The following is a 56,965-nucleotide window of genomic DNA, read 5'->3' on the forward strand; positions in this document are numbered from 1 at the left end:
GCTGCTCGCGTCGCTTCCGGTCATCGTCGTGTTCGTGTTCCTGCAACGGCAGTTCATCCAGGGCATCGCACAGACCGGAATAAAGGGGTGAGGCCATGAAAATCATCGCCGTCGCGGCTCTGCTCGCGTCTCTGTTAACCGGATCGTCGACCTGCGCCACCGTCACCTACCCCGCGTCCTCGGAGACCTTCGCCAACCCGGAACGCGGCTTCTATCACCACACCGGCGACTGCGACTCGTCCACCTTCGACGAGGCGACACTGCGGTCCTATCGCACATCACAGTCGATCTCGCTGGTGATGTGCATCTTCTATCTGCGCCAGTTCAAGACGTCGCCGATCTCGGCGGCCGCGCTCACGCACCTCCAGTCGCAGCTGGACACCGTGCGCCGGGCCGGGCTCAAGGTCGTGCTGCGGTTCGCGTACACCGACTCGGACGACCTCGACGCGACGCCCGCACAGGTGTCGGCGCACCTCGACCAGCTCGCGCCCTACATCCGCGACAACACCGACGTCATCTCGGTCGTGCAGGCCGGGCTGATCGGCACCTGGGGCGAATGGTGGGACACGCAGCACTTCGGCGACGAGGGCGTGATCAACGACCAGAACTGGCGCGACCGCAAGGCCGTCACCGACAAGCTGCTGAGCGTCGTGCCCAGTTCAAGAGCCATTCAGGTGCGTACGCCCAAGTTCAAGCGCACCATGTACGGGACCTCGACCACTGTGCCGCGCATCGGCCACCACAACGACTGCTTCCTGGCCAGCCCCGACGACTTCGGCACCTACGAGAACGCCGCGGTCGAGTACCCCTACCTCCAGCAGGACACGCTTCGGGTGCCGATGGGCGGCGAGACCTGCGTCGTGAACCCGCCGCGCTCCCAGTGCCCGACCGCCACGACCGAACTGGCCGGCTTCCACTGGTCGTACCTCAACACCGACTACAACCGCGACGTCCTGAACAGCTGGGGCCCGTGCATCGCCGACGTCACCCGCAAGCTCGGCTACCGGTTCGCACTGACCAGCGGCACCTACCCCGCGTCGGCCAATCGAGGCGGTTCGCTTCCGGTCACCATCGGGGTACGCAACGACGGGTACGCCGCGCCCTACAACCCGCGCACCGTGAAACTGGTGTTGCGTAACGCCTCCAGTGGGGCGCTGACCCGGCTGTCCCTGTCGGCCGACCCGCGCACCTGGGCGGCCGGCACCACCGTGTCGGTCAACCAGTCCGTGACCGTGCCGTCGTCCCTGGCCACCGGCCAGTACCAGCTGTACCTGGAACTCCCCGACCCGCTGCTCCCGACCCGCCCCGAATACTCGATCCACCTGGCCAACCAGAACGTCTGGGACGCCACCACCGGCCTCAACAACCTGAACGCAACCGTCACCGTCCGCTGACACTCCCCCGCCTTCGCCTCGAGGCGGCGCTTCCGGGCGCCGCCTCGGGGTGCGGCTTCTGGCCGTCGCCTCGGAGTAACACTTCCGGGCGTCCCGTCGGTGCGCAGCTTCCGGGCGTCGCCTTCGAGTAACACTTCCGGGCGCCGCCTCGGGGTGCGGCTTTCGGGCATCGCCTCTGGGGTATGCCCGGGTGATGCAACTTACCTGCGCCGGGGCCGTGACCCGTTCGCTGCCCCGGCGCGGCCATCATTCCTCCCATGACGGTGATCAGCACCTGGCGAGCCGAGGACCCGGCCCCGAGCCGCCTGTCCGTGGCCCGCGAGCTCGTCGCCGTCTGGACGGTCCACGTCCACCGCTCCCTCCGCCTGATCCTCTCCTAGCCCCCGATTCCAGTGGTAGCAGCGAGCGACATCCGCTCGGGGCTACCACCGGCCGGGCCAGTGGTGGGTCAGAGCGGCATTCGCCGCGCGGACACCGCCCTGGGCTACCACTGGTTGGTGCGAGCGGCGGCCGGCAGGGTGAGTGGGCAGCCCGGGCGACTGGCACCAGCCGGCCCCACCGCGGGGCGGGAATGGCGGCAGCCACCGTGGGCACTGACAAGGCCTCACGCGAGAGGCGCGTTCACGGCCTGGAGTTGCACAAAGGTCGCGGAGTGCCACCAGGACACGGCGTTGCGGTTGGGGACCGGGTTGGGCGTACCCGTCAAACGGTCTGCAGCTTGATCGGCGCCGGAAGCCTCAGCCCGAGCGAAGCCAGCTGCTCAATGCTCATGCAGATATCGTGCCACCGCGGTCAGCGCGATGATCGCCTCCTGCTCCAGCGTCTCGTCCTCCTCGACCGGCCACGCGCTCGTCTTCACGATCACCACCGAGGCGGCCGGGTCGACGAAAAGGTATTGCCCGTGCACCCCGATGCCGGCGAAGCGGCCCTGGTCGAAGGTCCACCACTGGTTCGAGTAGACGCCGCCGGGGCGGGGCTGCAGGGCCGGGTGCGCGAGCATGTGGAGGCCGACGCGGGCCAGGTCGCGGGCGGTCGCGTTGAGGGCGCCGGCCCCGATCGCGGTACGTGGGTGGGAGCGGCTCAGGCCGTAATAGGCGTCCGACTCCATCGGCTGCCACAGCCGGCGCGACGCATAGGCGGCCAGGGGTGAACCGGTCGCGGCCTCGAGGACCCAGCTGAGCACCTGCGCGTCGAACGTCGAATAGTTGAACCGGGTGCCGGGGAGCGCCGTCCGCGGCACCGACCGCACGATCGCGGGCACGTCGCCGCCGCTCAGGATGGCGCGTTCGAAGCGGCGGATCGCGGTGTCGGTACCCCAGATCTCCTGGTCACCCGCGCCGCTGCGCATGTCGAGCAGGTCGGCGATCGTCACCCCGTCGTAGGCGGTGCCGAGGAAGTCGGGGCGGTAGTCGGTCACCCGGTCGGTCACGCCGCCGATCAGGCCGTCCGCCAGCGCCGCGCCGACCAGGATCGACGTGACCGACTTGGACAGCGAGAACACCTGCATCCGGGTACGCGGGCCGGCGAACACGCCCCGGTACCGCTCGTGCACGATCCGCCCCCGCCGCAGCACCACGAATGTCGTGGTGAACGAGCGCCGGTGGAAGTCGGCGAGCGCGAACTCCCGGCCCCGGAACGAATAGCGCACGTCCAGCGGCGCCGGGCGGGACGGCAGCGGGCGGCGGACCGGTCCGCGGGCCACCCGGGCCGTCGGGAGCAGCCAGTTCATGTGGGTGAAGGTGAACTCGTTGAACGGCCGCCGCATGACACGGTCGGACTGTCGTTCCCACCAGGACGGCGGGCGGTGGACGTCGGTGTACGGCTGAACGGTGGTGACTGTCATCTCGGTCCCCGATCGTGTCCGGGGGGCGCGCCCGATTCTGGGAGCAGGTACGCCGCCCCGGCCGCGATCGGTTCACGGACTATGGTCGGCGCGATGATCGAGGCTCTGGGCGTACCCGACTTCCGGCTGCTCTGGCTGGCCCGGCTGATCAGCCAGCTGGGCACCTGGCTGCTGGTGGTGGCCGTGCCCGCGTACGTCTTCGAGCTCACCGGTTCGGTCGCCGCGACCGGCCTGACCATGGCCGCCGAGTTCCTTCCGCCGCTGCTGCTCGGCCCGATCGCCGGCGTGCTGGTCGACCGGTGGGACCGCCGCCGCGTGATGATCGCCGCCGACCTGTTCCGGGTCGCCGCCGTGGCCATGCTGCTCCTGGTCCACACCCCACAAGATCTCTGGCTGGTGTACGCGGCCCTGATCGCCGAGAGCGCCGGCGCGGTCCTGTTCCGACCGGCGGCGCAGGCCCAGACCCCCGCCGTGGTCGGCACCGGCACGGCTCTGAGCAGCGCCAACGCGGTGAACGGGGTGACCGACGGCGCGGTCCGCCTGATCGGGGCCCCGCTCGGCGGCGCCCTGTTCGCCACGGCCGGCTTCACGCCTCTGGTGCTGGTGGACGCGGCGACCTATGTGGTGTCGGCGGTGCTCGTCGCCTTCACGGCCGGGCACGCACTGGCCGCGTCGACGTCGAGGCCGAGCATCCGGGCCGGCGTGGCGTTCATCCGGCATTCGCCCGTCGTCCGGTCCCTGCTGCTGGTCAGCACGGTGTTCCTGGCCGCCAACGCGTGCCTGTCGGCGCTGCTCATCCCGTACGGCGTAACGGTTCTGGGCGGGAGCACCCAGATCGGCCTGGTCATCTCCGCCCTCGGCGTGGGTTTTCTGATCGGCGCCCCGGTGATGCGTCTGCTGGTCGACCGGATGACCGCCGGCTACCTGCTGGGTGCGTCGCTCGCGGTGACCGGTCTGGGTTTCGTCGGCCTGTTCACGTCCCGGACGATGCCGCCCGCGCTGGCCACGGCCGTGGTGATCGGCCTGGCCGGTTCGGTGACGCTGGGCGCGACGCAGACCGTGCTGCAGCGGGTGACGCCGGACGAGGTGCTGGGCCGGACCGGTGCGGCGATGTTCACCGCGGAGGCCGCGGCGACCCTGTTCGGGGCGCTGGCCGGGCCGGCCGTGGCCGCCGCGACGTCGGTCGTCTGGACGGCCGCGCTGGCCGGCGTCACAACCATCCTCTGTGGACTCCTCGCCGTGGCCCTCCTACGCCGCCCCTGATCGCCGGCGGGTTCCCCCGCGCGTCGTCACCGGCCCACCGCCCCGTCGACCTTCTCGCGCAGGATGTCGGCGTGCCCGGCATGCCGCGCGGTCTCCTCGATCATGTGGATCAGCACCCACCGCATCGACGGCGGCGTCACGCCCTCGGTCAGCTCGCGGACCCCGATCGCGGTGAGGTCGGTGCACGCCTCGATGATCGCGTCGGACTCGGCCGTTTTGGCCCGGTAGGCGGCGATCAGCGACTCGGTCGTGTCCTCGGGCCGGACGGCCTCGGCGTCGTCGGCCGGCCACGGCTCCTCGCCCGCGTAGTACCAGACGAACCACCGGTGCTCGGCCATCGTCAGGTGCTTGATCAGCCACATCAGGCTGGTGCCGGAGTCGACGGCGGCCCGCCGCGCCTCGGCGTCGGGCACGTCGAGCAGCTTGGCGATCGCCGCCTCGCGCAGGTAACCGAGGAACGCGACAAGGGTCGCCTTCTCACCGGTGTCCACGGCCGGCGGCCGCTGGTCCCCTCTCACGATTCCTCCTCGATCATCGGCGTAGGCCGTGCTTACGTTGGGTCAGGCGTTCCGCGAGGGTGCGCGGGACGATGCGGCGGAGCGCGAACACCCACGGTGCGCCGCTGCCGACCGCGTAGAACGGTTTCGGCCGCTCCGCCTCGACGGCCCGGATGATCGTGGCCACGACCTGCTCGGTCGGGGTGCCGCCGCGCTCGTTGGAGTTCAGGTAGGACAGCACGGTGCCGAAGTCCTCGGCGTGCACGGAGTTCTCGGCCACGAAGTTGGTGCGGCGCTCACTGATCCCGGTGCGGATCGACCCCGGCTCGACGGTGGTCAGCCATACGCCGAAGGGGGTCAGTTCATATCGGGCGGCGGTGGCGAACCCTCGGATCGCGGCTTTCGAGGCGACGTACGACGACCGGTACGCGACCGGGAACGACGCCACCATCGAGCCCACCATCACGACCCGGCCGTACCCGCGCGACCGCATCCCCGGCAGCGCCAGCTGGGTAAGCCGCACCGCCCCGAACACGTTGGTCTGGAACACTCGGCGGATCGCCTCGCCCGGCAGGTCCTCCAGCGGCCCCGACTGGCTCTCGCCGGCGTTGTTGATCAGCACGTCGACCTCGGCCAGAACAGCCGCCAGCCCCTCGACCGACTCCGGATCGTCGAGGTCGAGCCGCACGAACGTGACCCCGCCGGCCGCCGGTTGCTCCCGCCGGCTCGTCCCGATCACCCGGTAGCCGCGCGCCACCAGGGCTTTCGCGGTCGCCTGCCCGATGCCGGACGATGCCCCGGTGACTAACACGGTTCGACTCACCCAGGCAGCATAGGGTGATCGCCATGCGTTGTCCCTGCGGCCTGGGCCTGACCTACGCGGAGTGCTGCGGTCCCGCCCACGACGGCACCGCGCCGCCCACCGCCGAGGCCCTGATGCGCTCCCGTTACTCGGCGTTCGCGCTCAACCGGCCCGGCTACCTGCTGTCGTCCTGGCACCCTGACACGCGTCCGGCGACCGTCGACCCCGATCCGGCCACCGAGTGGACCGGCCTGACCGTCCTGTCCGCGTCCGGCGGCCTGCTCGACACCGAGGGCGAGGTCGAGTTCGTGGCCCGCTACGTGACCGACAGCCGCCGCGGGCGCCTCCACGAACGCAGCCGTTTCCTCCGCCACGCCGGCGCCTGGACGTATTGGGGACCCCTTCAACCCCTTTGACGGGTACGCCCATCCAGGTGGTAGCCCCGCACGGCGTCCCGTCCGCACTTACCGTCCGCTCCTACCACTGCCCCCACCAGTGGCATCCCGCCCGCAGACCGCCCACGGCTACCGCTGGTTCTGACGGTGGTAGCTCAAGGCGGTGTTTGGGGCGCGGGTAGCGCCCGGGCTACCACTGGTTTTGGCGGTGGTGGGTCAGGGGCGCCAGGAGGCCAGGCGGGTGGCGGCTCGCTTGGCCAGGTGGGTGGTGTCGGTGCGGTCGGCCGAGGCGGACTCCCAGCCGGTGTCGGCGATGAAGGCGACCGCGTCGTTCACCCGTACCGCGGCGAAGTAGATCTTGTGAAGTGAGCCGTCGCCGGCGGGGAGGCCCTCGTCGGTCAGCGCGGGACTGCTGCGTTCCACCAGCAGCGACTCGTCGCCGGCGCCGACCGGGCCCAGTGACGTGTTGGTGTCGGGCTCGTCGGACGGGCAGGCGGACACCGCGGCCCGGAAGTCGGCCATGAACTTCGCGGCGCCGTCGCCCCGGAAGACCATGATGTCCTCGTACATGGCCGACTTCGGTGTCGATTCGGGTGGTGCGCCGGCCGACTTGTAGAGCATCAGTTGCGTGGCCCGGATGCCCAGGTCGTCCCGGCGCGCGAAGTCGTTGCCGCAGAAGTCGGGCAGGTCGTGGTCGCCGGCGCCCAGGCGTTCGGGCTCGGCGCCCTGGCCGGGTGCGTCGGACGCGCGGACGAAGGCCCGGGCCGGGATCGCGCCGGGGATCTTCGGTGAGGCCGGCGACGAAGGTGTCGACGAAGGCGGTGTGGTCGCGGGCGTCGTCGGGTCGGCGGCCGGCGGTGGCGGCGCGCTCGACCTCTGCACCGCCGGCGGCGGGGCCGGCGGGGACACCGACGGTGAGGGCGACGGTGGCGGCGGGGCCGGTAACTGCGGCCCGGGACCGGCCAGCACCATGCGTGCTCCAAAGGTCACCCCGGTGACCAGCACGACGACGGCGGCGGCACCGGCCACGGCGCGGGCCGCGGTCTGCCGGTTCCCGTGCCGCCGGACGGCGTCGGCGGGGGCGAGCCGGGCCTGGTCGGCGTCCGATGACAGGGCGGCGAAAGCGCGCTCGAGCTCATTCGACATCGTTCACCTCCAGGAGTTTCTTGCCGGCGGCGGGACCGCCCGGGGCCAGGATCGCGGCCAGTTCGAGCCGCGCGCGGCGCAGCCACGACGTCACCGTGCCGACCGCCGCACCGGTCTCGGCGGCGATGTCGGCCACCGGCATGTCGTACAGGTAGTGCAGGACAACGGCCTGCCGCAGGTTCATCGGGATCTGGCGGAGGGCGCCGGCCAGGAGGACCGACGTCTCGCCCGGTGGTGCGACCGGTTCGGGTGGGCCGGTACGCACCAGAGCGGCCCGCCACCCGCTGATCTTGCGCCATCGGTCGGTGGCCAGCCGGTTGACGGTCAGCCGCACCCATGCCTCGGGCGCCGGATGGTCGGCCACGGTCCGCCAGTGCCGCCAGGCCCGGGTGTACGCCTCCTGCACCACATCTTGCGCATCGCCGAGATCACCGACCATCGCGTAGCCGTAGCGGACCATGCGCGCCGAGGTGGCCCGGTAGAACTCGTCAAAGGCGTCGCTGTCCCGCATCCTGGCTCCCCCCGGTCACCCCTCATTCTCCTGTCTTACGGGCGAGGCGGGCGGTTTGCTGCAACTCGTCGGTGTGGTCGCAGATCCAGCGGATGAGATCGCACAGTCGTACGGCCAGATCGGCACCCAACTCGGACAGCGAATAGCTCACCTGAAATCGTGATCCGCCGCCCACCTCGCGCTCGATCAGCCCGGACCCGATCAGCATGCGCAGGTTCTGCGACAACATTTTCTCGCTGATTCCGGGCAGTGCGGCGGCGAGTTCGTGGAAACGGTAGGGACCGGTCACCAGCGCCGCCAGGATCAGCGCCGACCACCGGTTGGTCAGCTGGGCCAGCAGGTTCTGCCGGGTACGCCGTTCGTCCATCGCCTCGGCCGAGATCGAGAAGTCCTGCGACTCGTCGGGACAGAGGCGGTGCACCGACGCACCGGCGAGCAATTCGCGGGCCTTCTCGAGTTGCGGGTTGTCCGGCACAGCCCCGACTTTATCGCCCGTTCAACACTGACAAAAAAGTCAGTTCTTCCGTACCGATCATCGCCGGTTCTAGGCTGGCCGCGTTTCGTCCGACGGGAGGGTACGGGTAGATGGATCTGCGACTCGACGGCGTGCGCGTCATGGTGACCGGGGCGAGCCGGGGCATCGGGCTGGCCACCGTGCGGCGCCTGGGTGCGGAGGGCGCGCGGGTGGTCGCGGTGTCCCGCACGGTCACGCCGGAGCTGGCCGCGACCGGCGCCCGGACGGTGACCGCGGACCTGAGCACGGCCGACGGCCCGGCCGACGCGGTCGAGGCGGCGCTCGACGGCTGGGGCGACCTCGACGTGCTGGTCAACAACGCCGGCGGCGGCGACCCGGCGGCGCTGGTGCGGGGCCACGACGCTGACGCGGTGTGGCTGGCGATGTTCGAGCTCAACCTGATGGCCGCGGTACGCACGACCCGGGCCGCGCTCCCGTCCCTGACCCGCACCCGTGGCGTCGTGGTGAACGTCTCGTCCGACGGCGCCCGCGCCCCGCACCGGTCGTTCCTGCCCTACGCCGCGATGAAGGGCGCGCTCAACGTCTGGAGCCAGGGTCTGGCCCGCGAGGCCGCGCCGAAGGGCGTCCGGGTCAACGTGGTCACGCCGTCCGCCACCCGCACGTCCCTGCTGGCCGGCGACAACGGGCTGGCCGCGGTGCTCGGCCGCGCCACCGGCACCGACCCGGCCGAGGTGCTTGCGGCCGTCCCGGCCCAGAACGGCCTGCTGACCGGCCGCCTGATCGAGCCGGCCGAGGTCGCGACGCTGATCGCCTATCTCGCCTCGCCACTGGCCGCGAGCATCCTGGGCGGCAACTACGTCATCGACGGCGGCGCGCTCTCCGACCACGTGGCCTGACGGAGCTCAACGATCGTCCCGCCGACGGCCCGGCCGGGTGCACAGCAGCGCTTCAGCCTGTGCCGTCACGCGCCGCCGTACGGGCGGCCCACAGGGCGATCGCGACCCGGCTGTGTACGTCGAGTTTCATCCGGATGACGTACCCGGACCCAGCCAGGGCGGCGACCATACTGGCTCACGAGACCGAACTCGACCGGCCTGCGTAGCGCTTTCGCAGGCCGGTGCCGGTGGCATCAAGGCTTGCGGGCGACGGCGCCGTACTCGTCGGTGGGGCGGAGGTCCTCGGGTGGGGTGCCGGGGGCGGGACGCCACGACGCGCACGGGACCAGGCCCGGGTCGAGAATCTCGAGGCCGGTGAGGAAGTGGGCCAGCTCGTCCGGGTGGCGCAGATGGTACGAGAGCGGGGCGTTCGCGTTCCACACCGCGATGGCCTGCTCGAACGCCGGGCCGTCGAGGACGTTGGTGCCGTCCGCGGTGACCAGGTAGCTGCCGGACGGCAGGGCGTCCATCAGTGTGCGGGTGAGGTGCTCGGCGTCGGCCGGGTCGGTGACGTGACCGAGGATGTTCGTCAGGATCAGGGCCACCGGCCGGGAGTCGTCGAGGTTGGCCCGGGCCAGGATGTCGGCCGGGTCGTGGAGGTCGGCGTCGAGGTAGTCGGCCGCGCCGGCCAGCACGCGGCGGGAGTGCTCGAGCACCAGCGGATCGTTGTCCACATAGATCACCCGTGCGTCCGGCGCCACGGCGTGGGCCACCTCGTGGGTGTGCTCGGCGCTGGGGATGCCGGTGCCGATGTCCAGGAACTGCCGCACGCCCCGCTCGGCGGCCAGAAACGTGACGGCCCGCTTGAGGAACGCCCGGGACGACCGGGCCACCAGCACGATGTCCGGGTAGAGGGCGGCGAACTGGTCGCCGACCTGCCGGTCGACCTCGAAGTTGTCGGTGCCGCCGAGCCAGTGGTTCCAGACCCGGGCGCTGTGCGGGACGGACGCGTCAGTCATGCGATCCATTATGGATCGTGACGCTGCGTGTCATATTTCCGTGGTACGGAACGTGATCCGGAAATTTCGTCGTCACGGGACGTAGTCTTTCCCGTCGCGGCAGACGTTGACCTTCGATCGGAGCCTGATCAAACATCTGACACATCAAGCCCGCTCGATGAGAGGCGCTGATGGAAACGTCCGTCGAAGACATGATCTACTACGACGTCACCGACCACAAAATGGTCCGCGGCGAGGGCGTCTACCTGTACGACGACGCCGGCGAGGCCTATCTGGACTGCGCGTCCGCGACATTCAACCTGAGCCTCGGCTATTCGCATCCGGCCGTGATCGGCGCCGTTCAGAAACAGGCCGAGCTCGCCATTCACCTGACCTCCTCGTTCCGCAGTGAACCGGTCGACGACCTGGTCCGCAAGCTGGTCGCCTGCTCCCCCGGCAACCTGACCAGGGTGCACGTCAAGGTCGGGGGCGGCTCGGAGGCCAACGAGGGCGCCATCAAGATGGCCCAGAACGCGACCGGTCGCAGCGAGGTCATCACGCTGTTCCGCAGCCATCTGGGCCAGACGATGATGATGACGTCGATGTCCGGGAACGCATTTCGCAAGGCGCCCTTTCCGCTGCTCTATCCGGGATCATTGCAGGTTCCCGACCCGTACTGCTATCGCTGTTTCTACGGCCAGGACCGGGCCCACTGCGGGCTGATGTGCGTAGACCGTCTCGACGATTTCCTGGAGTACGCGAGCAGCGGCCGGGTCGCCGCGATCATCGTCGAACCGATCTCCGGTAACGGCGGGAACATCGTATCCCCGGACGGCTATCTGCCCGCGTTGCGACAGTTCTGCGACAGGCACGGGATCGCTCTGATCCTGGACGAGATCCAGACCGGCATCGGGCGCACCGGGCACATGTTCGCGGCCCAGCACTTCGGGGTCGAGCCCGACGCCATCACCGTGGGCAAGGGGCTCGGCGGCAGCGGAGCGCAGGTGGCCGCGATCCTGACCAACAATCGGCTGGCCGGGCTGCCCGGGCACCACCACTCCTTCACCTACGGCGCCAACCTGCTGGCCGCCGCGGCGGCGAGCGTGACCCTGGACATCGTCGGCCGGCCCGAGTTCCTGGCCAACGTCACCGCCACCGGCGCGCACATCATGGCCCGGCTGACCGAGCTGCAGCGCCGGTTCCGCTGCATCGGCGACGTCCGCGGGGTCGGGCTGATGATCGGCGCCGAGCTGGTCAACGACAACCGGGAGCCGGATGTGGCACTGACCAACGAGCTCGCCGCCCGGAGCATGGAACACGGGCTGATCCTGCGGACCTCCCGCTACGGGCACGGCAACGTGATCAAGATCCGGCCGCCGCTGATCCTCACGATGGCCCAGGCGGACGAGATCTGTGACAGGTTCGAGTCGCTGCTGTCGGCGGTGACGTCGTGACCACGTACCTGCGCGGTCTGCTCCTGGGAACCGCCCAGGCCGTACGGACCGCCGTGCTCGACCACGCGCGAGCCGGCCTGCCCCGGCATGTTCAGGGCGACTCCCCCGGCGGCGACGCCCAGTTCGACATCGACGCGGTCGCCGAGGACGCCGTCTGGAAGCACCTGACCGAACACGCCCGCGAACCGGTGGCCGTCTACACCGAGGACAACACCCTGCGGGCGACCGGCCCGGACCCGCGGTACGTGCTGATCATCGACCCGATCGACGGCACCCGGCCGGCCTCCGCGGGCCTCGAGATGGCCACCGTGTCGCTGGCCGCCGCGCCGCTGACCGACGAGCCCACCTTGGCCGACGTCTGCGCCGCGCACCTGCTCGAACTGCGCAGCGGCCACCGCCTCTACGCCGACGACACGACCGAGGCGCCGCTGGAGTGGCACGGCTACGACTGGTCGCTGCCCCGGCTCAGCCGCACCACCGAACTCGACCGGATGTTCTGGTCATGTGAGTTCAACGGGCATCCGATGCGGCTGATGACCGACGCGTACGCCCACCTGGTCGACGCCAGCGCCAACACCGGCGGCATCTTCCTGTTCAACAGCGCCACCTTCTCGCTCAGCCGGATCATCACCGGCCAGCTCGACGCGTACGTCGACATCGGCAACCGGGTGCTGCGCGACCACCCCGGCACCGAGGCCGAATTCCGCCGGGTCGGGCGCGGCAACATCCTGCACCTCTTCCCCTACGACATCGCGGCCGCCGTCTACCTGGCCCGCCGCGCCGGCGTGGTGGTCACCGACGCGTACGGCGACTCGCTCGGCACCACGCCCCTGCTGGCCGTCGACCCGGAGGCGCAGCGGTCGTGCGTGGCCGCGTCGACGCCCGAACTGCACCGGTCCCTGCTCGACACCATCCGCTGGTAACGCAAGTGGTAGGCCCGGGCGGTATCCGGGTCCGGAATACCGCCCAGGTCTACCACTGACAAGGGAGGACACAGATGAAAGCCCTGGTACTGGGCACCGATCGGACGTTGGAACTGGTCGACCGCCCGAAACCCGCGTGCACGGCACCGGACGACGTGGTCCTGCGCGTGGTGCAGGTCGGCATCTGCGGTACGGATCGCGGCGTGCTGCTCGGCAAGTTTCCGGCCGAGCCGGGCGTGGTGATGGGACACGAGGCGGTCGGCGAGGTCGTCGAGACGGGCATTGGCGTCACCACGGTCAAGCCCGGCGACCGGGTCATCGTCAACCCGACGCTGTACTGCGGGCTGTGCGACCCGTGCCGGGACGGGGTGCTCAACTTCTGCGAGAACAAGACCGGCAACGAGATCGGCATCGACCGGGACGGGGCGTTCGCCGAGTTCATGCGGCTCGAGGAACGGTTCCTGCACCTGATTCCGGACGGCATGTCGTACGACCGGGCGGTGCTGGTCGAGCCGCTGGCCTGCGTGCTCAACAACCTGCTGGCCGCGTCGGTCGGCGCCGGCGACCGGGTGACGGTGCTGGGAGCCGGCCCGATCGGCACCGTCACCGCGCTGGCCGCCGAACGTTTCGGGGCCACCGTCCACCTGATCGAGAAGGACCCGTTCCGGCTGGACGCGGCGCGCACCTTCTTCGAGGACACCACCGTCGCCGTGGACGGGTCCGCGCCACCGGCCGACGTCGTGGTCGACACCGTCGGGTCGCTGCTGGCCGAGGCCTGCGCGCTCGCCGCCCACCTGGGCCGGGTCGTGGTCATGGGCTTCGACGAGCGGGCCCGGGCCGAGGTCCGGCCGCTCGAGATCCTCCAGCGCGGCCTGCGCATCATCGGGGCCGGCGACTACAACAGCCAGGTCTTCGGCCGGGCCGTGCGGATGGCCCGGGACCTGCCGCTGGAACGGATCGTGTCGCACCACTTCGGACTCGACCGGGTCGACGCCGCGCTCGCCGCGCTGGGCGTCGGCACCGGCGCCGCGTACGCCGGCCTGAAGATCGTCATCGAGCCGGGCGGTGCCGCATGAGCGACCGGCCCCTGCTCTACGGCGAGTACCCGTACTACCGCGCGCTGCCCGACCGTTGGGACGCCAACCTGGCCGCCCTGGCCGCGGCCGGCGTCGACGTCGTCACCTGCTACATCCCGTGGCGATTTCACGAGATCGACGAGGGGTACGACTTCAGCGGTGCCACCGACGCCCAGCGCGACGTGCTCCGGTTGCTCCGGCTGATCGCCGCGCACGGCATGCGGGCCGTGCTCAAGCCCGGCCCGTTCGTGCACGGCGAGGTGCAGCTGGGCGGGCTGCCCGACCGGGTCAGCCCGACCGTCGACCCGGCGCTGCCGGCGGTGCTGGACGCCGACGGGAACCCGGTGACCTCGCAGGCGCTGGCCTTGCCGAGCACGTTCGGTCCGGCGTACGCGGAGCAGGCCCGCCGTTGGTTGTCGGCCGTGGACGAGCAGGTTCTGGCGCCCAACCTGGCTCCGGACGGCCCGGTCGTCGCCGTGCAGCTGGGCAACGAGGGCGTCTACAGCGACGCCAACCGGGCGGTGACCGCGCACGACTTCGCGGCGCCGGCCGTCTCCTCCTTCATCGACGCGCTGGCCGGGACCGACCCGTCCCTGGCTCTCGGTGAGGCGGCACGGGCCACGCCACGGAACTGGCCGATGGCCGTCCGCGCCGCCTGGGCCCGGCACGGCGGGCGGGTGCTCGCCGCGCAGTACACCGATCTGGCCTCGGCCCTGTCGCCCGCGGCCCGGGACAAGGCGATCATCAACCTGCCGCTGCCCGATCTGACCGTAGCCGGCAGCGCGGCAGGCTGGCTGCTGCGCACCGCCGACCTGGACGGGCTGGGCTTCCGCGAGGGCTACACCAGCTGGGTCGGCAACGCGTCCCGGTCGGCCGACGCGTTCGCCGCGCACTGGTTCGGGGTGCGGGCCCGCCGGTCCAGCAACGTCGAGGACAACTGGGGTTTCACCTGGACCGACGAGTCGTTCGCCCGGCCCGGCACGGTGCTGTTCCACGCGCTGCTGGCCCTCGGGCTGGGTTCGTCGACGTGCAGCGTCTACACGTCGACGGCGACGACCCACTGGGGGCCGGAGATCGACCTGGACCCGGCCGGGCTGCGCTCCGAGGGGCTGGACCCGGCCGACTACGGGCCGCCGTACTGCCCCGGGGCTCCGTTGCACGAGAACGGTCGTACCCAGCCGAACCTGCACGCCCTGCACGCCTTGCGTGACCTGCTCCGCGCGCCGGACGCCCCGCACGGCGCACGGTTCTCGGCCGACCTGGCCCTGCTCGTGCCCGACGTGCTGGCCCGCTCGGCGGCGTGGACCGAGGCCGACGGCCCGGCCGGCGCGGTGCTGCGGGCCGCGATCGACGCCTCGGTCGCGCTGATGACCCACCACCAGTACCGGGTCGACGTGCTGACCGAGCGGACCGCGCCGGCCGACCGCGTCGGTGACGTCTGGCTGTTGCCGCTGGGCGCACAGGACCCGGACGACGAGCTGCTGGCGCTGCTGCGCCGGCACCGTGACACCGGTGGCTCGGTGATCGTGCTGGCCGAGCGGGCCCGCCCCGGCTGGTCGGAGATCGGCGACGTGCTGGTGCCGATCACCGTGGCCGCCGAGACGTTGCCCCGGCTCCTGCCGGCTCCGCGGTACGCCGATCCGGCCAGCGATCCCGGCGTCGCGTTCGTCCACGAGGATCCGTCCGGCGCTCCGGTCGGCCTGTTCGCCTTCAACCCCACGGGCCGGGCGGTGTGCGTACGCCGGAAGCTCGCCGACCGCACCCTGACGGCCGACCTGGCCCCGCACGCTGCCGCCTACCTGCACGCACCCACCTTCGAGGTCGCCCTGGCCACGACCGACGTGGATGTGCCGCCATTCCCGCCCGCCATGTCCGCCTTCGCAGGAGAGTTGTCATGATCACTTTCGACACCCTGGTGCCGCGCGCGCTGGTCGACCGCGGTGACACGACCACGGTCCTGATCACCTCGTTCGAGAAGGACGGCAACGCCCTGCGGGCCGGCGCCGTCTGGTCCCGGCTGGGCGGCTACTACTCGACCCTCGACCACGAGACCCACGACCCGATCCTGGTGCTGGAGACCTTCCGCCAGGCCGCGCTGCTGATCGCCCACGTCGTCGACGACGTGCCGCTGGCCACCATGCAGATCATGCGCTCGGTCGAGTTCACCGTGGACCCGGCCGGCCTGAAGATGACCGCCGAACCGACCGAGCTGATCGCCGAACTGACCACCGCACGCTCGTCGTCGACCCAGAACATCATGCAGACCACCATCGGCCTGGCCCTCTATCGCGGCGGCGACCGCATCGCCACCGGCACCGGCCAGGCCATCGTTCCGCCCAACGAGACCTACCTCAAGGTCCGCGGCCGCGACCCCGACTCGGTCGTCACGTCCCGCGACGCGATACCGCCCGCGGTCGACGCCCGCACCGCCGGCAAGGCCCAGACCCGCGACGTGGTGATCTCCCCGGCTCCCGGCGGCGCCGGCTTCCGCCTCCGGGTCGACCCCGAGCACCCGAACTTCTTCGACAACCCGACCGACCACTCCCCCGGCATGCTCCTCACCGAGGCGATGCGCCAGGCCGTGGTGGCCGAGTCGGGTGACCCGAACTTCCTGCCGCTCTCGGTCTCGCTGCAGTTCTTCCGTTTCGTCGAGCTCGACTCCCCGGCCGCGGTCACTGTCGCCCGCCGCTCGGACGGCTTCCACACCGAGGTCCGCCAGTTCGACAAGCTGGCCGCCCGCGCGAGCTGGCCGACGGCATGATCCCGCGCGAGCCGGCCGCCGACCGGATCCCGTACGAGCCGGCCGACGGCGGGGTCTCCCACGAACCGGGCGATGGCATGAGTCTGCTCTCGCTGCCCGCGCGCGCGGTCCTGACCCGGCTGCGCGACGGCCGGCTCACCGCGACCGAGGTCCTCGCCGCGGTGACTGACCGCCTGGCCGAGGTCGACCCGGTGATCAACGCCGTGCCGCTGCGGGTGCCGGCGCCACCGGTCGGGCTCCCGATCACGGTCAAGGACGTGATCGACGTGGCCGGCCTCCCCACCACCTTCGGCTCCGCGGCCCTTTGCTCTGCGTACCAATGGTCGCCTCCTGGTCCCACGCCCAGAGCAGAAGCGGTCAGCCGCGCGTCGGATCCGCTGGTTCGACGGCTCGAATCGCATGGCCTGTCGGTGATCGGGAAGACCAACGTGCCGGAGTTCCTGTCCGGTCCGGACACGACCAACGATCTCTTCGGCACCACCCGCAACCCGTGGGATCCGGCGCTGACCTGCGGCGCGTCGAGCGGCGGGGCGGCGGCCTCGGTGGCGTCGGGCACCTCGTGGCTGGCCCACGGCGAGGACACGGCCGGGTCGATCCGGATACCGGCGGCGTTCTGCGGTGTGGTGGGCCTCCGACCGACGCCGGGCCTGGTGCCGGTCGCGCCGGCCGGGGACCCGGTGCCGGGTTTCACGGTGCACGGCCCGATCGCCCGGGACGTCGGCGACGCGCTGCTGATGCTCCGGGCGATGGCGCCCGACCTGCCCTTGGCCCGGCCGGTACGAAGCATCGGCTACAGCGCCGACCTGGGCGGCCGGGTGCCCGTCGATCCGGAGATCGCCCAGGTCTGCGCCGAGGTGGTCGCCGCGCTGGGCGCCCCCGTCGAGGCGGTGTCACCCGAGGTGGACGGCTGGCACGAGGCCTGCCTGGACCTGCTCGCGCATCGCGCCGCGGTGCTGCACGGGCCGCGGGTGGACCGGTTCGGTGACCGGCTCGGCGCCGGCATCCGCGCCGAGGTCGAGGCGGGCCGATCGCTGCCACCGGCCCGGCTGGCCGCGGCCCGGGCGACGCACGGGTCGGCGCGCCGGGCCGCCGCCCGCGAGCGCCGGGACGATCTCGCGGTGCTGATCACGCCGGCCTTCGGGGTGCCGCCCTGGCGCCCGCCGGCCGACCTCCCGGCGGTGGCGGCGTCGTGGCCGCTCGCCACGCTGGCCACGATGTCGGGTCGACCGGCGCTGGTGGTGCCGTGCGGAGTGATCGGAAGTGGACTTCCGGTGGCACTGCAACTGATCGGTCCACCCGGTAGCGACCTCGCGCTGCTGGACCTCGGCCGGGAGGTCGAACGGGTCCGCACGATGCCGCCACTCCCGTTCTTGCGGGCCACGGCAAGGCCGTGACCAGGCCGGACTCGTCGGAACGAGGACGCCGGCCCGGTGTCACACGACCAGGAGGTGACTAGATGTACGCAGAGCAAAGGGGCGGGTGGGCGTATCCGGCGCGGCGGGAGGAGCCGTTGCATCCGCCGGGTGTTTATCGGACGTGGCGGGAGGCCGGACCGGCGACTCGGATCGTGCTGCCCAGCGGGAAAGAGGCCTGGCTGGTCACGCGGTACGACGATGTGCGGCGGCTGTTGCGCGGGACCGGGCTGAGCTCGGACGCCACCAGGGACGGCTATCCACGGTTCGGGGCGGCGGTGGAGACGCCGCCGCTCAACCGGACCTTCATCGGGGTGGACGAACCCGAGCACGGGCGGCTGCGGCGAATGGTGGCGGCCGAGTTCACGCTCGCGGCGACCCGCCGGGCCGGGCCGATGCTGGACGAGGTCGCGGAGGAGTGCGTCGCGCGCTTCGGGGCCGGGCCGGCGCCGCAAGACCTGGTTCACGGGTACGCCCTGCCGGTCGCGTCCGGCGTGATCTGCCGGGTGCTGGGGGTGCCGTACGACTGCCATGAGGAGTTCGAGCACCTGACCGCCGTGCTCACCGACGGGGAACGGTCCGACCAGGACAAGCTCGCCGCCGGACAGGGCATCACCGAACTGCTGCGCGGCCTGGTCCGGCACCGGGCCGCGGAGCCCCGGGACGATCTGGTCAGCCGGCTGACCAGCGGGCCGGTGGCGAGCGGCGAGCTCACCGAGGACGAGGCCATCCACAACCTGGTGCTGCTGCTCGGCGCCGGGCACGACACCTCGGCCAGCATGATCGCGCTGGGGGCGTACAGCCTGCTGACCGATCCGTCGCTGCGGCGGCGGCCGGTGGCGGTGGACGAGCTGCTGCGCTTCCACACGATCATCCAGCTCGGGATCGCGCGGGTCGCCACCGAGGACCTGCGGGTCGGTGATCAGGTGATCCGGGCCGGCGAGGGGGTCGTGCTCAGCCTGCAGACGGCCAACCGGGACCCGGCCCGGTTCCCGGACCCGGATCGGATCGACCCGGGACGGGACAACGCCCGGCAGCACCTCGCGTTCGGCTTCGGCGCGCACCAGTGCATCGGGCACCGGCTGGCCCGGGACACGCTCGCCGTGGCTCTTCCCAAGCTCTTCGACCGGCTGCCGGGATTGCGCCTGGCCGAGGCCCAAGAAGCACTGCCGGTAACCGAGTCCATGGACTTCCACGGCATTCGCCGGTTGCCGGTCAGCTGGTGAACACCGTCTACCCGAAAGAGGAGAAGCGCATGTCGGCAGAGCGCAACAAGGAGATTATCCGCCAGTGCTACGAGCAGTTCTTCACGCATCGTGACCTGACCCGTCTGACCGAGGTCATCGGCGAGGGTTTCGTGCAGCACAGCCCGGACGCGCCGTCGGGGCGACAGGCCTATCTGGACCATCTGGCCGAGGCCGCGTTCTTCGGTGGCAGTTCGGACATCAAGCTGATCCTGGCCGACGGTGACCATGTGGCCGTGCACCACAACATGAAGCTGGCGGGCGAGGACGGCGAGGGGCTCGCGGTGGTCGACCTGTGGCGTCTCGAAAACGGTCGAATCATTGAGCACTGGGATGTCGAGCAACCCGTTCCAGAAGCATCCAGGGTACCCAATGGAATGTTCTGAAAATCCTGTTTCGAGGTGATGATCACTACATTACCGAAGGCTACACATTAGACACGAAGCGGAGTTACGCTCACCGGCAACTTTCTGACAAATGTCGGAATGGAGATTTATCGCTGTCATTCCCAGCCAATGGTTTCTTCTTTCGAAACGGGGAGAAAAGCGTGACGATCGTGACCCCATCCGCTGCCCGCACCGCCAATGATCGCGCCTTCCTCCTGCTCGACGCGCTGGCCGCGCTCGGGCCGGGTCCGCACCGGCTGCGCGACGTCGCCACGCAGGCCGGCCTGGAACCGTCCACGGCGCATCGCATCCTGCAGTCGGCGATCCGCGTCGGCACCGTGTCGAAGGCGGACCGTGGCCGGTACTCGCTCGTCGACCGCACCGGTGAGTCCTCCACCGGTGCGGTCGAGCCGGCCCCGTCGTCCCGGCTGAGCCAGACCGGCACCGGGTCCATGCTGGCCCTGTCCCGCCGGACCCGGCTGCTGCTCGCCGCCCTGCAGAAGACCACCGGCCAGACCGTGCTGCTCTACGTGCCGCTGATGCTGGACACGCCGATGCGGTACTGCCTGGCGTACTTCGCACCGAAGCACGACGAGCTGCTCGGTGACGCGGAACGCCAGCTCACCTCCGACATCCTGTTCTGCGCGCCGCTGTCGGTGGACGCGCCGGGCCGGGTCATGCTGGCCGGCCTGGTCGAGAGCCGGGTGGTGGCCGACCCGGCGATCGCGGCGATCCGGGCGCACGGCTACGCGTTCGGCCCGTCACCGGTGGCCGGCTGGCAGAGCGTGACCGTGCCGCTGCGGCGGTACGGGCACCTGGCCGGCGCCGTCTGCATCACCGCGCCGACCCGGTGGATGGACGCGCACCGCGACGAGACCCTGCGCGAGCTGCTGCGGATCAGCGCCGAGCTGGCCGAGAAGATCGACCCCAACTGAGGAGTCCCTCATGCACGCCGTCCACAGCCCCACCACCGCCCCTGACCGGACTGAAGGCAGAGCTGTGATCCTCGGCGCCGGGCTGGCCGGGCTGCTGGCCACCGCCGCGCTCGCGCCCCGCTACGACGTCACCCTGATCGAACGCGACGAGCTGCCGGACCGCCCGGAACACCGCCGCGGCCTGCCCCAGGGGCACCACGCGCACGTGCTGATGTCCAGCGGCGCCCGGATCGTCGACCAGCTGCTCCCGGGCACGGTCGACGAGTGGATCGCGGCCGGCGCGCAACGGCTCGGGCTGCCGCACGGCTACGTGATGCTGCTGCCACAGGGCTGGCTGCCCCGGTGGCCGACCGACGAGTTCGTGATCAGCTGCAGCCGGGCCCTGCTCGACCACGTGGTCCGGCGGCGGGTGCTGGCCCTTCCGGGGGTACGGCTGCTGGACGGCACCACGGCCGAAGGGCTCACCGGGGACGCGCGGCGCGTGACCGGCGTACGTACGGCGGAAAAGGTGGTGAACTGCGATCTGGTCGTGGACGCCACCGGACGGGGCTCACGGCTGACCCACTGGCTGGCCGAACTGGGCCTGGCCGAGGTGCCGCAACAGGTGGTCGACTCCGGGCTGCGCTACGCCACCCGGCTGTTCCGGGCGCCGGCCGGCGACTTCCCGATCGTCAACATCCAGGCCGACCCGGCCCGGGGGCGGCCCGGGCAGACCGCCGCGCTCATGCCCATCGAGGACCGGCGCTGGCTGGTCACGCTCTCTGGCACGCGCGGGGGTGAGCCGCCGGCCGGCGAGGACGGGTTCGTGGCGTTCGCCCAGGCCATGCGACATCCGATCGTCGGCGACCTGATCGCCGGGGCCGAACCGCTCGGGCCGGTCCGGGTGACCAACACGACCGCCAACCGGCGGCGGCGTTACGACCGGGTCCGGGAGTGGCCGGAGGGGCTGGTCGCGCTCGGTGATGCGGTCGCCGCCTACAACCCGGTGTACGGCCACGGCATGTCGATCGCCGCCAAGCAGGCGCTGATCCTGCGCGACCGGGCCGACCAGGCGGCGATCACCGCCGCCGCGGCCGAGGGCTGGGGGCACGCCGCGGGGTCGGACGTGCGCTTTCCCGACGTACGCGGGGCGGCGCCCTCGGCCGCCGACCGGCTGATCTGGCGCTATCAGCACCGGCTGTTCCGCACCGCGCTGGACCGCCCGGACGTGGCGGCCGAGCTGGTACGGGTGTTCAGCCTGAACGCACCGCCGGCCCGGCTCTTCCGCCCGCGCACGGTGCTGGCCACCGCCCGCGGCCCGCGCTCGGCCCCGCCGGCCGAGCCCCCGTTCACCGCGGCCGAACGCGCCGTGGCGGCCTGATCCTCAGATATTTCCGGCGACGGCCGATACAGCTGGTGTGTCCTCCAGTGCCTGGTTCCCGCATCTGCGCCGTATCGCCGCCGGGTGCGTGGTCGTGCTGGCCATCGCCATGGTCGGCGGGGTCGGTCTCTACCTGAAACAGACCCAGCAGGAGGCGCGCGACCGCATCCTCGGCGACTTCGACGCCCGGGCGCGGCTGGTCGCCGGGGTCACCAGCGACACGGTGACCGCCAGCGACAGCAAGACCCGGGACTGGGCCATGAGCACCTTCGCCGGGCCGGCCGGTGGCCTGGGCTCGGTGCTGGACGTCCAGCGCGTGGGCGTGGCCTGGCTGGCGGTGCTGCGGGCGGACGGCACGGTGCTCGGCGCCTCGCCCCGGTCGGTCACGACCAACGCGGCCAAGCTGCCCGGCAGCCCCGGCTTCCGGCTCGCGGTGACCACCGGGAAGCTGGCCTACAGCGACGTGACGATGGAGAACGACGTCCCGATGCTGTACGCCTTCCAGCCGTTCCCCACCACCAGCGGCACCCGGGTCCTGGTCATCCCGACCGTCTCGAGCGACTTCAGCGACGTGGTGCGCAGCACGCTGGACGTGACGGCGAGCCGCACGTACATCGTCGACAGCACCGGCGCGACGATCGCCGCCACCGACGACACCGGGGTCGGCCGGCCGATCCCGGACGCGCGGCTGGCCGCCGTGGCCATGCGTACCGGCCACGGCATGGTCGGCGGCGACTACTACCTCTCGCTGCCGGTCAGCGGAACGGCGTGGCGGGTGGTCATCGCGACGTCCCGGACCGGGCTGCTGGCGCCGGTGCAGCAGACCAACCGGGCGGCCTGGCTGATCTTCGCCGGGTTCGCCGCCGCGGTCACGCTGATCCTGCTGGTCGGGGCGGCCATGCTGATCAGCTCGTCCCGGCTCGCTCACGCGCGGCTGCACGACACGCTGACCGGGCTGCCCAACCGGGCGTTGTTCCTGGAGAAGGCCGAGTCGGCGATGGCGCAGAAGGGCCCGGTGGCGGCGCTCTTCCTCGACCTGGACGGGTTCAAGCCGGTCAACGACACATACGGGCACGCGGTCGGCGACCGGCTGCTGGCCGAGGTGGGCGCCCGGCTGATCGCGGCGACCCGGCCCGAGGACTTCGTCAGCCGCTTCGGCGGGGACGAGTTCCTGGTGCTGTGCCGGAGCCTGCGCGACAACGACGCGGCGGTCTCGGTGGCCGACCGGATCCGGCACGACCTGTCCCAGCCGTACGAGATCGACGGGCGCACCGTGACGATCGGGGTGTCCATCGGCATCGCCGTGCTGGACGAGTACGCCGAGGACGCCGAATCCCTGGTCCACAACGCCGACCTGGCGCTGTACGAGGCCAAGCGCTCCGGCCGCGGCCGCACCGAACGGTTCACCCCCGAGCTGGCGGCGGCCGGCCAGTAAACTCCGGCTGTGCGGACTCGTGAACAACTAGGTGATTTCCTCCGCCGGCGGCGGGAACGGCTGACCCCGGCCGAGGTCGGGCTGCCCGACCGGGCCCGGCGCCGCACACCTGGCCTGCGCCGCGACGAGGTGGCCGAGCTGGCGCACATGTCGGTGGTCTACTACGAGCGGCTGGAGCAGGGCCGGGGCCCACAGCCATCGGCGACGGTGCTGGCCGGCATGTCCGAGGCGCTGCGGCTGACCGACGACGAGCGGGAGCACCTCTATCTGCTGGCCGGCCAGGCGCCACCGGCCCGGGCGACGACCGAGGCGGCCGACCCCGAGCTGGCCTACGTGCTGCACGAGGTGGCCGCGACCACGCCCGGCTTCATGTCCGACGAGCTGGGCGGGCTGATTGCGCAGAACCGCCTCAACGTCCTGCTGTTCGGCGAGCTGGCCGGGGCCAACCTGGTCCGGTTGTGGTTCACCGAGCCGGGCTGGCGGGACCGGCTCGACCCGCCCGGGCAGCAGGCCGATACCTCGCTGGCCTACGTGGCCGACCTGCGCGCGGCGGTCGGCCGGCGCGGCGGCGACCCGGCCGCGGCGGCCCTGGTGGCGGAGCTGCGGGCGGCCAGCGGTGAGTTCGCCGAGATGTGGGACAGGCACCCGGTGTCGGCGTTGCACTGTTCGGCCAAGGTGGTGCACGACGCCCGGGTGGGCCGGCTCGACCTCGAGTGTTCGGTGCTGACCAGCGCTTCGTCCCGGCAGCGGCTGCTGCTGATGAAGGCGGCGCCGGGCACACCGACAGCAGACCGGTTGGCCGCGCTGTCCACGTACAACTGATGCGTGGTTGACCCGAAAAACGGCCTTTACGGTCGTCGGCATGCGAACAGTCATTCTCGTCCATGGCTTCTGGCACGGCACGTGGTGCTGGAGTCCGGTCACCGCCCGCCTCGCCGCTCAGGGCGTACCCTCCGTAGCAGTTGATCTCGATGGTCACGGTCTGCGAGCAAGCATTCCGGCCGGCACCATCACCGCGTCGTCGGCCGCCGCCTCGCTCGTCGAGGACATCCGGCTGGTCGGCGGGGGCGAGCCGTGCGTGGTGGTGGCCCACAGCATGGCCGGCGCGGTGGCGACCGCGGCGGCCGAGCAGGCCCCGGAACTCTTCGGGCACCTGGTCTACGTGACCGCGTTCGCGCCCGTGGCCGCGCCCGTCGTCGAGTACTTCGCCGGCCCGGAGAACGCCGGCGAGATGGTGAACCGGCTGCTCGCGCCCGAGGCCTTCGCGGTCAACGTGATGCGGGTGGATCCGGGGCAGCGCGCGGCGATCCGGGAAACCTTCTACCACGACGTCGACGCGGGCACCGCCGACGCGGCCATCGGCCTGCTGACCAGCGACGCCCCGCTCGGGATCACGACCGAGGCGCTGCCGATCACCCGCGAGCGGTTCGGCGCGGTGCCGCACTCGTACGTCGTCTGCACCAAGGACAACGCCGTCCCGGCGGCTCTGCAGCAGCGTTTCGTGCGCGACATCGACGCCGTCTCGGTCGCGCCGACCGGGGTGGTCGAGCTCGACACGGCCCACTCGCCGTTCCTGTCGCATCCGGACCAGCTGGCCGCCGCCATCGCCGCGGTAACGCTCCGGAGCTGAACCGGCGACTTCCGAGGGTGTTCGCCAGTCGGGTGACTTAAGGCACAAGAAAGGTTGTGACCGAACGGCTGACGGAATACGGACCGAATCGTCAAACGACCGCCGTGGATCTCGTCCTGATCGGACTGACCTGGGAAAAGAAGCCAACTGTCGGCTTTGGACAGGAGGCTGGAAACCTCAATTCACATCAATACGGATCGGTAGCATGTCGAGCACGTGCTGCAACCGCCGCATGATCGAACTGTGGTCGCCACCCGGGGAGGACGTGTGTCGACAGGGCCGCTGTTGCGCCGCCCGACGCGGGTCGGCCTTCTGCGTCCCCGGCTGATCGACGCGCTCGGCGGCCTGCGGACGGCCCGGCTGGCGATCGTCGCCGCCCCGGCGGGCACCGGCAAGACCACGCTACTCGCCCAGTACGCCCACGGCTGGCCCGGCGCGGTCGGCTGGTGGCAGGTCGAACCGGGCAACGCCACCCCCGAAGCGGTGGTCAGCGGCGTCTGGCGGGCGGTCGGCGAGCCCGGTGAACCCGCGCCGGCCAGCATCGACGCGGTCGCCCGCAGGCTCGCGGCCGCCCCGCCCGACGACCGGCTGCTGATCATCGACGACCTGCACTACCTCAACGGGACCGACGCCGAGGCGGCCCTGGAGTCACTGATCCTGCGAGCCCCCGACGCCCTGCGCGTGCTGATCGGCACCCGGCGCATGCCCGGCTTCAACCTCTCCCGGCACGAGCTCGACTCCACCACCGTGGTCGGCGCCGAGGACCTGCGGTTCCGGTCCTGGGAGGTGGAATACCTGCTGGCCGACGTCTATCGGGAACCGCTGCCACCGGACGACGTGGCCGCGCTGACCCGCCGGCTCAACGGCTGGGCCGCCGGCGTGCACATGTTCCACCTGTCTACCAGCGCCCGCTCCCTGGCCGAGCGGCGCCGGGCGATCGCCGCGCTGGACGGGCGCTCGGCGCTGACCCGGGGCTACCTGGCCCGTACGGTGCTGGCCGAACTCCCCGCCGAACTGCGCGACTTCATGGTGCGCACGTGCGTCTTCGAGACGCTGACGGCCGACCGCTGCGAACGGCTGCTGGGCCGGCCCGGGCACAGCGCCCGCCTGCTGGCCGAACTCGACCGCCGGCAGGCCTTCACGTCCACCAGCGACGGCGGCCAGACCTACCGCTACCACGACGTGCTGCGCGCCCACCTCGGCGGCAGCCTGGCCGAGGAGCTGGGCGAGGCGGGCGCCCGCGAGTGGCACGCCCGTGCGGCCGGGCAACTGGTCGACGAGGGCGCGCTGGTCGACGCCGCCCGCGGGTACGCCCGGGCCGAGGAGTGGTCCAAGGTCCGCGGCCTGCTCGACGAACTCGGCGGCCGGGTCGCCGAGGAGGACATCGAGCCGTGGCGCGAGCTGCTGCCCGGCTGGCTGGTGGCCGGCGACCCGTGGCTGATCTACGCCGAGGCCCGACAGCTGATCGGCCGGGGCCGGCTGACCGCCGCGGTCGAACGACTCCGGCAGGCCGAGGAACACCTGGGTGACGAGCGCAGCCGGGCCCCGGTCCGCGGCCTGCGCCACGCCGTGGCGGTGTGGCTGCCCGGCGGCAACGCACCGGCCGGCCCCGGGCTCGGCCGGTTGCGGTCGGCCGTCCGCGGTCATCCGGCGCTGACCGCGAGCACGTCGGCCGACCAGCCGGTGGTGGCCGCGCTCGCGCACCTGATCGCCGGCAACGTCGCCGAGGTCCGCCGGACCCTGCCCGAACGTTCCCCCGAGGCCGCCGACCTGCCCGAACTGGGGGCCCAGCTGCTCGACGCGGTGCTGGCCACGGCCGAACGCCGGCCCGAGGCCAAAGCCGGACTGGCCGCGGTGCTGGCCGCGGCCGAACGCGCCCGGCTGCCGTGGCTGGTCCGGCTGGCCCGGGCCGGCGCCGCGCTCAGCGGCGACCCGGACGCCCTGGCCGACGCGCGCGCGGTGGTCCGCGAGTGCGACCGGGACGCCGACGAGTGGGGTGCGGTGCTCGCGCTCGGCCTGATCTGCCTGGCCCGTTCGCTGGCCCCGGAACCGGACGCGACCGATGTGGACGAGGCCGCCCGGTGGCTGGAACGATGCCGCGCCGTCGACGCCGCCGCGCTGGCCGCGTGGGCGCAATCGTTGCTGGCGCTGGCCTCGGCGCGGTCCTCCCTGGCCGACGCCGAGCTGGAGGCGCAGCGGGCCGACGCGTTCGCCCGCTCGGCCGGGGTGCCCGGCGCCCGGGTGGCCGCCCTGGCCGCGGCGGCGCGCTGCGGCACCACCCGAGCCGACGTGCCGGCGCTGGCCGCCGAGTGCGGGCTGCCGGTCGCGGTGGCCACGCACTGGGCCGGCGTCACCCGCCGGGCGCAGGTCAACGAGCCGCCGCCGATCGAGGTGTGGTGCCTGGGCGGTTTCCGGATCCGGCGGGACGGCGTCGAGCTCGATCTGTCGCTGATCAAGCCGCGGACCAGGGCCACGCTGCGGCTGCTGGCCACGTACGCCGGCCGGCCGGTGCACCGGGAGAACCTGATCGAGGCGCTCTGGCCGGACATGCCGATCGCCCAGGCCACCCGCAGTCTCCAGGTGGCCCTGTCCAGCCTGCGGACGTTCCTCGAGCCGGGGCTCGGGCGCGGGCAGTCCGAGCTGATCGTGCGGCACGGCGAGGCGTACGAGCTGGCCCTGCCCCGCGGCGGCGAGAGCGACGTGGCGCGGTTCCGGGCCGCGCTCGGCGAGGCGCAACGCTGCGAACTGGCCGAAGACACCCCGGGGCGGACGTACGCGCTGCGGGTCGCGCTGCACACGTACGGCGGTGAACTGCTCCCCGAGGACGGCCCGGCGGAATGGGTCGTGGCGGAACGCGCCCTGCTCCAGCGGCACGCCGCCGAGGCCGCGGCCGACCTGGCCCAGCTGCAACTGGACGCCGGGGCGGTGTCCGACGCGATGCTGACCGCCCGCCGCTGCGTCGAGATCGACCGGTACAGCGACCCGGGCTGGCGGCTGCTGATCGGGGCCTGCGAGCTGGTGCCCAGCCCGGCCGCGGCGGCCCGGGCCCGGCGTGGGTACGCCGAGATGCTGGCCTCGCTCGGCATCACCGAGCCGAGCGAGACCCTGGTTCGCAACGCGTCCTAGCCTCGTTTGCGGTATTCGATCTCACCGATCGCGCACACCGCGTTCCTCCTGTGGGCGTCGTAGCAGGAGATGATCGTCAGCCGGACCTTCTTGACGTTGCTGACCTTGATCTCGAAGGTCTGCGCGGCCGGCTTGTCCTGCACCACCAGCGGGAACGTCTTCTGCTCGTTGTCATCGTCGGTGGTGGTGACGATGACGTCGTGCGGGCGGGACTGGGTGACGAACTTGTCCTGCTTCTCCGAGATGCCCGACGTGACGATCACGTTGAGCAGGCGCACCGGCTGCTCGAAGGTGCCCTCGACCCACTGACCGGCCGGGCCCTTGCCCCGGGCCGGCGCCCAGTACTGGTTGATCACCCCGTCGGCGGTCATGGCCGGGTTGGTGCCGGACAGCGACGACGAGGCGTGCAGCACGGTCGGCCGCACCGGCACCGGGTCGGACGACCGGTCCCGGAACGCGGTGACGGCCCGGTTCAGGTAGTACCGGGTCGGCAGCACGGTGAACGCGGCCACGCCGGCCCCGCCGACCAGTAGCAGCGCGATCAGCGCGCGGAACCAGCCGCCGCCGGCCCGCCGGACCCGCCGGGTGCCCGCCTCGTACCGCCGGCCCTTGCCCGTGATCCTGTTCCACAGCCGCCGCCACCAGGACAGCTTCTGCTCGGTGGCGGGCCGGGCGAGCAGGTGGCCGCAGGACCGGCAGAACTTGCGGGTGGCGATGTTGCCGATGCCGCAGTTGGCGCATTCGATGTCGCCGGGCGTCTCGGTGGCCGGCTCGTCACTGGTGTCCCGGTTGTACCGGCGCTGCTTGGCATCCGGCTGGACCAGGCGGATGCCGGTGTCGGCCGGGGTGGCCTCGGTGACCGGCTTGGGCGCCGGCTCGGGCGGCCGGGGGGCGAGCCGCTCGGGCCCCGGTTCCGGCGGACGCGGCGGCCGCGGCGTGGCCTCGACCGGTCTGGTCTCGACCGGCGCGGCCTCGACCGGCTTGGTCTCCACCGGCTTGGGGGGCTCCGGCGGGAGGTCGGGCCTGGGCGGCGACACCGGGGCGGCGGTCGTGGTGCCGCCACCGTGCGCGGTCTGTGCGGTGGTGGCCGTGGACTTCCCGGCGTCGTCGCCGGCCCACTCCAGGAACGTGCCGCACTCGCCGCAGAACTGTGTGCCCGCCGGGTTCCTGGTCCCGCATTCCGGACAGACGATCATCTATGTTTCTCCTCGTACCCGAATGTCATGCTTGCTCGATCTCGAGGTTGACCCGCACGTGCGCGGGCACCGCGTCGACGACGGCCGAACGCAACCGGGCGGCGTCGACCGCCGCCGGATCGGCCACCCGGACCTTGACCGTCACCCACGGCCGGTCGTCGCCGGGCACATCCTCGCCGGGCTGCTCGCTCCACCGGCACACCCCGCTGTCGGTCACCTCGACCTCGCCGCCGGTCAGCAGCCGCACCTGCCAGGCCAGCGCGCCCGTGGTGCCGCGCCGGCGGTGCAGGTCGACCGCGTTGGCGACCAGCTCGCGCTTCTTCGCCATCGGCCAGGCGTCGTCCAGCGGGAAAGCCACCCACTGCGAGAGCCAGGCCAGGAAGTCCTCCGGGGCGAGACGCGGATCCAGGTACGCGGGGAACGAGTCCAGCGTCAGGAACAGCGGCGCCAGCACCTCGTCCAGCCCGGCGGTGAACCGCTGGGTGAACTCGTCCTCGTGGAACACCGCGGGCAGCCGATGGCCGATCGGATGCGGCGTCGACACGCCGGGCAGGCCGAGACGCATCAGTGGCTCCCGGTGACCCGGACCTGGTGCCCGAACGAGAACGGCAGCGCGTTGCCGGGCAGGTCGAGCCGCTGCACCGGGTTGCCGCGCTGGCCGGTGATCGGGTCGGCGCCGAACAGCCGCACGTCCTCGACCAGGTCGACGCCGGGTAGCCGCTGCAGGACCGCGTAGATGTCGCCGGCCTGGATCGGGCGCCCGAACGGCCAGCCGTCACCGGAGGGGCCGCCGTAGATCGGGTCGAGGTACGCGTACAGCGCCTCCCGGGCCTGATCGCGGACCGCCTCGGAGGTGCTGCGCCGGTGTGCCACCACCGACGCGACGACCGTGACGCCCTGGTAGAACGGCGGCTCGACCGAGATCCGGGCGCCCAGGCAGCGACGCTCCTCCAGGTACCGGGCGATCCGGCCGAGCATCTCCGGGTTGGGCTTGAGGTCGGCGAAGTCGGTCGTGCCGTCGTCGCCGGGCGCGACCGCGGGCACCACCAGCACCCGGACCGCGGCCGAGTCGTCACCGACCGGGACGCACCGCACCCGGGCCGCCTCCGGTGCGGCCTCGCGGGCCAGCAGCTCGTAGTCCTCGGCGGTGACCGCACGATAGCGGGTACGCAGGCTGAGCGGCCCGCGCACGGCGGCGTCCTTCACCGACTCACCGTCCACCCCACCGGAGGCCGGGCGGCGGTTGGTCACCGTGCTGACGAACGGCACCGGGTTTCGCTGCACGGTCAGCGCGTCGCGGGCCACGTTGCCGCGGCGGCCGCCACCGGTCAGGTAGCGCTGGATCCGGATCGGAGCGCCCTTGGGCGGCACGTCGCCGTAGTAGCGCAGGCCGCCGGACGTCTCCCGGACGACCGGCCCGAAGACCACCTCGCCGCTGGTCCGGTCGACCATGAAGTGCAGGTCCTCCGGGCCGGACTCGGCGAACGACGGCACCTCGCGCCACTCCTGCCAGCCGTCACCGCCGGCCACCTCGATCACCAGCGGCTCGTCGGAGGCGACGACCGGGCGGCGGGCCAGCTGGAACCGCTGCCCGGGCACCCCTTCGGACAGACCCAGCGTCTCGTCTCGGACCACCTCGGCGTGCACCGCGCGGGTGGTGCCGCCGACCGTGCTGGCCACGGCCGAGGTCAGCTTGGGCGACTGCCGGTACGGCGGCTGACCGAGGTCGGGCTCCACCACCTTGCAGCGCAGCCAGCCGGCCCGCTGCCGGCCCACCACCGACGCGGCGTGCCCGGCCGGCAGGTGCAGGATCAGGTCACCGGTCCGGTTGAAGCCACCGGTGGAGTCCTTGCCGACCTCGCACGGCACCCAGCCGTCGCCGTCCCAGGCGGTCCACTCCCACGGTGGGTAGCGCGGGTCGACGCCGACGCCTTCGGCCTCGCACTCCACCCGCAGCAGCACGGCCCCGCCGGGCACCGGGTTGGACAGGCCGAAGTAGACCGTGTCGCCGGACTGCGGCTCGGCGCTGAACACCGGGATCGGCACGCCCGACTTCAGATCCTCGCTCCGCTCGATCGGGTTGCCGTCCGGGGTCGCGGTCATCACCCGCTCGAGCCGGGACGGCTCGATCCGCAGCGCCGCCCGGGTGGTGAAGACGACCGGGTCGGTGGACTCGGCGGGCACGGTGGCGACCTGCGAGTCGCCGGGCACGGTGACCGCCTCGTCCTGCACCGCGGACAGCCAGAACGTCACGTCGGCGGTGGCCATCGTGGGCGGCAGCAGGGACACGCCGATCAGGTCGAGGAACCGGAGCAGATGCAGGTCGGGCATCCGGTTGATCCGGTAGATCAGCTGGTCGGTCATGAACGCGAACGTCTCGATGAGCGTGACACCCGGGTCCGACACGTTGTGGTCGGTCCACTCCGGGTTCCGCTCCTGCACCATCCGCTTCGCCTCGTCGACCAGGTCCTGGAAACGGCGGTCGTCGAGGTTGGGCACCGGCAGCGGCATCAGTTTCCTCCGGTAATGCGGGCCATGGCGCTCGGGCCCGCCTCGATCTCGTCCGGGGCGTTGCCGCCGCGCGAGGGGATGACATAGAACGGGAAGACCAGGTTGCGCGGGTCGTTGGTGCCGCGGATGGCGTAGTCGATGTCGATCAGCAGCGTCTCGGACCGGCCGGGGGCGAATCCGACGCGTACGTCGAGCAGGTCGATGCGCGGCTCCCAGCGCTCCAGCGAGACCCGCACCTCGTACGCGATCCGCCCCGCGGTGGAGGCGTCGGCCGGCGCGAAGACCAGCTCGTGGATGTTGCACCCGAACTCCGGGCGCATCGGGCGCTCACCCGGCGCGGTGGCCAGGATGAGCCGGATGCTCTCCACGATCTCCCGATCGCCGCGCACCAGGGCGATCGAGCCGGTCGGGTCGGTACGCAGCGGAAACGCCCACCCCGCGCCGACGAACCGTGACGGATCCCGCATCGTGCAGCCTCCTTTCAGCCGATCAGGACGGTCGGGCAGCCGGGCGGCAGGATCGGCGCGCCGCAGCCGGACTTGTCGCCGACCCGCGCCGCCGGCTTGCCACCGATCAGCACGGTCAGCGAACCGGGCGGGATGATCGGCGTCGGCGGGTGCGGCGGCTGCGGGAACGAGCAGGTGTGCAGGTCGCCGACCACGGCCGCGGGCATGCCACCGATCAGCACGGTGGGCACACCGGGACCGGTGATCACCCCGGGGTGCGGGGTCATGTCGGCGACCCGGGCGGCAGGCATGCCCATGACAACTCCCTGTTTCTCGGTGAATCAGTTCAGCTTGATCGGGGTGCCCGAGACGGTCACCGGCCCGGAGGCCTTCACGTCGGTCTTGGACTGGCCGGCCAGCGACGCGGTCATGCCCTTCATGTCCAGGGCGCCCGACCCGGCGTCGATGGTCACGCCGTTCGGGCCCTTGATCTCGACCGTCTTGGTCGCGGTCAGCTTGATCTGGTCGCCCTTGGCCTCGACGGTGCCCGACTTGACGTCCAGCCGCACCGAGAGCTTGCCGTCGCCGGTGGCCACCAGCACGCCACCGTCCTCGATGAACTGGATGGTGTGCCCCTTGCGGGAGACGAACCCCCGCACCGCGACCGCGCCGCTGCCGCCGTCGACCGGCTCGGTCTCCAGCTTGGGCGGCTTGTCGGTGCCGTTGTGCATGCCACCCAGCACGTACGCGTTGTCCGGGTCACCGTGCGCGAAGCCGACCAGCACCTCGTCCTTGACCTCGGGCAGCACCAGCGAGCCCCGGTCGGCGCCGGCACCGGGCTGCACCACGCGCGCCCACCCGGTCACGTAGTCGGAGTCCAGCCACGGGAACGTCACCTTGACCCGGCCCAGCTTGCGCGGGTCTTTGATGTCGCTGACCAGGCCGGGCACCAGGCCGCTGGTGACTCCGGCGGGCAGGCTGCCGCCGGTGCCGCCGCCGGCCAGGTCGTACACCGAGCGTTCGGTCCGCCCGGCCACCGTGAACATGGTCCGGTAGCCGTCGGTCGGGCTGAACGTGTGCCGGGTCTGGGTCAGCACGTACTTGCCGGTGAACGGGTCGCCCACGTTGGTCAGCGCGACCGCGGCGCCGGCCCGCAGCTTCGGGTTGCCCTTGGCCACGCCGTCCAGTTCCACGGCCGATCCGCCGAGCTGGTCGGCCAGCGACCGGGCCACCGCCTTCACCGTGTCGGCGGTCTGCCAGGCCGGGTCGGCCGCCCGCAGCGGGGGTGCGCCCATCTTCTTGGCGATCTCGGTCGGATTGGCCCCGGCCACCTCCATGCCGGGGGTACGCGGCGTCGCCGTCGCGGTCACCGCCTGCTTGTGTTCGGAGTCCCAGCCGTACGCCTCGACCGTCGGCACCTGGTGCGCGGCACGAACCGTGGCCCGCACCGAGATCAGGTTGCTGTGCGCCTCCAGGGCCAGCGGGTTGGCGGTGGCCTTGGCGTCGGTCCGCGGGGCCGTGGCCGGCGGCTCGGGCAGCTGGAAGCAGAGCTTGCCCTCCTCGACCGCGAGGTGCGCGCCGACCAGGTCGGCCAGCTGCGACAGGAAGTCCCAGTCGCTCACGTTGTTCTGCGAGATCTGGCCGTCCTGACCGGCACCGACACCCGGCACGTTGTCGATCTTGCCGGTGGGAACACCCGCCCGCTGCGCGACCTTGCCGACCACGTCGGCCAGGCTCATGCCCGGGTACGCGGCCACGCGCCGGCCGCGGAACAGTTTGTGCGCGACGTCCTGGCCGCGTACCTCGGTGATCGTCCCGGTCGGGTCGAGGTCGAGTTCGAGGGCGGTCACCTCGCCCTCGATCAGCGTCTGGGGACCACCCGGCTCGGCGGTCTGCACCGACACCTTCACCTTACTACCGATCTTGAAGGCGGCCTTGCCGATCACCACCGACCCCGGGTCCCGGAAGCGCAGCACGAAGACGTCGGGCAGGTTCCGGCTGTCGTCCACGTAGGCCAGCGCCAGCATCGCCGCCACGTCGGCCGGCAGGTCCCGGCCGTCCACGTTGACCAGCGGAGTGTTGGAGAAGCTCTCATTCGCCATCGCGTCGCTCCACCTCCTCGGGCGCCGGGATCAGCAGCCGCGAGCCCGGTTCCAGCCGCATCGGGTCGTCGATGTCGTTGAGCTCGGCGATCGCCCGCCACGCGTTCGGGTCGCCGAGCGCCCGGTACGCCACCGAGGGCAGCGTGTCGCCGGCGATGACCGTGTGCGTGTCCCGGGCGGCGAGCGCACCCGACGTCGGGTTCTGGCCGCCCTTCTCGCCGGAGATCTCCTCCAGTTGCACGGTGACGATCGCCCGCACCGGCAGGCCGCTCGGCGTGAACAGCGTGTACTTGCAGGACACCGAGCTGACGAAGGCCGGGAAGCCGGTCATCCCGCCCCACGAGAAGATCACCCAGGGCGGTGAGCCCTTCTTGCTGTTGCGGCTCGACATGGTCGGCACGCAGCAGGAGAAGAGCATCTCCACCTTCTTGACGACGCCGTCGTCCATCTTGTCGGTGGCGTCGAGGAAGAGCTCCAGGGTGAGCTTGCTCGGGTCCGACCCGGTGAACTCCGGCGGCGCGCTCTTGGCCGCGTTGCGGTTGGAGTCCCGCTTCCACTTGGCGTTCTTGGCGACAGTGAGTTCCTTGGGGTTGTACTGGAACTTGATCACCCCGATGACCGCGCCGCTGGGCGTCGAGGTGCTGCCGTCGGACGGCGGCTCGCGCAGCTCCAGCTGCGCCTTCTGCAGGTTGGACGGGGCCGGCGCCGGGGTCTGGCCGCCGGCCGAGGTGGCGGCCTTGCCGACGCTGACCGAGCCGGGCGAGGTGAACGCGACGGGCGAGGTCATGTCAGTGCTGTCCCCCGGTCTTGGCGGCGCCCGAGCCCATGAAGCCGTGGTGCGCCAGCTCCAGGGTCTCGGTCGCCAGCTTCGGGCTGTCCACGCTCATCTGCGGGCCGGTCCAGCGCACCGGAATCACACCCATCAGGCCCCACCGGGCGATCACGTCGTTCTTCGCGTTGCGGGCCTCGATCGTGGCCGTCTTGCGCTCGACGCCGGACGCCATCCGCATGAACCAGGCGGCGATCTTCTCGGTGTCCTTGGTGACCGGCCGGGACAGCTTGATGTTGGTGAACTTGATCCGGGTCGGCAGCTGCCAGATCCAGCCGTTGTTGCCGCCCTCCTCACGCTGCTCCACCAGGAACTCGCAGCCGAGCCCGTCACAGCTGATGAACGCGCCGAGGTTCTCGCCGTCGATGGAGACGGAGAAGAAGACGGCGACGGACTCTTCCAGATCCGGCATCGGACACTCCCTTCGTGGTTCGGCTCGGCCGGTCAGTGCCGCAGGTCAGTGAGCGACCCGCGGCGTTCCCGGTCCAGACGCAGCTCAGCCTTGAGCCGGCGCAACAACGGATCGAACAGCTTCTTGACCAGCTCGTCGGGCTGGGTGGCGGCCGCGGCGGCACCGCCCGGCGCACCGGGAGCGGCCGGTGCGGCCGGCGCGGCCGGCGCGGGGTCGGGTGTGGCCGCGGCGTCCTCGGCCCGGGACACCGTCGGCACCGGGTTGTCGGCCGAGGCGCTGACGGTGACCTGCCGCGAGACGGTGATCGGCGGTGCGTCGAAATAGTTCGGATCGGCGTACGGGCTGGAGCTCGGCGTCTCCGCGGCCGGCCGCGCGGTCAGCAGTTGCATCGCGGGTGACGCCGCGGCCGGCATCGCCGACCGCTGCACGCTGGGCGCGCCCGAACCGGACACGGTCGGCATCGCGCCGAAACCGCCGTCGCCCAGGCTGCCCAGCACGCCGGGCCCTCCGCCGTCGCTTCCCCGGCCGGGGGTGGAATAGGTCTGCAGGGGCACGGCGGTGCGGACCGGCGCGCCGGCGGGTGGTTCGGCGACGAGCTGGGCGACGGGTACGGCGGGCAGCTCGGCCGGGCTCGGCCCGGACGCGATCGAGGCGCCGGTGGCCGACGCCTGGGCCGCCGGCAGGTCGGCCAGCGCCGGGCGCAGCGGCCGGTCCCCGACCAGCCGGGAAACCACCGGCAGCACCGGGGCGGCGGACGCCGACGCGGTCGGCGCCGACGGTGCCGGCACCGGGACGACCGGGCCGCCTCCGGCCGCTGGGGCGCCGTGCGTCACCGCGACCGGCAGCTCCGGCTCGGCGATGTCGTCGGCGATCCGCTGCACCGCCGGCCCGCTCGTCTCCCCCGGGCCCGTGGCACCGGACAGCGCCGAGGCGATCGGGCTGGACGCGAGGGTCGGTGCGGGCGGGGACAGCAGCGGTGAGCTCTCGTCCAGGGCGGCCCCGAGACCGAGGCGCTGCACCGGCGACGGCGGGGACAACGGCATCGCCGGGCTGTCCGGGCCGGTGGCCGTACCCGGGGCGGCGGGAACGTCGACCGGCCGGGCGAGAGCTTCGCCGTGCACCGGCCGGACCGACTCGAACCCGGCATCCGGCACCGCGCCGCCGCCCTCGTCGAACCGCTGCGCTGCCAGTGGCATCACGTCGCCACCCATGTCGAACCGCTGCACCGCCGGGGGCAGGTCGTCGCCTGGGCCGAAGGGCCGGGACCCACCGTCGAAGCCGTGCTGCGCGGCCGGCTCGATCGGAGCGCCCAGGCCGAGCCGAGGCGGCTGCTCCGGAGCGGCGCTGCGCTGCACCGGCAGGTGGAAGTGGTCGTCGTGCGCGACCGCGCCCGGCGTGTCGGCGGCGACCCGCTGCACCCCCGGCTCGTCATCGTCGAGGGCCCGCTGAATCGGGGCGTTGAGCAGCGGCGCGTCGTTTTCCGCGGACCGCTGGGCCGGGGCCGCCTCGCCATCGGCCACGCGCTGAACCGGCGCCTCCGCGGCCTGCTGCGGCGAGCCGGCGCGCTGGACCGAGGCGTCCGCGCCCGGCTGCGCCGAAGCGCCCGCGGCCGGATGCGCCCAACCGCTCGTGGTCGCATGCGCCGACGTGTCGGTGGCACGTTGCAGCGGAAGGTCGAGGTCGCGCTGCAGAGGCGTTCCGGCCGCTTCGGCTGCCCGCTGTGCGGCCGCGGCGGTCTGGTCGGCGGCCCGCTGCACGGGTGTCTCGGCCGAGCGCTGAGCCAGCGTCTCGGCGACCCGCTGCACCGGCGGCGGCTGCGCGCCGGAACCGGCCGGGGTGGCATCGTCGGCCGCCCGCTGCACCGGCGCGGTCGCGTTGTCGCCAGCGCTCCGCTGCGCCGCGTTATCGTCCGCCATCCGCTGCACGGCGGCGTTCTCGTCGGACATCCGCTGCCCCGCTGCGGCGTCGGCATTGCGCTGCACGGCGGCGGCGTCTGTCATCCGCTGCGCCGTGGCGGCGTCGTCGGCGGCCATCCGCTGCACGGCGGCGCTGTCGCCGGCCGTTCGCTGGGCCGATGGTGCCGGGGCGGAGGCGAGCGGCAGGGCGGCGTCGGTGGCCGTCCGTTGCACGGGCGGGAGGGCCGCGCCGGTGGAGGCGCTGCGCTGCACCGGGGGCAGGGCCGCGCCGGACGACGCGATTCGCTGTACCGCATCGCCGGAATCGTCGGCTTCGGGCGTACCCTCCGGATCTTGAACCGGCGGAGCCGACGCACCCAGCGTGGGCGCGGCCGCCTGCTCGGGCGCCTCGGCCTGGTCCGCCGACGGGACGCCCGCTCCCGGCTGCGGGGCAGCCTCCACGGGGGACGGTTCGTCGGCCGGCGGCGTCTCGGCCAGCCGCGACACGGTGAAGTTGACCGGCCGGGCCGGGCGCTCCGGTTGCGAGGCGGCCACCGGCATCTCGGGCAGCGACCCGGCGGGAAGGTCGGGTCGCACGCCCGACGGCCGGGCGAACTCGCCGATCGTCCCGGACGGCTCGCCCGCGCTCACGCCGTGCCCGAGCGCGCCGACGAACCGCGGATCTTGCCAGGCCGAGAGCGATCCGCTGAACCGCTGCACCGGGTTGGCCAGGATGTCGTCGCCGACCACGCGCTGGATCGGCGCCACTAGACGCCACTGGTCGGCCGGCGGGCGCGGCGGCACGACCGGCGCCGACACGGGTGCGGGCGCCGGTTCCTCCTGCTTACGCCGCCACGGCCACATGAGACCTCACCGACCTTGACTGATGCGGTTGTTGATACTGGCGATCTCCGCCACGTAGCGGCGGCGATCGGGGTGTTCCAGGTCGAGGATCTCGTCCAGCGACCAGTGGAAGTGGTAGGCGACGTACGCGACCTCCTCGTGGAGGCGGTCGGCCGCGTACGTCACGATTCCCCCGGGCGCCCACCCGCGAGGTCGATCGCGAACGAGTGCCCACAGGACGGACAGCCGACGCTGGCCAAGGTGTGACCCTCGGTGTTGATGCGGCGGTACATGTCCTGGAGGAATGCGAGGTCGGTGGCGAACAGGTTCTCGATCACCCCGGCGTGCACGTCGGTGATGTCGCCGATGTTCATGACCACCCGGGCCAGGAGCACCACCGTCAGGTAGGCGGGGTTCTCCCGGACCCGGTCGTCACGCAACGGGACGAGCTCGTCCCGCCCGGTCGCCAGCCGCATCGTGCCGGTGCGGTGCACCCGGCCGTCGTCGTCCACGTAACCCCGCGGCAGTTCGAAGTCGAACGTCGTCTGCAGGGTCGGCTGGGGTTGGGGGCTCGCCGGACCGGCAGCGGGCGGCGCGTCCGCGACGGCGGCCATGGTGCGTCGCATGGTGTTACTCGACCTCCATCATTTCGTACGTGAGGACAATCTTCTCGGTCAGAACGCTGGTGTCGCCGGCCTTGAGCGAGCCGATCTCCAGGCTCTTGGGCCACGCGTTGGTCAGCTTGTAACGCTTGATCGGCGTGCCCTCGTAGTCGAAGACGATGATCGCGCCGCCCTTGCGGGCGCTGGTCATCTTGCCGAAGTGGGCGTCCTTGACCCACTTCTCGAAGCTGTTGTCACCGGACAGACCGCGGGTCAGCGTGACCTCACCGGCCTTGGGGCGGCCGGGCAGCTTCTTGACGATGTACTTGCCATCGTTGGTGTTCTGCTTGAGCTCGATGACGTCCTGTTCCATCTTCAGACCGCTGACCTCTTGGATCTGCGCGATCATGATCCCGTCGACCTCGAGCCCGAACGAGTGGCCGACGGACTTGTCCAAATCGGGAAGTGCCATGGTTTCCTACCCTTTCGCTGCTGACCGGTGGGGATTACTCGTTGACCAGGCTGGTGCCACCGGACATCTGCGCCAGGCGGAACACCACGAACTCGGCCGGCTTGACCGGCGCTATGCCGATCTCGCAGGTGACCTGACCGTTGTCGATCTGCTCGGCCGGGTTGGTCTCCCGGTCGCAGCGGACGTAGAAGGCCTCGTCCGGGGTGAGCCCGAAGAGAGCGCCCTTGCGCCACTCGGTGACGAGGAAGGAGCCGACGGTACGGCGGATCCGGGCCCACAGCGCGTCGTCGTTCGGCTCGAACACGACCCACTGGGTGCCGACGAGGATGGACTCCTCGAGGTAGTTGAAGAGGCGGCGGACGTTGAGGTAGCGCCATGCCGGGTCGCTGGAGAGGGTACGGGCGCCCCAGACGCGGATGCCGCGGCCCGGGAAGGCCCGGACGCAGTTCACGCCGATCGGGTTGAGCAATTCCTGCTCGGCCTTGGTGAGCTGGGTCTGCAGGTCGACGGCGCCGCGGACAACCTCGTTGGCCGGGGCCTTGTGCACGCCGCGGGTGGCGTCGTTGCGGGCCCACACGCCGGCCATGTGGCCGCTCGGCGGGACGAAGCCGTTGCTGCCGGTGGACGGGTCGAAGACCTTGACCCAGGGGTAGTACAGGGCGGCGTACTTGGAGTCGTAGCCGGCCAGGTCCTGCCGCCACTCCCGGATCTGCTGCGGGGACAGGCCGGGCGGCGGGTCCAGGATCGCCATCCGGTTGCCCATCAGCTCACAGTGGGCGATCAGGCTGAGCTGCACGGCCTTGAGCGTCTCGAGGTCGATCGAGCCGTTCTGGTACGCGCTCATCAGGTCGGGCACCGAGACCATGGTGATCTCGTCGACCGCCTCCAGGCCACCGAAACCGCTGCGCTCGGCCACGTCACCCACGTAGTCGTCGGCGACGACCGCGTGCGGCACCGGCGCCGGCACGGCCGGCTGCTCGGCGACCAGCGACACCGTGCCCTTGGCCAGCCCGTTGGCCGCGGCGACCTCTTCGACGGTGATCAGCTTGGAGTGCTCGCGGAGCTGGGTGACGACGTTCTCCCGGCCGCGTTTGGTGGTGACGTTGAACTTCTCCGCCTCTTTACCGTCCTGCTTGACGATCAGGACGGCGCGGTCGTCGGGAGAACCTTCACCGGCGTCGTGAACCTCGACGGTGATGTTCTGGTTGGACTGGCCGGCCGGCAGTTCACGGGCGACCACCCGGTAGCCGCCCAGCTGGGCCTGCGGCTGAGCGGTGATCGCGGCCGCGCCGTTGCCGCCGTCCTGGCCGCCGTTGATCCGGACGATGTAGCAGTTGCCGCCACCGTTGAGGAAGTAGCCGTAGACGGCGTGCGCGAGGTACTGCCCCTCGGCGAACTCGCCGAACACCTGGGCGTACTGCGTCCAGTTCGACACCAGCGTCGGCGTGTGCACCGGTCCCTGCGGTGCGAAGCCGACGAAGGCCGCCACCGCGGTGCCCACACCTTCAATGGGTCGCGAACCGGCCTCGACCTCCTCCACGTAAACGCCCGGGGAGAGATAGGTGGGCATCGCGTGCCTCCTTCAGTTCACAGTGAATCCCCGGCAGCCCCCTCCGGGTCTGCCTCTGGTGTTCATGCTTCGCCAGCCCGCGCGGGCGAACAATGACCCGGCGATCGGTCGGGAGGGAACTCGTCGGTGCCCCATCGGGCACGAGATCGCGTTGTGCGGCTGACCTTCCCCATCGGGCAGGCCATATTGCCCGACCGGCTGCCCGGGGGCGCGCTGACCAGCGCCTCCCGGACGTAACACTGTCGAATGGGCGACCTTGTCGGCCATTCGATCCTCGGGGGAGGTACGCGATGAGGCTTCCGGCGGAGGACCGCACCGACGACCGCGATCCCGCGCGCCGACCGGCGCCGGCCACCGATCCGAACCGGACCGAGACCACCGAACCGAGCCGGGCCGACGGGGCCGCGCCGGCCGCACGACGGCCGGTGACGCCGCGCGCGACACAGCGCCTCCAGGCCGCGGCGGGCAACCGGGCGGTGTCGGCGCTCATCGCCCAGCGCCAGCCGAACGCCGCGGTCGACTCCGCGGCTTCTCCGGGCGAGATGGCCGCTCCGGTGGTGGAGGAGGCGGTTGCGCCGGTGCAGCGGTATGCCCGTCCGCCGGCCGCGTCGGCGCCGAAGTTCGGGGCGCTGAAGTCGGACGTGCGAGGGAAGCAGAAAACTCTCGCCGCGCATCCGCCGCCCGCGTCGAAGGCCAGCGCCGCGCAGGCTGCTGCGAAGCCGCCGGCTGATGACAAGCAGGCGCAGGGTAAGGCGGCGAACGCGGAGAAGATGAACGCCGCTCAGCCCGGCACCTTTGACAAGGCGGCGTTCATCGCGGCGGTCAACAAGGCCATCGCTGAGCAGGCCCCGAAGAATTTGGATGAGGCCGATAACTTCGGTGACTCGGGTAAGGCCGACGCGGTCAAAGGGCAGGTCCAAGGCCAGGTCGGGCAGGGTAAAGAACAGTCGGCCAAACAGATCGAGACCACCACCAAGGCCGCCCCCGACACGGCCGCGGCCAAAGAAAAACAGGTCACCCCGCTTGCTCAGGAGCCGGCGCCGGGCAACCCGGGGACCCCGAACCCGGCCAACGCCATCCCCGACAAGGCCCCCGCCAGTGCGACCGATTTCTCCGCCGGGCCGCAGCAGGTCGACCAGCAGATGACCGACGCCCAGGTCACCGAAGAGCAACTGGCCAAGTCCAACGAGCCCGAATTCACCGGCGCGTTGAAGGAGAAGAAAGCCGGGGAGGAACACGCCGCGACCGCGCCCGGGCAGGTCCGGGCGGCGGAGAACCAGACCCTGAGCGATGCGAAGGCTGGGGCGCAGAGCACGGCGGCGTCCTCGATCGAGGGCATGCGGGGGCAGAAGGCTGCGGCGAACAACGCGGTCGGTCAAGGCCAGCAAGGGGCCCAGGGCAAGGACGAGTCGAAACGGGCGCAGGTCACCGCGAAGCTGCAGACCGTGTTCGACGCCACCCAGAAAGACGTCGAGGGGATTCTGACCGGTCTGGACAAGAAGGTCGACGACGCGTTCAGCTCGGGGGAGAAGCAGGCGCGGGATGCGTTCACCGCTGAACACAAGCGGCGGATGGACGAGTACAAAGACAAACGTTACTCAGGATTCACCGGCAAACTGAAGTGGGTCAAAGACAAGTTCGCCGGTCTTCCCGACGAAGCGAACCAGATCTTCGTGACCGCCCGGCAGGGCTACGTCGCCCGGATGCAGGGCGTCATCTCCACCGTGGCCGACGTGATCGGTGCCGAGCTGAACCGGGCGAAGCAGCGGATCGCGGCCGGCCGGCAGCAGTTGCAGGCCGAGGTGCAGAAACTGCCCGCCGACCTGCAAGCCATCGGTAAAGAAGCCGCGGGGGAGTTTTCCGGGAAGTTCGACGAGTTGACCTCGAGTGTCGATGCCAAGGGTCAGGAGCTGGTCAACACCCTGGCCAGCAAGTACAACGAGGCCCTCAAGTCGGTGGATGCCGAGATCGATGCCGAGAAGGAGAAGAACAAGGGCCTGATCGCCAAGGCCGTCGACGCCGTCAAAGGTGTCATCGACACCATCCTCAAACTCAAAGACCTCCTCCTCGGGGTGCTGGCGAAGGCCGCTCAGGCGGTGATGGCCATCCTCAAAGACCCGATCGGGTTCCTCGGGAACCTGGTCTCCGCGGTCGGTGCCGGTCTGAAAGCGTTCATGGCCAACATCGGTAGCCACCTGAAGAAGGGGTTGATCGGGTGGCTGCTCGGATCCATGGCCAACGCCGGTATCCAGCTGCCGGACAAGTTCGACCTGCGCGGGATCCTGTCCATGATCGCGTCGCTGCTCGGGCTGACCTGGGGCGCTATCCGCGGCCGGATCGTGCAGAAAGGCATCCCCGAGCAGGCCATGACCGCGGTCGAGGCCGGCGTCCCGATCGTGGCGAAGCTGCAGTCCGGTGGGGTCGCGGGGGCGTACGAGGAGATCAAGGACCAGGTCGGGGATCTGAAGGAGAACCTGCTCGGCAAGATCAGTGAATATCTGATCCCGACCGTGCTGATCGCCGGGATCACCTGGATCATCAGCCTGCTCAACCCGGCATCCGCGTTCATCAAAGCCTGCAAGATGATCATCGACATCGTCACGTTCATCATCGACCGCGGCGCCCAGATCATCGAATTCGTCAACGCCGTCCTCGACGCCGTCATCGCCATCGCCGGCGGCGGAGCAGGCGGCGTACCCCAACTCATTGAAGGGGCCCTGGCCAAGTCCATCCCAGTCCTGATCGGCGCCCTCGCCGCCATCCTCGGCATCGGCGGGATCGCCAACAAGGTCAAATCCTTCTTCCAGGCCCTCTCCAAACCAGTCATGAAAGCCGTCGACTGGATCGTCGGGAAAATCGTCGGACTCGGCAAGAAAATCTGGGCCAAACTCAAGCCCAAGGGCAAGAAGGGCCAGCCGGGCTCCGGCGAACCGGCCGAGGGCAAGCCCGCTCGCGAACGCGCGGCGATCGCCGACGCCGATCGGGTGCTCAAGTCGGCCAAGACCCACGAGTCGGCGCAGCAGCAGGTCGGCACGATCGAGCACAAGCACCAGGTGCCGCTGAAGCTGGTGGTCGAGTCGCGAACAAACGAGGGTGAGGTCGTTCACGTCCAGACCAGCCAGACCGGGAGTCACCGGATCGGCGGGAACCCGGAGGAACGCTATCGGGCGTTGCGGGCCAAGCTGACCAAGGTCGAGGCGCAGATGGGTCTGGATCACCTGTGTGACGAGCAGCGGGCCACCGGCGCGTCGGTGGGCGTCCTGATCGGGCACCTGGAGAAGCTGCCCCTGCCGGTGTGTCAGGAGAAGCTGGTCAAGGCGTACGAGAACGCCGTCAACAGCGACGGCAAGGGCCTGGCCGTCACCCGCCTCAAGAAGAAGATCGACCAGGTCAAGATGTCGATCGACCACGCCGTCAAGGTGGAGGAGGTCAAACGGCGGCCGGAGTGCAAGGCGCTGCTCGGCCGGATGCGGGACTGGACCAGGGAGCTCACCGGGATCGCCGACAGCATCAGCACCGGCGACGTGAACCGGAAGTTCCAGGAGGACGAGATCCGCAGCAAGGTCAACAACGTCCTGGAGGCCTTCGTCGCGCAGGCCAAGGAGCACGGCTACCCGTCGATCGACGTCCTCAAGCACCCCTCCGACTACGTGCTGGCCGGTGAGATCCGAGAGGAGTGGCGCGGCGACATCCGGGGCAAGTTCTACGGCTCCACGTACTCCGACGAGGTCGAGGACTGGGGCGACGCCGAGCAGGTCCGGCTGGTCGCCGAGAAGGCCAATCACCCGGAGCTGAGCGGGCATCCCGGCTTCAAGGATCCGACCTGGTTCTACTGCCCGCACTGCCGCCAGCTGCGACCGCTGAAGACGACGAACTCGAGGGGCGTGCTGGTGCGGAACCTGACCTTCGACCACAAGAAGCCGATCGCCAACCACTGGACGAACCTGGGCGGTAACAACACCAACCAGAAGACCCGCACCGACTACTACAGCCTCAAGAGCAATCTCGAGGTCATGTGCGGGCCGTGCAACTCGGCCAAGGGCAGCGGCGGCGAACGGTACGATCCCAAGGTCGGGAGCAGCTTCCGTGGCCCCGGCGAGTAGGGTCGGGGCCGTGTCCGAGGACGCCGAATTCCGGCTGTGGTTCCCCCGCTGGACGGGGTCCGGCGAGGCGACCACGCTGGCCTTCGACGTCGAGCGGGTCGGCCGGAACCTGCTGCACAAGGGCACCGACGAGGTGTGCCGGGCGTTCCTGGCCGCCTGGGGCCTGCCCGATGTGGCGCCGCGGGCGTGGCGGCTCGACCGGGTCTGCACGCCGTTCTTCACCGAGCTGCCCGAAAACGACAGCTGGCGCGACCGCTACCGCGTCTCGTGGCGGGCCGAGCTGGAGGTCGGCGGCGAGCCTCGGGCCGTCGGTCCGGGCCCGGCCGAGGTGGTGGCGTACGACGCGACGAGCGACGACGGCCCCGGCCGTCGCCCGGCCGTCGAGGTCTGCGAGGTGCTCGCCGCCGGCGCCGACGACGATGTCGCGGCCCGGCTGGGCCGGCGGTTCCCGGACTCCCCGCTGACCGTGCACGAGGTCACCGAGCGCGGCCACGTCTTCCGCATCGGTCGCCTCGCCCTGGGCCGGCAGAACGTGGGACTGCACCTGGATCAGCTCGACGCGACCCGGGACGCGTGCCGCGAGCTGGGTCTGGTGACCGATATCCCGGGCTTCGAACACCTGCGCGCGACAGTTCTCTGACGACATCGACCCGGAAGGTGCCCATGACCGACCAGCGACTCGCGGTGTTCCTCATCGGACATCCCGTCGACGACGACTACGAGCCGTGGCTGCACAAGCGTCTGGCCTTCGCCAAGGTGACCGACGTGGCCGGCGGGACGGGCACGTGGTCGGGTCTACCCTGCCGGGTCACGCACCGGAACGACGACGAGTCCGGTCCGCTGTTCGTGGCGGTCGACGCGGCGGCGTTCGACATCGCCATGACGCTGGCGCCGACCGAGCGTGAGCTGCCGCCGCCGCTGTCCACGTTCGTGGACGCGTGCGAGGACGTCCGCCCGACGCTGGCATTGCTTTCGGCCGGCCCGATCGCCGAGGACAGCTGGGACGACTTCGCCACGGACGCCGCCGCGCTGGCCGACAACGCCGAGTTCGGCGGCATCCTCGAGCTGCCGTGCACCGCCGTCTACCTGAACGGCTTCGGCGTGATCATGCTGGACGAGCCGCCCGCCGTGACCACCGTGGAGGTGGCGCACGGCGGGGCCGTCTATCTGACCGGGTGGCGCGGCTAGGAGGTCGCCTCTTCCTCCTCGCCGGCCTCCTCCTCGCGCTGGACGTAGCCCTGCACCTCGGCCGGCTCCTCGTCCTCGCCCTCCTCACGCTGCACGGAGGGCTCCTCGATGCGCTGCAGACCGGCGGCCGGGGCGGCGTCGTGGCTGTGCCCCGCGTGCGCGTCGCCCGACATCAGCCGGTCGGCGTTGGACGAGGCCTCCCGCTCGAAGCGGTCGGACGGGTCGCTGACCTTCACGCCGCCACCCGCGTCGGAGCCGTCGACCGGGCCGCTGCGCTGCTGCACCACGTGGGTCAGCTCGTGGGCGAGCATGTGCTTGCCCGAGTCCGAGCCCGGGTCGTACTTGCCGTCCTGGAAGACGATGTTCGAGCCCACCGTGTACGCCTGCGCGTTCACCGATTTGGCCGAGTCGTGCGCGGCGCCGCCGGTGTGCACCCGGACGTCGCCGAAGCCGGTGCCGAACCGGGACTCCATGTCGGTACGCGTGTCGTTGTCCAGCGATGAGCCACCGCCGCCATTGACCACGTCGAGAACCGGCGACTTCTCCTGCTCCATCATCGTGTTCACGCCGGAATTGCCAATCGCGCGCTGCAGCCCGAGCATCCCGCCCTGGCCGAGCACGTCGGTCCGACCGGCCACGGCGGCCTTCATCGAGATGTCGGTGTCCTCGCGCTCGACCCGGTCGGCCTTCGGCCGGAACTCGCTCTCCTGGCCATGGTCGTGACCGTGCATAGCCGCCCCCTTGAGGATCGTCTGCTCCACGCCCACTGTCACATCCGATGCGCACGCGGTACAGGTTCGTTGGCGCGATCCACCGGGCATTGTCCCCCGCCCGAAAGGGCAACAGTCCGCTTCGCTCTCCAAGACCTTCAAAGATCATGTCGTAGCGGGGTGGGTGGTACAGACCGCTGCTCCCGCCGAGGTCGCTTCGCTCCACGTGCGAGATTTGGTTGCGCCCCAAAAAGAGGCAGTGGTAGGTCAGGGCGGTATCCGGGGCCCGGATACCGCCCTGACCTACCACTGAAAGAGCTGGCTACGTGACTTGTGCGAGGTAGGGGCCGAATTCCCGGTCGAGGCAGAGGCGGCCGAGTTTGCGGTACTCGCGGGCGACCGCACCGACCAGGTCGATCATGCCGACCGGGCGGGAGTCGGCCGCGGCCAGGTAGGCCGCCGTCACCGCGGCCGCCCGGATGTGGCCGCCGGCCAGCTCGAACTGCCGCGACATGAAGGACAGGTCGATGTCGTCGCGGCGCGGCACACCGGGACCGAGGCAGACGTCCCACAGCGCCTTGCGGTGCTCCTCGTCGGGCACCGGGAAGTCGACCACGGAGTCGAGCCGGCGGGTGAACGCGTCGTCCAGGTTGGCCCGCAGGTTGGTGGCCAGGATCGCCACCCCGTCGAAGGTCTCCATCCGCTGCAACAGGTACGCGCTCTCGATGTTCGCGTACCGGTCGTGCGCGTCGCGTACCTCGGACCGCTTGCCGAAGATCGCGTCGGCCTCGTCGAACAGCAGCACGCCGTTCACCCCGGCCGCCTCGGTGAAGATCCGCTCCAGGTTCTTCTCGGTCTCGCCGACGTACTTGTCGACCACCGTGGCCAGGTTGACGGTGTACAGGTCGAGGCCGAGCGAACCGGCCACCACCTCGGCCGACATGGTCTTGCCGGTGCCCGAGTCACCGGCGAACAGCGCCACCACGCCCAGCCCCCGGCCGCCGCCCGGGCGCATCCGCCAGTCCTGCAGCACCCGTTCGCGGTGCCGGGCGCGGGCCGCCAGCTCGCCCAGCTGGGCCAGCACCGGGGCCGGCAGCACCAGGTCGTCCCAGCCGACGGCGGGTTCGATGCGGCGGGCCAGGCGTTCCAGTCCGGCCGCGTTCTGGGTACGCGCACCCTGCCGCAACCGCGTGACGTCGACCAGTTCCCCGTCCGCGTTGGCCGCCAGCACCGCCGCCTCGGCCGCCCGGCGGATCTGCGGCGGCCCGAGGCTGAAGTGCGCGGTGGCCGCGGCTGGGTCGACGCCCGGCGCGAGCTTCCCGTCCAGGGAGGCGCGCCACACGGCGGCCCGGATCGCGGCCGGCACCGCCTCGGCGTCCAGGTGCAGCGGCGGCCGGTGGCCCCAGCGCGGGTCCCAGCCGCTGGTGCCGTAGACGAGCAGGGCCGCGTCCGTACCCGAGAAGGCGTCGAGCAGACCACCCGGGGGTGACCCACCACCGGCGATCGGGCCGACCACCACACCGGCGCCGGTCAGCAGCGCCTCGCGCAGCAGCGGGCGGACCAGCTCGGGCAGGTGGTGGAGCCGTTCCGCGTCGACCACCAGGGCGGGCCGGCCGAACGCGTGCAACCCGGTCACGGCCAGCGCCGGGCCGCTGCCACCACTGCGCTCGCGCAGGTAGAGCAGGCGGGCGCCGCTGGTCAGGGCGCGGGCGACGACGTCCGCGCCGGGCAGGTCGTCGACCGGGTCGACCGGCGCGGCCAGCACCGGGCCGAGCGCCGGGTCGATCCGCATGTCGCCGAGCAGGTGCGCCACCACCGGGTCGGGCACCCGGAGGGTACGCGACAGCAGCGGCCGGTCCTGTTCCTCGACGACGAGCAGCCCGTTGCGGACCAGGGGGGAATCCGCACCGAGCCGGGACCGCCCGGCGGCCGAGCCCTCGGCCAGGCCGCACAGCCGCAGGGCCAGCCCGGCGGTGGCCCGGCGCCGGGTGACGTCGTCGTTGAGGTAGCCGTAGAACTGCTCGTACCGGCTGTCCACATCGGGCGCGACCGCGACCATGAGCAGCTCGACGTCGAGCGCGGACAGGCCGAGCCCGGCCGGCAGCACGGCCGGCTCGTCGGCCGGCGCGTCGGCCCACGGCACGGTGGCCGGGTCGCGGTTCTGCTCGAGCAGCGCGTCGATGATCTCGTCGGAGAGGTAGAGCCCGCGGAACGGGTCGTCCGGTGCGGGGTCCCGTTTGCGGCGGGCAGTGACCGCCTCACGGATCCGTTTCTCCAGATCGGCCAGCCGTCCGAGCAGGCCGGGCAGTGCGTTCACGTCGCGTCCGGGCGGCGGCGCATGCGAACCATGGCGACCCGCGACTCCTCGGCCGGCTTGCTGCCCTCGGGCAGCTCGGGCACCGGCCGGTGGCGTACCGGATCGTCGCCGTCCATCGACAGCAGGACACCCTCGGAGGCGATGGTCGCGGCCTCCATCCGGCGGCCGGACTCGACCGGCGCGCTGACCACGACGTCGAGCGACGGCTTGAGCTCGCCGCCCAGCGCCGACCAAACGTCGGCGAACGCGCGGTCCTCGGGCGGCGGCAGGGCCACCGTGAGCGGCACCGGCATGTCCAGTTCCCGCAGCGAGCCGGTGAGCATCTCGGCCGGCAGCGCGTCGTACGCCAGCATCGACATGAGCAGCGCCGACAGCAGCCGATGCTCGTCCTCGGGCCGCTGCGTCCAGGCCGTGACCAGGTAGGACAGCTTGAAGTAGCGGGGCGGCAGATGCCGGGCGGTGATCTTGCCCTGGTCGTCGTACTCGTTGATCCGGCCGCGCGACTTGCGCCGCATGTCCTCCCGGATGTCGTAGAGATAAAGGTTGACCGTGGGCGCGTTGCGCCGGGCGGCCCAGTCCTTGGTCGGCGCCTCCAGCACGATGTCCACGTCACCACTACGCAGCACCTCGTGCCGCAGCAACTGCCGCAGCGCGTCGTCCACCTCGTGAATCACACGATCACCTCCGCACCGCGAAGTCCGCCGGATCCTGTCCGCCCGGCACCACCAGGAAGTCGGCCGAGATCACCTTCTTGGGTTCCCGCAGGTCCATGTCGGTGCCCTCGGCGATGAGCTTGCGCGGGCCGAGCTGGTCGCGGTGGAAGACCAGCACCTGCACGCGGAACCGGCCGTCCTTGCCGACCTTCACCCGCTGCGGCACCTTGATCCCGGGCTCCCAGGTCAGGGTGACCGTGCTGCCCGGCTTGAAGCCCTGGCCGACCGCGGCGGTGACGAACCCGGGCGGCCCGACCTTCGGCTCGGCGGTCAGCGTCGGCGTGAACGTCGGCTTGGGCTGCTCCGTGACCACGGTGTTCTTGGGCAGCACGGAAATGGCGGCCGAGGCTGTCGCGATGGCCGGCAGCCCGCCCGGGAACAGCCCGCTGACCGTGCTCTGCACCGTGCCGGTGAACGCGGTCTCGGTCGTCACGTCGATGCCCACAGTGGTCGAGGCGCCGGCGGCGAGCGCGCCGATCGACGTGACCACCGGGTCCTTGGTCGGGATGAGCGTGGACAGCCAGACCCGGGTGGCCGGAGCGTTGGTGGTGTTGGTCGCCACCGCGGTCAGCCGGATCGGGCTGTCGCCCTGGCTCACCTGGACCGGCGCGGCGGTCAGGGTCAGCGTCAGCCCCGCCGCCAGCGGCCGGAACGCCGCCTCGAACGCCTCACCCGGCGTGTCGACCAGCACGGTCGGATCGCCGCCGGCCGCCGGGAGGGTGCGCAGGGTGCGGCGGCTCGGCTCACCCGGCACGACCGACGTGTACGCGAGCACGGCGCCGTCCGGCGAGAAGGCAGGATCCTCGGCCCGGGGCGAGTCGGCCGGGGTGAACTGCCGGGGCAGCAGCCCGGCGGGATCGGTCACGCAGACCCGGCCGTCGGCGGTGAAGGCCACCGAGTTGCCGTCCGGCGCGAAGGCCGGCGCGTCGTCGTTCACCGCGGCCGGGCAGCCGACCGAGGCGTTGAGGCTGATGTCGATCTCGTCGAGGAAGGTGACCGGGCCGTCCAGCACCGCGGTCAGCGAGGCCGTGTAGATCCGCGACTTGTTGTCGGCGCCCGGGTCGATCACCGCGATCAGCGCGGTGTCCTGCCCGACGTTGCCGTCCGCGTCCTCGGCCGTGCAGGTCACCGTGGTCTGCCCGACCGGGAACGGCTCGGTCGTGCTGGCCGGCGGTGAGCAGTCCGGGGTGAGCGGGGTGCCGTCGGAGGCGACCGCGCTCGCCGGGTAGTTGACCGGTGTCCCGTACGCGTCCTTGGCCAGGACGGAAACGTCGTCGACGGTGACCAGCGGCAGCGCCGGGTCGTTGACCGTCACCGTGACCGGTGCGGTGTACGACTCCTGGTTGCCGTCCGGGTTCGGGTCGATCGGGTACGAGACGTCGCAGCGCAGCACGGTGTCCGGGTCGAGGCCGGGCGCGATGGTGACGGTCTGCTGGTAGTGCACGTCGGTGCCGCTGAAGACCCGGGTCGGGGTGCTGGGGCTGAAGCTGACCAGCAAACCGGCGTCACAGTGCCCGACCGTGGGCGTCACCACGATGCGCTCGTTACGCAGCGGGGTGAGAATGGCGCGGGACACGTTGTCGTGGTTGACCGTCCTGACCAGCTGACCGCCCGTCTCCTTGACCACGAAGGTTGCCTGCTGGGAGCAGGGCGACACCGTGCAGCCAATCACGGCCAGATCCATCTGACCGAGGTCGGCGGCGACCACCCGGGTGGAGCTGCTGTTCAGTTTGTCGACCGCGTCGGAAAGCTTGATCTTCTTGTTGCTGGGGTTGTGTGTGGGCGCGTCACCGACAAGCACGATGATCCGGTTGCTGTTCGCGCGCCACCGGGCCGGCGTGTCGGTACTGAGCTTGTCCAGCGCGAAGCCCCAGTCCTCAGGGTCGTCGTCCCTGCCTGCGACGCTCAACTTGTCCACCTGGTCGTGGACCTGCTGCGGATCAGGAGTGATCGGTGAATAAAGCTTGAAGAGGTCTTGCGGGTTACTCTGGTCCCGGAAGCCGGCCAGGCCGAACTGTGCCTTGGGCTGAGCCTGACGCACCTGATTGATGACCGCGTGCAGGTTGTCCTTCACGTTCTGCATCACGCCGCCCATGCTGCCCGTGGTGTCGACCAGCAGCATGATGTCCGGGGTGGGCAGGATCGCCGGCGTCTTCACCAGCTGGTCGATCGTGTACGACCCACCGGGGTACAGCCGCCGGTCGGTCGGGCCGGGAATGACCATGTGCGGCGGCTTCTGCACCTGCTTGCGGACGAAGGCGATCCGGGTGCCGTCCGGCGACCAGGCCGGCTTGGTGTCGGCCGCCCGCAGCCGCCACGGCACCGGGATGGTCCCGATCACGGCCCCGTTCTCGACCCGCACCACGACCACCGACCGGCTCTCGTTCGGCAGCGTCCGCCCGAACGCGATCATCGACCCGTCCGGCGACCACGACGGGTCGTCGTCGAACCGGTTGTCGGCGAAGGCGGTGAGCGGCTGCGGGTTGCCGCCCTCGGCGTCGGCCACCACGATCCGCGAGCTGCCCGGCGACTCCGACCCCGGCGGGCGGCGCTCCTCGGCGTACGCCATCCGGAAGCCGTCCCGGGTGTACGCCGGCGCCGTCTCGCTCGCCCCGGCCCGCTGGGTGTGGTCCTGCCGGTCGAGTCCGGCCGGGTCGGCCGACCAGATGTCGGCGCTGTCGTCCTCGGCCACCGTGACGTCGGAGTAGATCAGCGCGGCGCCGTTCCAGGCCGGATGGGTCTCGGCCCGGCCGGGGTTCTTCCGCACCTGGGTCACGGCGCCGGTGAGCACGTTGAGCACCGCGATGTCACCGGACGGGTCGGCCGTGCGGACCGTGAAGGCCAGCCGCTGCCCGTCCGGCGACCAGGCCGCTTCCTCGCCGGCGACCAGCCGGCTCACCTGGGTGCCGCCGTCCGCGATGGCGGAGATCACCGCCCCGGGCTGGTCCTCGGTGGCGAACCGGGAGGTGGTGAACGCGATCACGCCGGACGGCGCCGCCCAGGCCGGCTGGCTGTCGGCGGCCTTGTCGGCAGCGATCCGGGTGACCACCTTGTCGGCGACGCGGACGGTGTAGATGTCGCCCGCCGGGTCGTCCCGGGTGCTGCTGAACGCGAGGCGGTCGCCGGTGGGCGACCAGCTCGGGGTCAGGTCGTCGCCCGGGTGGTCGGTGATCCGGCGCAGGCCCTGCCCGTTGACGCCGATCGTCCAGATGTCCGGCTGGCCGCTGCGGTCGGACTCGAACGCGATCGTCGTGCCGTCCGGGGAGAGCTGCGGGTCGCGGTCGTCGAAGTCGTCGGCCAGCACGGACACCGACGAGGTGGCCCCCGGTGCCCGATAGCGCAGGTCGTGGTCGCGGTGCCCGTCGCGCCGGGTGACGAAGACCAGCCCGCCCAGGCGCGAGCCCGGATCCTCGGCCGGTGTCGTCGCGTCCGGTGCGGGCAGTGTGACGCCGCCGGTCGGCCCGCCGGGTGTGACAGCGGCCAGCACCGGTACGTCGGCGCTGGCGTAGCCGACGCGGTACGGCACCGGGTCGCCCGGGGCGGCCTGGGCCGGCCGGCCCGCCGCCCAGGTCACCACGGCGCCGAGGACCAGCAACGGCGCCGTGAGCAGGGCGATGCGGCGACGTCCCCGCGACGTGCGGGCAGACGTCGTCGCGCCCTCGTCTTCAGCAGACCCGTCCATAGTGTTCAACCGTGGCCTAACCGCTCCTCGGCCACAGCAGCGGACAGGACAGCCCTTAGGGCACCTGCCGTTGCCCGCGGGGGCAGCGTCATGGCCGGGCGAAACGAGGTCATGATCGCTTCGCACGGCTCTTCGATCGGGGTGAGCCCAGCGGAAGGGTCGGGCCCGGGTCAGATCAGTCCGTGCCGGAGCGCGTAGGCCACGGCGTGGGCCCGGTTGCGCAGGTGCAGCCGGCTGGTGATGTCGTGCAGCACGTTCTTGACCGTGCGCTGCGAGTAGGACAGCTTGCCGGCGATCTCGGCGGTGTCGAAGCCGTCGGCCACCAGGCGCAGCACCAGGATCTCGCGCTCGGCCAGACCGGTGAAGGTCAGCCCGCGGGGCGCCAGCACCTGCCGCTGGACCCGGCTGACCTGGGTGAGCAGGCGGCCCAGCAGGTCCGGGGGCACCGCGCCGTCGCCGGAGGCGGCGCTCGTCACGACCGAGACGAGTCGTTCCGCGGTAGCCTCGGAACGACGGACCAGCCCGGCCACGCCGATCTCGACCACGGCGAGCAGGTCGGCGTCGTTGAGCTGGGTCGCCACCACCACCAGGTTCTGCAGGCCCTCGGCACGCAGGCTGCGCAGCATGCGAACGGTCTCGTCAGTGACCGCGTCGGTGACCACGATGGCCACCTCGGCCTCGGCGAGCTCGTCGGCGGCGACCACCCGCACCTCGGGCCGCGGCCGCAGCTGCCCGGCGATCCCGGCGTGCGAGATGGGGTCGTCGGCGTACAGGTAGACCGGAATTCTGGTGGTGACCATCTCTATGCTCCCCGCTGGTTTGAAGCTCAGAACGTCTGGGTAAATCAACAGAGCCGATTGTGAGCTCGGTGATTCATCGTCCACTCAACGTGGACTCAACGGCCCTCGCGTTTTGCCCGATGGGGTAGCCGTCCGTACGGTCCATTCACCGCCGTAACCGTCTACGGTCTGGCCCATGACCACGTACGCGGTGCTGGAGCAGATCCCGCTCGAAATCATGCCGGGCGACGAGCTGACCTGCGGATTGACGGTGCGCAACAACTCCGATGTGGTGGAGGCGTACCGCTTCGAGGTGGTCGGCGAGGTCGCACAGTGGACGGTTCTCGACCCTCCTGAACTCAGCGTCTACCCCGGCACCGAGCAGAACGTGACTGTCAGATTTCAGCCACCTCGCTCGTCCCGGGTGCGCCCCGGAGAGATCCCGTTCGCGGTCCGGGTGCTCCCGACCGAGCGGCCGGCCGACTCGGTTGCCCCCGAGGGCATCATCACCGTCGGCGGCTTCACCGAGACCACAGCCGAGATCACCCCACGGACCTCGAGTGCCCGGCGCAACGCCCGGCACGAGGTCGCCGTGGACAACCGGGGCAACGTGCCGATCGTCGCCGCCGTCAGCGGAATCGACCCCGACGACCAGCTGAAGCTGCGGTCCCGGCCGCCACAGATCACCGTCCAGCCCGGCTCGACCGAGTTCGTCAAGGTGCACGTCCGCCACCGGCGCTGGCTGTGGCAGGGCGAGCCGGTCACCCACCCGTTCATGGTCGAGGTCGTCGGCAACGCGGCCACCGAGCCGCCGATGCCGCCCGAGCCACCGATCCGGCTCGACGCCGGCGCGGTACAGACCGCCCTGATCCCGCGCGGCCTCCGCCGCCTCGCGTTCGCGCTGCTCGCCCTGGCCGTCCTGGCCGCCGGCGCCTGGTTCCTGCTGTTGCGCCCGGCCGTGAACTCGGCGGCCAAGGAAGCCGTGCAGCAGCCGCTGAAAGATGTGGCAGCCAAGGCCGACACCGCGGGCAAGAAGGCCGACGACGCCAAGACCAAGGCCGACAACACCGAACAGCAGGTGGCCGGCGGCGGCACCAACGGCGCGCAGAAGCCCAAGCCCGCCGACGGCGACGCGGTCACCGCCAAGACCGCGCCGACGACCATCAACCTGGCCACCAACCAGGCGCCCAGCTCGAACGCGAAGACCGACAGCCACACCGTCGCGGCCAAGACCACGCTGGTCCTCACCGACCTGGTGCTGCAGAACCCGCAGGGCGACGAGGGCCGGGTCGACGTGCTGGTCTCCGGCAAGCCGATCCTGACCTTGTCGCTGGCCAACTTCCGCGACCTCGACTACCACTGGGTGTCGCCGATCGAGATTCCGGCCAACAAGAACCTGTCGCTGCGTACGGTCTGCCAGAAACCCGGCACGCCGATCGTCGGCCAGACCGCCGGCCAGTGCCGGGTGCTGATGTTCGCCACCGGCACCAACAAGGTCAAGTCCGGCGGCGCCGGCGCGACCACCGCCGAGGCCGCCACCACGCCCAACTGATCCGGGGGGGTGGGGCTACCACCACCTCGATCCGGGAAGGTGCCGGGATGTCCGGCCGGTCCCCCGTTTTCCTACGGTTGAGTCCGACTTCAACCGCGAGGACAGGGGTTCGTCATGGTGGATCACAAGCGGTGGGTGGCCGGTACGCTCGCGGCGGGTCTGGTGCTGGCCGCGCCCGGCGCCGCGTGGGCGAGCCCGGCGGCGCCGGCCCCGGACCGCGCCGAGTTGCGGGACGCGGTCGGCGATCTGCGTGCGCTGGGCGTCACCGGGGCTCAGGCCGAGGTCCGCGACGGACGCCGCCGGGTCGTCGTCGGCGGCGGCGTGGCCGACCGGCGGACCGGACGGCCCATGATGGACGACGGGCACTTCCGGATCGGTAGCGACACCAAGACGTTCGTCGCCGTCACGGTCCTGCAGCTGGTCGGTGAGGGTCGGCTGTCGCTTGACGACGAGGTGGACCGGCTGCTGCCCGACGTCCTGGCCGGCCACGGCAACGAGGGCCGCGGCGTGACCGTGCGCCAGCTGCTCCAGCACACCAGCGGCATCTTCAACTACACCGAGGACCTGCCCGAGCTGCGGTCCGCCGAGGCATTCCGGGCCGGACGGTACAAGCACTACGACCTCGAGCAGTTGGTCGCCATCGCGACCCGGCACGAGCCGCTGTTCGCGCCGGGCACCCACTGGTCATACTCGAACACCAACTACATCCTGGCCGGTCTGATCGTCGAGAAGGTCACCGGCCGGCCCTGGGACGAGGAGGTCCGGGCCCGGATCCTGCGTCCGCTCGGGTTGCACGACACGTCCTTCCCGGGTGACCGGCCGGGCATCCCGCGCCCGTCCGCGCGGGCCTACCAGCAGTTCGCCCCCGACGGCCCGCTGCTGGACGTGACCGACCTCAACAGCACCGTCGCCGGTCCGGCCGGCGGGCTGGTCAGCACCACCGACGACATCGCCCGGTTCTGGCAGGCGTTGCAGCGCGGGCAGCTGCTCGGCCCGCGGGAGATGGCCGCGATGCACCGGACCGTCCTGGCCGAGACCGTTCAGGACGTCCGGCCCGGGCTGCGGTACGGGCTGGGCGTATTCCAGGTGCCGAACGACTGCG

50 protein-coding genes (2 of these 50 only partly in view) are annotated in these 56,965 nt (G+C 71.4%); 25 read left to right on the plus strand and 25 right to left on the minus strand.

What is annotated here, in order from left to right; translation table 11 throughout:
• The 3 genes from ACGFIO_RS06330 to ACGFIO_RS06340 all read left to right on the plus strand — a co-directional run.
• Positions 1-91, plus strand: partial view of a carbohydrate ABC transporter permease gene (locus ACGFIO_RS06330; RefSeq protein WP_392822826.1) — the final stretch only. 734 nt of this gene lie to the left of the window's left edge; only the last 91 of its 825 coding nucleotides appear in the window; its start codon lies beyond the left edge, outside the window; it ends in the stop codon at positions 89-91.
• A 4-nt stretch (positions 92-95) separates the two neighbouring features.
• A complete protein-coding gene (locus ACGFIO_RS06335; protein WP_392822829.1) occupies positions 96-1,394 on the plus strand; it encodes a DUF4832 domain-containing protein in 1,299 nt (432 codons plus the stop codon).
• Between the two features lie 257 nt (positions 1,395-1,651).
• Positions 1,652-1,774 carry a hypothetical protein gene (locus ACGFIO_RS06340; RefSeq protein ID WP_392822831.1) on the plus strand — a complete coding sequence of 41 codons (123 nt, stop codon included), beginning with the start codon at positions 1,652-1,654 and terminating at the stop codon, positions 1,772-1,774.
• 380 nt (positions 1,775-2,154) lie between these two features.
• Here ACGFIO_RS06340 and ACGFIO_RS06345 read toward each other — a convergent pair whose 3' ends face one another.
• Complete coding sequence (locus ACGFIO_RS06345; protein WP_392822834.1) at positions 2,155-3,237, minus strand: serine hydrolase domain-containing protein; 1,083 nt, start codon at positions 3,235-3,237, stop codon at positions 2,155-2,157.
• A 93-nt stretch (positions 3,238-3,330) separates the two neighbouring features.
• Between ACGFIO_RS06345 and ACGFIO_RS06350 the strand changes: the two genes are divergently transcribed.
• On the plus strand, positions 3,331-4,500 hold the full coding sequence (locus tag ACGFIO_RS06350; protein WP_392822837.1) for an MFS transporter: 1,170 nt from the start codon (positions 3,331-3,333) through the stop codon (positions 4,498-4,500).
• Positions 4,501-4,526: 26 nt separating this feature from the next.
• Here ACGFIO_RS06350 and ACGFIO_RS06355 read toward each other — a convergent pair whose 3' ends face one another.
• Positions 4,527-5,018 carry a DinB family protein gene (locus ACGFIO_RS06355; protein WP_392822840.1) on the minus strand — a complete coding sequence of 164 codons (492 nt, stop codon included), beginning with the start codon at positions 5,016-5,018 and terminating at the stop codon, positions 4,527-4,529.
• 13 nt (positions 5,019-5,031) lie between these two features.
• Positions 5,032-5,820, minus strand: coding sequence for an SDR family oxidoreductase (locus tag ACGFIO_RS06360; RefSeq protein WP_392822842.1), 789 nt, complete (start codon positions 5,818-5,820; stop codon positions 5,032-5,034).
• Positions 5,821-5,843: 23 nt separating this feature from the next.
• Between ACGFIO_RS06360 and ACGFIO_RS06365 the strand changes: the two genes are divergently transcribed.
• A complete protein-coding gene (locus ACGFIO_RS06365; protein ID WP_392822844.1) occupies positions 5,844-6,215 on the plus strand; it encodes a YchJ family protein in 372 nt (123 codons plus the stop codon).
• Between the two features lie 195 nt (positions 6,216-6,410).
• Here the strand turns inward: ACGFIO_RS06365 and ACGFIO_RS06370 are convergent, their stop codons facing one another.
• The 3 genes from ACGFIO_RS06370 to ACGFIO_RS06380 are packed head-to-tail and all read right to left on the minus strand — an operon-like array spanning position 6,411 to position 8,326.
• Complete coding sequence (locus tag ACGFIO_RS06370; RefSeq protein WP_392822847.1) at positions 6,411-7,340, minus strand: hypothetical protein; 930 nt, start codon at positions 7,338-7,340, stop codon at positions 6,411-6,413.
• On the minus strand, positions 7,330-7,851 hold the full coding sequence (locus ACGFIO_RS06375) for a SigE family RNA polymerase sigma factor (RefSeq protein ID WP_392822848.1): 522 nt from the start codon (positions 7,849-7,851) through the stop codon (positions 7,330-7,332). The genes ACGFIO_RS06370 and ACGFIO_RS06375 overlap by 11 nt, the downstream gene beginning before the upstream one ends.
• Before the next feature lie 22 nt (positions 7,852-7,873).
• On the minus strand, positions 7,874-8,326 hold the full coding sequence (locus ACGFIO_RS06380) for a winged helix-turn-helix transcriptional regulator (protein ID WP_392822850.1): 453 nt from the start codon (positions 8,324-8,326) through the stop codon (positions 7,874-7,876).
• 110 nt (positions 8,327-8,436) lie between these two features.
• Here ACGFIO_RS06380 and ACGFIO_RS06385 point away from each other — a divergent pair, with 110 nt between their 5' ends.
• A complete protein-coding gene (locus tag ACGFIO_RS06385; RefSeq protein ID WP_392822852.1) occupies positions 8,437-9,222 on the plus strand; it encodes an SDR family NAD(P)-dependent oxidoreductase in 786 nt (261 codons plus the stop codon).
• 233 nt (positions 9,223-9,455) lie between these two features.
• Here the strand turns inward: ACGFIO_RS06385 and ACGFIO_RS06390 are convergent, their stop codons facing one another.
• Entirely contained in the window at positions 9,456-10,220 is a 765-nt protein-coding gene (locus ACGFIO_RS06390) for an SAM-dependent methyltransferase (protein ID WP_392822854.1), read from the minus strand.
• A 170-nt stretch (positions 10,221-10,390) separates the two neighbouring features.
• Between ACGFIO_RS06390 and ACGFIO_RS06395 the strand changes: the two genes are divergently transcribed.
• The 14 genes from ACGFIO_RS06395 (at position 10,391) to ACGFIO_RS06460 (ending at position 27,941) form a co-directional block, all read left to right on the plus strand.
• Complete coding sequence (locus ACGFIO_RS06395) at positions 10,391-11,653, plus strand: aspartate aminotransferase family protein (RefSeq protein WP_392822856.1); 1,263 nt, start codon at positions 10,391-10,393, stop codon at positions 11,651-11,653.
• Positions 11,650-12,576 carry an inositol monophosphatase family protein gene (locus ACGFIO_RS06400; protein ID WP_392822858.1) on the plus strand — a complete coding sequence of 309 codons (927 nt, stop codon included), beginning with the start codon at positions 11,650-11,652 and terminating at the stop codon, positions 12,574-12,576. The genes ACGFIO_RS06395 and ACGFIO_RS06400 overlap by 4 nt, the downstream gene beginning before the upstream one ends.
• Positions 12,577-12,650: 74 nt before the next feature.
• The gene (locus tag ACGFIO_RS06405) at positions 12,651-13,652 is read left to right on the plus strand and encodes a zinc-binding dehydrogenase (protein ID WP_392822861.1); all 1,002 of its coding nucleotides are present in this window, start codon (positions 12,651-12,653) and stop codon (positions 13,650-13,652) included.
• The gene (locus tag ACGFIO_RS06410) at positions 13,649-15,550 is read left to right on the plus strand and encodes a beta-galactosidase (RefSeq protein WP_392822864.1); all 1,902 of its coding nucleotides are present in this window, start codon (positions 13,649-13,651) and stop codon (positions 15,548-15,550) included. The genes ACGFIO_RS06405 and ACGFIO_RS06410 overlap by 4 nt, the downstream gene beginning before the upstream one ends.
• Positions 15,547-16,413 carry a ScbA/BarX family gamma-butyrolactone biosynthesis protein gene (locus tag ACGFIO_RS06415; RefSeq protein WP_392822867.1) on the plus strand — a complete coding sequence of 289 codons (867 nt, stop codon included), beginning with the start codon at positions 15,547-15,549 and terminating at the stop codon, positions 16,411-16,413. Before ACGFIO_RS06410 ends, ACGFIO_RS06415 begins: the two co-directional genes overlap by 4 nt.
• Positions 16,410-17,807, plus strand: a complete 1,398-nt coding sequence (locus tag ACGFIO_RS06420; RefSeq protein WP_392822869.1) for an amidase — start codon at positions 16,410-16,412, stop codon at positions 17,805-17,807. Before ACGFIO_RS06415 ends, ACGFIO_RS06420 begins: the two co-directional genes overlap by 4 nt.
• A 62-nt stretch (positions 17,808-17,869) precedes the next feature.
• Positions 17,870-19,051, plus strand: a complete 1,182-nt coding sequence (locus ACGFIO_RS06425) for a cytochrome P450 (RefSeq protein WP_392822872.1) — start codon at positions 17,870-17,872, stop codon at positions 19,049-19,051.
• A complete protein-coding gene (locus ACGFIO_RS06430; RefSeq protein ID WP_392822874.1) occupies positions 19,048-19,455 on the plus strand; it encodes a nuclear transport factor 2 family protein in 408 nt (135 codons plus the stop codon). Before ACGFIO_RS06425 ends, ACGFIO_RS06430 begins: the two co-directional genes overlap by 4 nt.
• Positions 19,456-19,616: 161 nt before the next feature.
• Complete coding sequence (locus ACGFIO_RS06435; protein ID WP_392822876.1) at positions 19,617-20,390, plus strand: helix-turn-helix domain-containing protein; 774 nt, start codon at positions 19,617-19,619, stop codon at positions 20,388-20,390.
• Positions 20,391-20,400: 10 nt separating this feature from the next.
• The gene (locus tag ACGFIO_RS06440) at positions 20,401-21,750 is read left to right on the plus strand and encodes an NAD(P)/FAD-dependent oxidoreductase (protein WP_392822878.1); all 1,350 of its coding nucleotides are present in this window, start codon (positions 20,401-20,403) and stop codon (positions 21,748-21,750) included.
• A gap of 37 nt (positions 21,751-21,787) precedes the next feature.
• A complete protein-coding gene (locus tag ACGFIO_RS06445; protein WP_392822880.1) occupies positions 21,788-23,185 on the plus strand; it encodes a diguanylate cyclase domain-containing protein in 1,398 nt (465 codons plus the stop codon).
• A 9-nt stretch (positions 23,186-23,194) separates the two neighbouring features.
• Entirely contained in the window at positions 23,195-24,007 is an 813-nt protein-coding gene (locus ACGFIO_RS06450; RefSeq protein ID WP_392822882.1) for a helix-turn-helix transcriptional regulator, read from the plus strand.
• 40 nt (positions 24,008-24,047) lie between these two features.
• Entirely contained in the window at positions 24,048-24,815 is a 768-nt protein-coding gene (locus ACGFIO_RS06455) for an alpha/beta fold hydrolase (protein WP_392822884.1), read from the plus strand.
• Positions 24,816-25,082: 267 nt separating this feature from the next.
• The gene (locus ACGFIO_RS06460) at positions 25,083-27,941 is read left to right on the plus strand and encodes a winged helix-turn-helix domain-containing protein (protein WP_392822886.1); all 2,859 of its coding nucleotides are present in this window, start codon (positions 25,083-25,085) and stop codon (positions 27,939-27,941) included.
• On the opposite strand, the gene ACGFIO_RS06465 is transcribed toward ACGFIO_RS06460, so the two are convergent.
• Genes ACGFIO_RS06465 through ACGFIO_RS06525 form a run of 13 tightly spaced genes read right to left on the minus strand, consistent with a single transcriptional unit; the run spans position 27,938 to position 40,819 of the window.
• The gene (locus tag ACGFIO_RS06465) at positions 27,938-29,137 is read right to left on the minus strand and encodes a zinc ribbon domain-containing protein (RefSeq protein WP_392822888.1); all 1,200 of its coding nucleotides are present in this window, start codon (positions 29,135-29,137) and stop codon (positions 27,938-27,940) included. The two genes, ACGFIO_RS06460 and ACGFIO_RS06465, sit on opposite strands and share 4 nt — an antisense overlap.
• A gap of 25 nt (positions 29,138-29,162) precedes the next feature.
• Positions 29,163-29,702, minus strand: a complete 540-nt coding sequence (locus tag ACGFIO_RS06470; protein WP_392822890.1) for a phage tail protein — start codon at positions 29,700-29,702, stop codon at positions 29,163-29,165.
• Positions 29,702-31,648, minus strand: a complete 1,947-nt coding sequence (locus ACGFIO_RS06475) for a putative baseplate assembly protein (protein ID WP_392822892.1) — start codon at positions 31,646-31,648, stop codon at positions 29,702-29,704. Before ACGFIO_RS06475 ends, ACGFIO_RS06470 begins: the two co-directional genes overlap by 1 nt.
• Entirely contained in the window at positions 31,648-32,115 is a 468-nt protein-coding gene (locus tag ACGFIO_RS06480; protein ID WP_392822893.1) for a GPW/gp25 family protein, read from the minus strand. Before ACGFIO_RS06480 ends, ACGFIO_RS06475 begins: the two co-directional genes overlap by 1 nt.
• 14 nt (positions 32,116-32,129) lie before the next feature.
• A complete protein-coding gene (locus ACGFIO_RS06485) occupies positions 32,130-32,411 on the minus strand; it encodes a PAAR domain-containing protein (protein ID WP_392822894.1) in 282 nt (93 codons plus the stop codon).
• A 24-nt stretch (positions 32,412-32,435) separates the two neighbouring features.
• Entirely contained in the window at positions 32,436-34,196 is a 1,761-nt protein-coding gene (locus tag ACGFIO_RS06490; RefSeq protein WP_392822897.1) for a VgrG-related protein, read from the minus strand.
• Positions 34,186-34,983: a LysM peptidoglycan-binding domain-containing protein gene (locus ACGFIO_RS06495; RefSeq protein WP_392822900.1), complete on the minus strand. Its 798-nt coding sequence runs from the start codon at positions 34,981-34,983 to the stop codon at positions 34,186-34,188. The genes ACGFIO_RS06490 and ACGFIO_RS06495 overlap by 11 nt, the downstream gene beginning before the upstream one ends.
• A 1-nt stretch (position 34,984) precedes the next feature.
• Positions 34,985-35,437, minus strand: a complete 453-nt coding sequence (locus ACGFIO_RS06500) for a phage tail protein (protein ID WP_392822902.1) — start codon at positions 35,435-35,437, stop codon at positions 34,985-34,987.
• 32 nt (positions 35,438-35,469) lie between these two features.
• Complete coding sequence (locus ACGFIO_RS06505; protein ID WP_392822905.1) at positions 35,470-38,196, minus strand: hypothetical protein; 2,727 nt, start codon at positions 38,194-38,196, stop codon at positions 35,470-35,472.
• 6 nt (positions 38,197-38,202) lie between these two features.
• A complete protein-coding gene (locus ACGFIO_RS06510; protein ID WP_392822908.1) occupies positions 38,203-38,361 on the minus strand; it encodes a DUF6760 family protein in 159 nt (52 codons plus the stop codon).
• Entirely contained in the window at positions 38,358-38,801 is a 444-nt protein-coding gene (locus ACGFIO_RS06515; RefSeq protein ID WP_392822910.1) for a hypothetical protein, read from the minus strand. Before ACGFIO_RS06515 ends, ACGFIO_RS06510 begins: the two co-directional genes overlap by 4 nt.
• A gap of 4 nt (positions 38,802-38,805) precedes the next feature.
• Positions 38,806-39,249: a phage tail protein gene (locus tag ACGFIO_RS06520; protein WP_392822912.1), complete on the minus strand. Its 444-nt coding sequence runs from the start codon at positions 39,247-39,249 to the stop codon at positions 38,806-38,808.
• 34 nt (positions 39,250-39,283) lie between these two features.
• Positions 39,284-40,819: a phage tail sheath family protein gene (locus ACGFIO_RS06525; protein ID WP_392822915.1), complete on the minus strand. Its 1,536-nt coding sequence runs from the start codon at positions 40,817-40,819 to the stop codon at positions 39,284-39,286.
• Between the two features lie 290 nt (positions 40,820-41,109).
• Between ACGFIO_RS06525 and ACGFIO_RS06530 the strand changes: the two genes are divergently transcribed.
• Genes ACGFIO_RS06530 through ACGFIO_RS06540 form a run of 3 tightly spaced genes read left to right on the plus strand, consistent with a single transcriptional unit; the run spans position 41,110 to position 46,110 of the window.
• Positions 41,110-44,922, plus strand: a complete 3,813-nt coding sequence (locus ACGFIO_RS06530) for a hypothetical protein (protein ID WP_392822916.1) — start codon at positions 41,110-41,112, stop codon at positions 44,920-44,922.
• Positions 44,923-44,932: 10 nt separating this feature from the next.
• A complete protein-coding gene (locus ACGFIO_RS06535) occupies positions 44,933-45,562 on the plus strand; it encodes a hypothetical protein (RefSeq protein ID WP_392822918.1) in 630 nt (209 codons plus the stop codon).
• A 23-nt stretch (positions 45,563-45,585) separates the two neighbouring features.
• Positions 45,586-46,110: a hypothetical protein gene (locus tag ACGFIO_RS06540; RefSeq protein WP_392822920.1), complete on the plus strand. Its 525-nt coding sequence runs from the start codon at positions 45,586-45,588 to the stop codon at positions 46,108-46,110.
• On the opposite strand, the gene ACGFIO_RS06545 is transcribed toward ACGFIO_RS06540, so the two are convergent.
• The 5 genes from ACGFIO_RS06545 to ACGFIO_RS06565 all read right to left on the minus strand — a co-directional run bounded on the left by ACGFIO_RS06545 (position 46,107) and on the right by ACGFIO_RS06565 (position 54,332).
• Positions 46,107-46,841, minus strand: a complete 735-nt coding sequence (locus tag ACGFIO_RS06545; RefSeq protein ID WP_392822922.1) for a DUF4157 domain-containing protein — start codon at positions 46,839-46,841, stop codon at positions 46,107-46,109. The genes ACGFIO_RS06540 and ACGFIO_RS06545 overlap by 4 nt on opposite strands.
• 301 nt (positions 46,842-47,142) lie before the next feature.
• A complete protein-coding gene (locus ACGFIO_RS06550; RefSeq protein ID WP_392822924.1) occupies positions 47,143-49,137 on the minus strand; it encodes an ATP-binding protein in 1,995 nt (664 codons plus the stop codon).
• Positions 49,134-49,811, minus strand: a complete 678-nt coding sequence (locus tag ACGFIO_RS06555; protein WP_392822926.1) for a DUF4255 domain-containing protein — start codon at positions 49,809-49,811, stop codon at positions 49,134-49,136. The genes ACGFIO_RS06550 and ACGFIO_RS06555 overlap by 4 nt, the downstream gene beginning before the upstream one ends.
• A gap of 4 nt (positions 49,812-49,815) precedes the next feature.
• Entirely contained in the window at positions 49,816-53,532 is a 3,717-nt protein-coding gene (locus ACGFIO_RS06560; RefSeq protein WP_392822929.1) for a VWA domain-containing protein, read from the minus strand.
• 170 nt (positions 53,533-53,702) lie between these two features.
• The gene (locus ACGFIO_RS06565; RefSeq protein WP_392822932.1) at positions 53,703-54,332 is read right to left on the minus strand and encodes a response regulator transcription factor; all 630 of its coding nucleotides are present in this window, start codon (positions 54,330-54,332) and stop codon (positions 53,703-53,705) included.
• Between the two features lie 175 nt (positions 54,333-54,507).
• On the opposite strand from ACGFIO_RS06565, the gene ACGFIO_RS06570 reads away from it, so the two are divergent.
• Positions 54,508-55,863 (plus strand): hypothetical protein, encoded by a 1,356-nt coding sequence (locus ACGFIO_RS06570; RefSeq protein WP_392822934.1) that lies wholly within the window; start codon positions 54,508-54,510, stop codon positions 55,861-55,863.
• Between the two features lie 114 nt (positions 55,864-55,977).
• A protein-coding gene (locus ACGFIO_RS06575; protein ID WP_392822936.1) for a serine hydrolase domain-containing protein crosses the window boundary here: on the plus strand, positions 55,978-56,965 show its 5' portion. Its footprint extends 179 nt past the window's final position; 988 of the gene's 1,167 nt are visible here — the first part of the coding sequence; its start codon is at positions 55,978-55,980; the stop codon falls past the right edge of the window.

Origin of the sequence: Actinoplanes sp. NPDC049265, from assembly GCF_043197135.1 — a bacterium.
Taxonomy (GTDB): Bacteria; Actinomycetota; Actinomycetes; order Mycobacteriales; family Micromonosporaceae; genus Actinoplanes.

Excerpts from the sequence above, each read along its gene's own strand:
- ACGFIO_RS06335 (WP_392822829.1), top strand. The coding sequence starts at position 96 with ATGAAAATCATCGCCGTCGCGGCTCTGCTCGCGTCTCTGTTAACCGGA.
- ACGFIO_RS06340 (WP_392822831.1), top strand. The coding sequence starts at position 1,652 with ATGACGGTGATCAGCACCTGGCGAGCCGAGGACCCGGCCCCGAGCCGC.
- ACGFIO_RS06345 (WP_392822834.1), bottom strand. The coding sequence starts at position 3,237 with ATGACAGTCACCACCGTTCAGCCGTACACCGACGTCCACCGCCCGCCG.
- ACGFIO_RS06350 (WP_392822837.1), top strand. The coding sequence starts at position 3,331 with ATGATCGAGGCTCTGGGCGTACCCGACTTCCGGCTGCTCTGGCTGGCC.
- ACGFIO_RS06365 (WP_392822844.1), top strand. The coding sequence starts at position 5,844 with ATGCGTTGTCCCTGCGGCCTGGGCCTGACCTACGCGGAGTGCTGCGGT.
- ACGFIO_RS06370 (WP_392822847.1), bottom strand. The coding sequence starts at position 7,340 with ATGTCGAATGAGCTCGAGCGCGCTTTCGCCGCCCTGTCATCGGACGCC.
- ACGFIO_RS06375 (WP_392822848.1), bottom strand. The coding sequence starts at position 7,851 with ATGCGGGACAGCGACGCCTTTGACGAGTTCTACCGGGCCACCTCGGCG.
- ACGFIO_RS06385 (WP_392822852.1), top strand. The coding sequence starts at position 8,437 with ATGGATCTGCGACTCGACGGCGTGCGCGTCATGGTGACCGGGGCGAGC.
- ACGFIO_RS06390 (WP_392822854.1), bottom strand. The coding sequence starts at position 10,220 with ATGACTGACGCGTCCGTCCCGCACAGCGCCCGGGTCTGGAACCACTGG.
- ACGFIO_RS06395 (WP_392822856.1), top strand. The coding sequence starts at position 10,391 with ATGGAAACGTCCGTCGAAGACATGATCTACTACGACGTCACCGACCAC.
- ACGFIO_RS06405 (WP_392822861.1), top strand. The coding sequence starts at position 12,651 with ATGAAAGCCCTGGTACTGGGCACCGATCGGACGTTGGAACTGGTCGAC.
- ACGFIO_RS06410 (WP_392822864.1), top strand. The coding sequence starts at position 13,649 with ATGAGCGACCGGCCCCTGCTCTACGGCGAGTACCCGTACTACCGCGCG.
- ACGFIO_RS06415 (WP_392822867.1), top strand. The coding sequence starts at position 15,547 with ATGATCACTTTCGACACCCTGGTGCCGCGCGCGCTGGTCGACCGCGGT.
- ACGFIO_RS06420 (WP_392822869.1), top strand. The coding sequence starts at position 16,410 with ATGATCCCGCGCGAGCCGGCCGCCGACCGGATCCCGTACGAGCCGGCC.
- ACGFIO_RS06425 (WP_392822872.1), top strand. The coding sequence starts at position 17,870 with ATGTACGCAGAGCAAAGGGGCGGGTGGGCGTATCCGGCGCGGCGGGAG.
- ACGFIO_RS06440 (WP_392822878.1), top strand. The coding sequence starts at position 20,401 with ATGCACGCCGTCCACAGCCCCACCACCGCCCCTGACCGGACTGAAGGC.
- ACGFIO_RS06455 (WP_392822884.1), top strand. The coding sequence starts at position 24,048 with ATGCGAACAGTCATTCTCGTCCATGGCTTCTGGCACGGCACGTGGTGC.
- ACGFIO_RS06465 (WP_392822888.1), bottom strand. The coding sequence starts at position 29,137 with ATGATCGTCTGTCCGGAATGCGGGACCAGGAACCCGGCGGGCACACAG.
- ACGFIO_RS06470 (WP_392822890.1), bottom strand. The coding sequence starts at position 29,702 with ATGCGTCTCGGCCTGCCCGGCGTGTCGACGCCGCATCCGATCGGCCAT.
- ACGFIO_RS06475 (WP_392822892.1), bottom strand. The coding sequence starts at position 31,648 with ATGCCGCTGCCGGTGCCCAACCTCGACGACCGCCGTTTCCAGGACCTG.
- ACGFIO_RS06480 (WP_392822893.1), bottom strand. The coding sequence starts at position 32,115 with ATGCGGGATCCGTCACGGTTCGTCGGCGCGGGGTGGGCGTTTCCGCTG.
- ACGFIO_RS06485 (WP_392822894.1), bottom strand. The coding sequence starts at position 32,411 with ATGGGCATGCCTGCCGCCCGGGTCGCCGACATGACCCCGCACCCCGGG.
- ACGFIO_RS06490 (WP_392822897.1), bottom strand. The coding sequence starts at position 34,196 with ATGGCGAATGAGAGCTTCTCCAACACTCCGCTGGTCAACGTGGACGGC.
- ACGFIO_RS06495 (WP_392822900.1), bottom strand. The coding sequence starts at position 34,983 with ATGACCTCGCCCGTCGCGTTCACCTCGCCCGGCTCGGTCAGCGTCGGC.
- ACGFIO_RS06500 (WP_392822902.1), bottom strand. The coding sequence starts at position 35,437 with ATGCCGGATCTGGAAGAGTCCGTCGCCGTCTTCTTCTCCGTCTCCATC.
- ACGFIO_RS06505 (WP_392822905.1), bottom strand. The coding sequence starts at position 38,196 with ATGTGGCCGTGGCGGCGTAAGCAGGAGGAACCGGCGCCCGCACCCGTG.
- ACGFIO_RS06515 (WP_392822910.1), bottom strand. The coding sequence starts at position 38,801 with ATGCGACGCACCATGGCCGCCGTCGCGGACGCGCCGCCCGCTGCCGGT.
- ACGFIO_RS06520 (WP_392822912.1), bottom strand. The coding sequence starts at position 39,249 with ATGGCACTTCCCGATTTGGACAAGTCCGTCGGCCACTCGTTCGGGCTC.
- ACGFIO_RS06525 (WP_392822915.1), bottom strand. The coding sequence starts at position 40,819 with ATGCCCACCTATCTCTCCCCGGGCGTTTACGTGGAGGAGGTCGAGGCC.
- ACGFIO_RS06530 (WP_392822916.1), top strand. The coding sequence starts at position 41,110 with ATGAGGCTTCCGGCGGAGGACCGCACCGACGACCGCGATCCCGCGCGC.
- ACGFIO_RS06540 (WP_392822920.1), top strand. The coding sequence starts at position 45,586 with ATGACCGACCAGCGACTCGCGGTGTTCCTCATCGGACATCCCGTCGAC.
- ACGFIO_RS06545 (WP_392822922.1), bottom strand. The coding sequence starts at position 46,841 with ATGCACGGTCACGACCATGGCCAGGAGAGCGAGTTCCGGCCGAAGGCC.
- ACGFIO_RS06560 (WP_392822929.1), bottom strand. The coding sequence starts at position 53,532 with ATGGACGGGTCTGCTGAAGACGAGGGCGCGACGACGTCTGCCCGCACG.
- ACGFIO_RS06565 (WP_392822932.1), bottom strand. The coding sequence starts at position 54,332 with ATGGTCACCACCAGAATTCCGGTCTACCTGTACGCCGACGACCCCATC.
- ACGFIO_RS06570 (WP_392822934.1), top strand. The coding sequence starts at position 54,508 with ATGACCACGTACGCGGTGCTGGAGCAGATCCCGCTCGAAATCATGCCG.